Genomic DNA, 57,671 nt, shown 5'->3' on the forward strand with positions numbered 1-57,671 from the left:
AATTTTGGCTTCCTTTCTTTTTGCGTGAAAGTTTCTTTTGTGAGCGCTTGAGAGCACTCGTATGCTTTTTTAAACTATTAAGCGCAGGAATATGTTCCCCGCTTGAGAGTGTTGCAAAGTGGGTAATTCCTAAATCTATGCCAACCATTGATGTTGACGGATGAACGGGAGGTTCAATCTCTTGCTCCACTTGAAAACTGATGAACCAATCTCCTCCCTCATAGGAGATTGTGACGTTTTTAAGAGTTCCGGTCACATCTCGACTTTTCCAAAATCGCAGCCATCCAATTTTAGGCAGGTGAACACGCTTATTCTATTGACCGAGAGTAATTTGTTTTGCGTCCGGGAAACGACATGTGTCTCATCTTCCGCGCTTTTTAAATTTTGGAAGTTCTGCTCTTTTTTTGAAAAAATTCACATAGGCCTTTTCTAAATCCATCAATTTTTGTTACAGAATTTGAGCAGGGGGTTCTTTTAAAAAGGAGGTTTCTGCTTCTTTTTTCCAAACAACAAGGCAATGCGCGAGTTCAGAATAGCTCAATTTTCTTTGCTCTTTTTCATAGATCTCTTTTTGAAGAGCAAGGGCTTTATTATATGCAAAACATGCGCAGCCCACATAGTTCCTCAAAACTTGAGTCTGAGGAATGCTTGGTTTTAGTTTAAATTGAAAGACTTTTCTAATTTTCATTCAAAAACGATAATACGTTTAGTAGCAAAAATTAATTCCATGGGCTAAAAAATGGAATGATGGCTAAATTTATTTCCCGAGTAACATACCAGCTCTTCAACCCGCTTTAAAATCGGCGCTCTCATCTTTGTCCTAAAGGAAAGAGTTTTCGAGCGCCTCTTTATAAAAACTGGATAAGGCTAGAAAGGCCATCCTTTTAAAAGAAATATCTTGTTATTTTTTCTTTAATTAATAGTATAATGAATGTGGCTTTTCTGAGCCGTTTCGTATCATAACAGAAAAACGATTTTATGAGCTCTCACAAATCTCTTCGCATTATTGCTCCCTATCTTGCCATGGGAGGCGCTGAACGGCATCTTTCTTATGTTCTGCCAGCACTTGCTCAAAAAGGATGGAAGATTAAGCTTTTAGTGCTTTCCCATGACCTTCCTTTAAAAGATCATTTTAATCATCCAAATATCACTCTGCTATCTCTTCCACCCCCCTCTTCTCAAAAATTAATCCCCTCTTCTTTGTATCACTTCTTTCAAATTCTAAAATTATTAATACGTGATTTTAGGAAAGACCGACAAACGCTGACACACTTTTTTTTACCAAAGGCCTATTGCATTGGGATGGTTTTAGGAAAGCTTTGTAAACTCCATGGTCCTTTAATGATGAGTCGCAGATCCTTAAATCTTTATCAAAAAAGGTATAAAATTTTATCTCTCGAACGCTTTCTTCATTCCTTTTGTGATGTCATCCTTGTTAATAGCAACGCAATTGAAAAACAGCTCATTCAAGAAGAAAATGTTCCTCAAAATCGTATTCACCTCATTTATAATGGGCTTCCTGAAAGCATTGAGAAACCTTTTTTAAAAACAGAAACGCCCTCTTTTAAAATGCTTGTCGTTGCAAACCTTATTCCTTATAAAGGGCATCTTGATCTTTTCAAAGCATTGAACCTCATTAAAAAAGACCTTGGTGAAAATTGGACCCTAACGCTTGTGGGCCAAGACAGAGGAATTTTTTCTTTTCTCCAACAGAAGGCCAAAGAACTTGGGATTGAGACCAACATTGAGTGGGTCTTGGACAGCCATGACCCACGACCCTATCTTTTAAAAGCTTCTATAGGTATTTTGCCTTCCCATGAAGAAGGATTTTCAAATGCACTCCTTGAAATGATGTCTTTCTCATTACCTGTTATAGCCACAAAGGTTGGCGGAAATTCAGAAGCCATTATTCCAGGAAAAACGGGTCTTCTTATCCCTCCCCATGATCCTGAGGCGCTTTCAAAAGCTATTTTAGAGCTTTATCATCATCCTGAGCGTTATTCCTCCATGGGTAAAGAAGGCCTTAAACGATTCCAAAAACACTTTACACTCAAAAAATGCGTTAAAGCCTATGAAGATGTATATAGATCTCTTCTTAAGAAATCCTTGAATTAAACACAATGTCTTTAAGATCAGCGGACTCTCGTTCAGAAATCGGAGCATAAATTTGCTTTGATGCCTCAATAACCCACACACCAGCAAAAAATCCCAACCCTCCCTCAAGTCGTTTTCGGCAAAACCGTTCCACAAGTGGAAAAAAAGACTGCAAAAATCGAGAAGACGTTGGCGGCATATAAAGAGCCCCTTGCAGTGTAAGGGGCGTTAAAAACGCTTCCTTCAAAAGACTTTCAATTTCAGAAAGAAAAAAAGAATGTGTGTTTTCAAAAGGAGCAGATTCTTTTTGAGCCCAAAGACTACTTCTATTGGGAACAATAAGCAAAACACGACCCTCCTCTTTTAAAACGCGCCATACCTCACGCAAAGATTTTGAAGGATTTTTAGAGTATTCCAACCAATGAATGATTAAGATTCGTTCCATCGATCTGTCTTGAAGAGGAAGCAATGTTTCTTCACAAAGTGTGATTTGAACATCTATTTCTTTATTCTTTCTTTGATCCTCCCTTTTTTCTATAAAGGCTGGCATAAAGATAAGAGGGAGAGAGAGTTTCTCTCCTCTTAAGAAAGGCCATGCATATCCAAAAATACTTTTTTCATAAGCATGAGATCTAAAATCCGGCCAAACAGATTGAATAGCGTGATTTAGAACCCGCCGTGTTCTTATTCCTAACGAACTTTTATAAAAACTCGGTGCCTCTGAGGCCCATTTTTGCATAAAAAATCCATTTCTTTTAAAATGTTAAATCCGACTTAAATAACTTTCTGTAAAGATATTGACTTTTATCTTTTTAAAGAAGTGGCTTTCTTTCGAAACGTAACAAGCATCCAAATCGTTCCAAAAAAAACATGGGATAAAAGACCTTGAGGCGGAAATCCAGATGCCTTTAAAATCATTGAAACGCCACGTCTTACGTGACTTTTATCATAATAGCCATAGACACGCTTTAAATAAGCTGCTGCATTTAAAGATCGTTTGTAAGGACCAGAAGAAGCTTCATTTGCAGCATAATAGGCCATCGCAAGCTCATCATCTTCAGCTTCAAGCATGCGTCCGATCGCTACCTTTAAACGTGCTAACTTTGAAGAGTGTTCTGTTTCGAGATATCTTTGAAGATGGGTATAAAATAATTTATAATGACGCAATTCATCTGCTGCAATATGGGCACATATTTCTTTTAAGACAGGTTCTTGAGCCATATCTTTTAAAGCTGTATAAAAAGAACTTGTCGCTGTTTCAATAACACACCGCGCAACGAGCTCACCGCTCAAAGACCCCCGCGTTGATGTATCTGCATAAAGATCAAGTTGAAATCCTTCGCGAAATACCTTAAGAGCGGCTTCAAAATCAAAAGTGGGATCTGCTAAAGTCGCCCATTGAGCAAGCGCTTTACCATGTTGAATTTCTTCAATTGTCCACGTTTTTACAGCTTTTTTCATTAAAGGATCATTATGAAAAATATTGTTTAAATATTTTTCATAATCTGTTGCATTATATTCAACCAAAGACGCTGCCTTAACAACCTTCAGAACGTCTGGATTAACAAGCTCAGGAGTAAATTTTTCCCAAGAAATATCCTCTAAAGCCCAGGCACCCATTTAGATCCTTGTCCTCCTTAATCATAATAAAGCATATTCTTTTTTTATAATTGCACAAGTTCTCATGCTCTGTCTGCTCTTTTTTAATTTTTTAATGAATAATTGCTCCCTTGTGTCTTTTCTATTATAGACAAAAGACTCGGATTTTATCATATGATCAAGATCATCAAGATTATATCTACAATCTTCTGCGTTCTAGATTAGGGAGAATCAATATAGTCCATGTATAGGGTACTTACAAAAACTTGAAAAAGCTTTACACGATTTATATTCCAAGCATCAAAATGTATTAAATTTCTCAAATGACTCAAAATTTAGAAAAGAATATCCATAAACTTTTTTAATCCCAGCTAAAAAGAAGTTTATTGTTCAAAATGGCTTTTTGGAGGCCACATCCAAACTCTTTAAGGGTTGCTTTGCATGATCGTGATAAACCCTGGCCGATTAAGAGGACCATTTTCTCGAATTGCATGATACCGTGTTTCCATATCCTCTTGGCTCATTAATTTCATGCGCATATTAGAGGCTTCAACAACTTTTTGCACACGCATCTGCCTACGAGCTTTAAAGTTCCTTATAATGTCATCGAGAGACATGCCGGCTCTTTGAAACTCTTCGCTCCAAACAAATCCATCTTCAATTGTTTGTGCTCCTCCTTGCTGGAGCCCAGGAGCACAGGCATGTGCGGCATCCCCCATAAGCACAACACGCCCTTCTCCCCACAATACCTCTGAAACATTTTCAATAAACCCTGTGACAATATCTTGAGGATGAATTTTCTTCAGAATACGAGGAACATCACCACCATAAGTTCTAAAAATTTCTAAAAAAGTTGCAGCTTCTTTTTCAGGAGTCTCTCTTTCTCTTTTTTCGCGCATTTGATGGGCATAAATATAATACTCTCCCTCTTTTCCAATGGGATAAATAAGAAAAAAGGTATTAGCTCCCATCATGTAAACAGGATTCTGAGGACCTTCTTCTAAATCAACAACCGTTCGCCATGTAAAAATGCCTTGGTAAATAGGGTGCAAAGCCTGCGGATAAAGGAGGGATCGAATTTGAGAATGAATTCCATCTGCCCCAATTACAAGATCATATGTTTTTGTTATCCCTGTGTTAAAGGTGACCACAACTTCACGCTCTTTTTCTTCTAATTTTGTAACTGTTGTCTTATAGGAAACAGGAAGATGAGAAATCGGAAATTCTAACATTTCCGATAAAGACTTTCGATGAAGAGCCATAAAAGGGATGCCTTCTGGATGAATATCTGAGACAGATCGGGTCGTTAATATCTCTCCATCAGGTTTTGAAAAAGACATATTATTAATTCTCATAGCTCTTTCATTTAATTCTTTCTCAAAACCCAACTTTCGAAGTGCCCAAACTGCATTTGCAGGAAGCGCAATCCCTGTTCCTTCTTTCAAACTTTCTTTTTGATCTCTTTCAATAATATCTGGACAAATACCTGCTCTAAAAAAAACATTTGCCATTGTTTTTCCCGCAATTCCATATCCAGAAATCAAAACCCGCATGCTCTGAAATCCCTCTCTTTCTTGCCATTCCTCTTCACCTTCAAAAGCTGTGATATGATGAGACACAAGACTTAAGAAAACAATAGTTTTCCAAAAACCTGCTTTTTTAAAAAAATATTTCATTTTCATACCTTATCTTTTAATTTTGTTTCAAATGAAGTCTGTCTAACTGATATTTTACCTTTTGAGCCATATGAAAAAAAGAAGAAGCAATCCCCTCCTCCTGGCTCAAAGGAAGTCCTAAATCAGAAGCTTCTCTAATTTTTAAGCTCAATTCAATTTCTCCTAAAAAAGGAAGTTTTCGTTTTTCAGCTTCTTGCCGTGCCCCCCCATGGGAAAATATGGCTGTTCCATGATGACAATTTGGACAGATAAATAAACTCATATTTTCAATCACGCCGAGAATAGGAACTTCTAATTTCTCAAACATGCCCATGGCTTTGCGCGCATCAAGAAGAGCAATATCCTGTGGCGTTGAGACAATGACCGCTCCAGAAAGTGGGACTTTTTGAGCTAACGTCAGTTGCACATCTCCCGTTCCTGGAGGCAAATCAACCACTAAAACGTCTAAATTTCCCCAATCAACATCTGTTAAAAGTTGGGTAATAACGCCTTGAATCATAGGCCCTCTCCAAATAAGAGGAGCTTCCATATCCATCAAAAATCCCATGGACATGAGTGACAATCCTTCTTTCAAAATAGGCTTAAATTTTTTGCCTTCATACATCAGTGGTTTTTCATATACATTGAAAAGATGGGGAAGCGAAGGACCATAGACATCTGCATCTAGAATACCAACCTTAAGACCTAAATTTTTTAAGCCCATTGCAAGATTAAGAGCAATCGTTGATTTTCCCACCCCTCCTTTTCCAGAGGCAACAGCAATAATATTGTGAACCTCCCGAACACCCCAAGGCTTTAAAGGTGATTTTAAAGAACGTTCATTCGTTGTAATGACGAAAACTTCATACTTAGGGGCTTGAGTCTCAAGACATTTTTTAACAATGCTCACCAGAGAATCAATTTTTTTTTGTTTATCTTCCATTATAGGTGGCACAAAAAGGACACAAATAATTTTAAAATCTTCTATTTTTAAAGATTCAACACATCCTGACTCTAGAAGCCCTTTATCTTTTTGATCAAAGGGAGAAGGAATTTTATCCAAGCAAAGCTTAAGATACTCTTCAGAAATCATCAAAAATCCTTTTTAGAAAATTCAATTCTAAGCGTTAAACAAATTCCATAAGGGGTTTTTGAGTTTTTTACATAACTCCTTATGACGTGCAATTTCCTCAAGTGTTGGTTCATGGGGTCGAGGAGGAAGAATAACCATTTGTTCATTCTTTAAGAAAACCGCACTTTCTTTCTCTCTTTCCTTTTCTTTTCCAATGGATAACTCAATTTGTCTTCCTCCTAAAAGTTCAATATAAACTTTAGAAAGAAGCTGTGCGTCTAAGAGAGCACCATGACCTTGAGAAGATCTTTGTGAAATATTAATTTTAAATCGTGCACAAAGAGCATCCAGATTTGCAGGAGACCCCGGGAATTTTTTACGCGCCAAAAGAACTGTGTCTGTCGCACGCGAAAGAGGAATAAAAGGAAGGTTCATGCGCTGAAGTTCAGCGTTAATAAATTTTAAATCAAAGCTTGCATTATGTATGACGAGCGGATCTTCCCCCAAAAAAACTAAAAAATCTTTGTAAATTTCAGAAAAAAGGGGTTTGTCTTTTAAAAATTCGGTTGAAAGTTTATGAATACGAAAAGCTTCTTCAGGGACATCTCTTTCAGGGTTAAGATACGTATGAAAAACTTTTCCAGTTGGGAGCCTATTTACAAACTCGACACATCCAATTTCAATAAGCCGATGTCCTTTTTCAGGATCAAGGCCTGTTGATTCTGTATCCAAAATAATCTCACGCATGGAAATCTCTTTTTAACTGAGGCTTTTGTAAGAGCCAATAAGCATAGAATATATAAAGAATAAAAATGAGTCCAATGCCTCCTATAAAAAATCTTAAAGGTACATAAAATGTAAAATAAAAGGCAACAATTCCTTGGATTATAAAAAAAACAAAATGAATATAGGAAACGCCTTGAGCAGATATCTCTTTATCGAGAAGCATATGAAAAAGATGATTTCGATCAGCTTCCCAAATTTTTCGACCTCGCAAAGCGCGCAAAATTAAAGTCAACAAGCCGTCAAAAATAAAATTGAAAAATAGAAGAGGAATTAAAAAAGGAGATATACCCGCCATCTCTTGGCCATTTTCTTGAAAAGTTTCTGGAAATTCAGATGTTCCAATAACCCCTATTAAAAAAAGAATAAGTCCTAAAAATTGACTTCCTGCATCCCCTAAAAAAATCTTCCCATGTGGAAAATTAAAAAAGAAAACAGGAAGAAGCGTTAGAATTAAAAAGAAAATACAAAAAAATGTTAAACTACTTTGATTTTCAAAATTTAAACAAAGAATGATAATTCCATAAAAGAAAAGTCCAATAAGTGTTGAACCAATTGTAAGTCCATTAAGCCCATCCATAAAATTATAGAAATTCATAAAAGCAACCATTCCCAACCCAGAAAGTACCCCTCCCCAAATTCCTAATGGGACAATCCCAAAATAAGGAAGAAACAGCGTTTTAAAATAAAGACCTAACCCCACTATAAAAAGAGCAACTCCTCCTTGAAAACCGAGGCGGACACGCCAAGATAATCCTTTCATATCGTCCCAAATCCCCATAATCACAATAATAATTGAAGCAATCAGTATGGGGATAACAAAAGGAAGAGAAAAAGCAAAAAAAGTATTATAAAGAAAAAGAGCTCCTAAAAAGGGCACCGCAACGGCAATACCTCCGGATTTTGGAGTTACTTTTAGATGGGAAGAACGATTGTTGGGAACATCTTGAATGTTGATTCGAATCATAAATTTTGTCAAAAGAAAAGAACAACACGCTGCTATCCCTCCCCAAAGACCTAATAAATATAATGCCATCCTTTATCCAATCATTAGAAATCAAAATTTAATCTTCTTGAAATTTTTCAAGAACAAGATTTTTAAGCGCCTTCAAAGCTTCTCGTGCTTCGCTTCCAGAACTTTTTAAAACGAGCTTTGTTCCTTTTCCCGCTGTTAACATTAAAAGATCTATAATTGAGTGTGCAGAAACAATTAAATCATCTTTCTGAACAAATGTTTCTGCTTTAAATGCATTAGCAACTTTTACAAATTTTGCAGCTGCGCGCGAATGCAACCCTTTTTGATTTTTAATTTCAATAGATTCTGTTACAAACTGAGTAAATAATTGATTATTCATTATATGCAAACTTTAACATCATAGAAAGTTTAATTCTTTAAAAGAGATGAAGCACTATGAATGTACTTACGTCCCGCTTCTTGGGCAATTAAAACAGCATCTTCAAGAGACGTATTTCCTCTTATTTCCACAAGCTTAATAAAAAGTGGTAAATTAACACCTGCAATGACCTCAAGAGGCCTATCACAGCTTAAAGCAGAAATAGCAAGATTTGAAGGAGTGCCTCCAAACATATCAGTTAAAAGGATAACACCTTTCTCTTGATCCACAGACTCGATAAGCGAGAGTATTTTGCCAGGATAGTCTGCCACTGAATTTTCTGAATCGACAGATAAAACAGCAATATGAGATTGGGGGCCCATAATATGCGTAAGTGTCTCATAAAGAGCTTCCCCAAGTTTTCCATGCGTAACAAGAATAATACCGAGCACAGATTTAATCCTTATCCCTATAAATATATAATCCTCTTATTATCGTCTTTAAAATTCCATAAAGAGAATTTTCGACTTCATCATAACGAAAAGAAACTCTAAAATGAAGCTCTTAAAATATCTTTTTTTCTTTTTATTGTGATTTTAAATTTTATTTTTTAGGTATATTTATAAAAAAAACCCCTTTTCTAAAATTTGAGCAGCTCCTAGAAATTCCTGTTCTTGACTTATAGAAGCAACCTTCCTAATGATGTGAGGTGCTTATTTTAAAATTTCTATGAAAGAAGAACAGCCATGAAAAACTTTTTCTCTCTTTTTATCATCACATTTATTTTTTTATTCTTATCTCCTTTTTTTTGTGAGGCAAAAAGTCCTGCCTTTTCATATCATGTTCAAAAAAATAAAATTACGCTCAACCCAGATTTAACGGGAAAGCAAATTATCCATGTTGAAATTGATATTTCAACTCCTGAAGGTATTGAATTGGCAACACAAATTCCCACTGAATATGATCCTCAGATGCGGACGTTAAATATTAAAGAAGCTTTTGTTTTGCAGCCGGACGGAACTAAAATTATTCTTCCCCAAGAAAACATTTTTACAAGACCATCCCCCACGAGCCAAACAGCCCCTGGATTTTCCAACACCGTTACAACCACTCTTTTGTTTCCTCAATTATGTGTCGGCAGCCGCATTAACTTTACGCTTGAATTTTTAATCAAAAATTTTGGAGCTTGGGGATTCTCCACTGAAATGAAGCCAGATTTCTTTTTTCCAACTGATTTTATGGAAATTATGATAGAGGCTCCCTCCAAAGAAATGTTTTTTCTTCAAGCAGCTGAAGCAAGAAATTTTCCTTACGAAGATATTGAGGATCCCAAAACACATAAACATATTCTTAAAGCCACACTTCACAATAGTAAAGCGCATGACAGTGAACCATCAATGATCTCTCCTGATGATCTTGTGCCAGCCTTTTATGCATCTACATTACCAGATTGGGAAACATGTGGACGTATTTATGCAGAACAAAGTGAAAATCTTATGATTATAACCCCAGACATTCAGGAGCTTTCGAATAAAATTGTAGGAACGTCAAAAGATTTAGAGGCTGCTCAAAAAATATACAATTGGGTAGCTCAAAATATTACGTATGTTGCTGTTTATCTTGATCCAAAAGGTCCCGTGGTGCCCCACCCTCTTCCAGAAATTTTAAAAAATAAATATGGCGATTGTAAAGATCAAGTTTTTTTGATGCAAGCTCTCTTAAAAGCGCAAGGAATAGATGCATATGGTGCCCTCATTAACTCCTCTTCATCGACAACTTACCCAAATGTTCCTGTTGCTTCTTATTTTGACCATATCATTATTTATCTGCCTAAATATAATATTTATGCTGATCCCACGGTTCGCTTCCAATCCTTTGGGGTTTTAACACCAAGCCTTTATGATAAATTTGTTGTTCTTGCCATTCCCAAACAAAATGATCACCAAAAAGCAACTGGGAAAGTCACAAGAACACCGCCGCTTACATCTTCCAAAAATGTTTACCGTGTTTTTTCAAAACTAAAACTCCTAGATTCAGGGGTTTTTGAAGGAGCGAATACCATAGATACAACTGGCCCAAGCGCAACAGATCTTCGTGCTTTCTTCTCAAGGTTAACGGATAATCCTGAAGAACGTGCTTCTTCGATTCTTCAGTTAACCCCAGAAGGCGGAGCAGGTATCTTCAACTCTGACAACGCCTATAAACTTGATGAAAACTGTATCGCCTCTGGTGAATGGGTCTCTCCTAAAATTATAACTTTCCCTCAAGAAATATTCTTTCAAATTCCTTATGGGCTTGATTTGCGTCTTGCGCTTCCTTTTATGAGAAGCATTTTTACACTTAAACCACGCCTTTATCCTCTTATTCTTATAGCAGGAAAAAATCATTGGTCTTCTGAGCTTCTTCTCTCAGATGCAATGGATGTTTTTCATCTTCCTCTTTCAAAACATGTTGAAAATTCTGCAGGGCTTTATCGGAGTGACTACCAGCTAAAAGGAAATTCTCTTTTTATAAAAAGAACGTTTCAATTGAATAAATGTATTTATTTTCCCAATGAGCATAAAGACCTTATGAAAATTATTGAAACTCTTTTACAAGATCTCCAGCAAGTTGTGGGACTTAAAAAGAAAAAATGAAAAGGGCTTTTTTCATTTTTTTTCAAGGCCTTTAAAAAATACATCTTCAAGCCAATGAATATCATAATTTCCATTCTGGATATCTATATTTTCCGTAAGTTTCTTATGAAGTGGAAGGGTCGTGTCAATTCCATGGATCACATATTCCCCTATAATTCGGTTTAAACGGCGAATACATTCTTCACGTGTTTCTCCATAGACAATCAACTTTGACACAAGGCTATCATAATAAGGAGGAACTTGATATCCAGCATAAAGACCACTTTCAATTCTCACAAAAGGTCCTGCTGGCGCATGATACTCAAGGATTTTCCCGGGACTTGGCATAAATGTCTCAGAATTTTCTGCATTTATCCGACATTCAATCGCATGTCCTTTGAACATTATATCTTCTTGCGTGAAAGAAAGAGGTAATCCTGCAGCAACACGTATTTGCTCCTTAACAAGATCCACACCCGTGATATACTCACTAATAGGGTGCTCAACTTGCAAGCGTGTATTCATTTCAATGAAATAAAATTCGCCATTTTCATATAAAAACTCAAGTGTTCCAACGCCGCGATATCCCAATTTTTTAATCGCTTTCGTCACAATTTTACCCAATTCCATCCTCTGGCTTGCGCTAATGGCGGGTGAAGGTGCCTCTTCCCACACTTTTTGATGGCGTCTTTGGATAGAACAATCACGTTCCCCCAAGTGAACAACATTTCCATGGGTATCTGCAATAACTTGAACCTCTATATGACGTGGATGTTCAAGATACTTTTCTAAAAAGACCTCGTCGCTTCCAAAAGAAGCCCGCGCTTCCCCCCGCGCTTGCGTTAGAGCTTCTTCAAGATCTTCAAGATTATACGACACACGCATTCCTTTTCCACCGCCTCCAGCCGCAGCTTTAATCAAAACAGGAAAACCCATTTTTTGAGCCAATAAAGCCGCTTGCTCATTATTTTCAAGGGCCCCGGCTGAGCCTGGGACAACAGGAATCCCCACAGCTAAAACAGCTTCTTTTGCCGTAATTTTATCTCCCATCATTTTTATGTGATCAGATGTTGGCCCAATAAAAGTAAATCCATGTTCTTCGACCATAGACGCAAATGCTGCATTTTCAGAAAGAAATCCAACCCCTGGATGGATGGCATCACTTCCTGTGATTTCAGCAGCTGACAAAATTGCCTTAATATTAAGATAACTTTCCTTAGACATGGGAGGGCCAATACAAACACTCTCATCTGCTAATCTTACATGCATTGCTTGGTTATCTGCTGTTGAATGAACAGCAACTGTTTTAATTCCCATATCCTTACAAGCTCTATGGATACGCAGCGCGATTTCACCTCGATTTGCAATGAGAATTTTTTTAAACATGGGCTTTCCTGACATTTACGGCTCATAAAGAATGCGCGAGCGCATATAACTTATTCAATCACAACCAAAGGTTCTCCAAATTCAACAGGCTGCGCATTTTGAACAAGTATTTTTAAAATTTTCCCTGATTTTGGAGCGCGAATGGGATTCATGACCTTCATTGCTTCTAAAATAAGAAGCGTATGTCCTTCGGGAACCTGGTCTCCTTCTTTTATAAAAGGGTCAGCTCCCGGTTGAGAAGATAAATAAGCCGTCCCAACGAGAGGTGATTTTAAAACACCGGGATGTGTTGACCAATCTGTCTCGTGAGACGGAGGAATGGAAAGATTTTCAGAAGGCTCAGGAACAGAAGAAGGAGAAATGGAAACATGGTGTGGGGAAGAATAAGACGGAATTTGAGTTATCTGAGAGGCCCCCGTACGAACAACCTTTATACGACCTGAATCAAGTTCATATTCGATTTCAGAAAGATTGGTTTCATTTAAAATACGCGCTAATGTCCTAACAGCTTTTGCATCTATTAGAAAAGGTTTTGACTCTTTTTCAGAAGACATCCGATTTCTCCTCTTTCATCCTACAAACGAATACTTAAATACAAGGCTTTATACCATGATTCCCAAAAGGTACAAGTCTTGTTTTTTAGTTAACGGGGTAAAATACCCCATTCAGCAACTTCTTTTGTGTAGTAAGAAACAATAAAATCAGCGCCTGCACGACGAATAGACGTCAATATTTCCATAACAGCCTTTCTTTCATCACACCATCCTTTTTCAGAAGCTGCTTTTAACATTCCGAATTCTCCACTGGTATGATACGCTCCAAGAGGAATATAAGGATAGGCTTGTTTTATGCGATAAATAACATCCAAATAAGCATGTGCGGGCTTTACCATCAACATATCTGCGCCTTCACGAACATCCGAATGAGCTTCACCAAGTGCTTCTGCCGCATTGGCGGGATCCATTTGATAGGTTTTTCTATCCCCAAAAGAAGGGGCTCCCTCTGTTGCAAAACGAAAAGGCCCATATAAAGAAGAGGCATATTTCACGGCATGGCTTAAAATGGCAACATGTTCAAATCCTGCAAGATCTAAAGCTTGACGTATTGCCCCGACAGCACCATCAGCCATACCACTGGGACATAAGACATTACTTCCTGCTTGCGCATGACTCACAGCCTGACGCACAAGAAGCTCTAGGGTTTTGTCATTATGAAGATCAATTTTGCCTGTATGATCACTTAAAATGCCGCAGTGTCCATGATCTGTATACTGACAGAAACAAATATCAGACATAATTAAAAGATCAGAATCTATAGCGCGAACTTTTCGTATCGCTTTTTGCATAATGCCTTGGTCTGAGTATGAATCCAAGCCAAATTCATCTTTAGAATTTGGGACACCAAAGAGCATAATCGTTGAAATTCCCAGATCTTTAATTTCTTTTATCTCTTGATCTAAAAGGCTTAAGGGAATTTGGAAATGCCCTGGCATGGAAGCAACCGGGTGCTTTTCACCTATCTCTCTTTTAATAAAAAGAGGAAGAACAAGATCCCGCAGATTTAATTCGGTTTCTCGAATCAGAGCTCTTATCGCTGGATTTTGGCGTAATCGCCTTAAACGAAGAGATGGAAAAGCTGCTCTCATTTTAAACCTTTAAAAGGGGTGGCTTGTAACCCTAATCTATAAAACTCTGCCAAAAAAATTACTAAAAACTTTAAACAAATTCACCATATAATGGACCTTTTCATCTGTCAATAAGAGGAAAGCATCTTGTGGGCAATACGGAAAGCGCCCTAAAAGTATTTGGAGATGAGCAATATTTTATATACCTCTCTGTCTAGACAGGGAAGTATATAAATCGGACAAATCGTGCTCTATTTATATTGGACATATCGTGCTCTATTTATATTGGACATATCGGGTGCTAGCGACAAAAAAATAGAATGTTGACTAAATTTATTTTCCGAGTAGAATTATGAGTTCTTCAGCCTAACTTTAAAAATTGGCGCTCTCATTCCTTCTTTAAAAAAAGAGTTTTCGAGCGCCTTACTATAAAAAATTAATGCCTTTTTAAGGCGTATATTTTCATCCGAACCCTCTATTTTATCTTAGGAGTCCCATGACAAAAGAATTATCGACCATTCCTTATGAAGACATTGTTCAAAATGCTTTACGTTCGGTGATGCATGACGCTCTGAAACAAGTTGAAAAAACCGGATTTCCTGGCAATCACCACTTTTATATTACATTTCAAACCTATTTTCCAGGTGTTGAAATGTCTGAGTATCTTAAAGAGCGTTATCCAGAAAGTGTCACCATTGTCTTACAACATCAGTTTTGGGATCTTCATGTAAGAGAACACTCTTTCTCCGTTACTTTAAGCTTCAGTAATATTAAAGAAAAGCTGGTTATTCCCTACGCTGCCATCATTGGGTTTTCGGATCCTTCTGTTAAATTTAGCCTTCAATTTGATCCTGTTGAAATTGAAGAAGAACCAGAAGAAATAGAACAAAAGGAAATTGTAAAGCCTAAAAAAGGAAAAAAAGAAAAAATAGAATCCATCGATTCTTCTCAAAAAGAGGCTTCTCAAGAGGGGAAAGTTATTACACTTGATGCTTTTCGCAAGAAAAAATAACTCTAATTGGAGTTAAAATTTCATGACTCCTTTTATTCAAAAGTATTCTGTAACCTTAAAGGGGCATCGAACCAGTATTTCTTTGGAGCCCCTTTTTTGGGAGGCCTTGAATCATTTTGCAAAAATTCAAAAAAAAGCTGTCTCCACCCTCATTTCTGACATTGAGGAAGAGCTTTTAAAAAGCCATTCCTCCGCAAATTTATCAAGTTTTATCCGAATTTACATTCTTCAAGAACTTTTAAAGCATCATCCTTTGAATATTAAATGAGCTTCCTTTTCTTCAAAAAGAGAAAAAGAATCATCATTTTGAAATCTCTTTAGGTCTCTTTTGTATGCTTTTAAAATGTTCTTGATACACGCGCGTTGCTTCAATCACACGATGAATGTAATTACGTGTCTCTCCATAGGGAAGAGATTCAATCCAAGCCACAATATCACTTCCTTTTTCCCGTGGATCTCCATATCTTTCAAGCCATTTTTCAAGCGTTCCGGGACCTGCATTATAAGCTGCGGCAACAAGATATAAAGACCCATCAAATAATTCAAATAAATTATCAAGATATGTACATCCCAATTTTAGATTCTTCTTTGGATCCTTAAGGCATCTGTCCATGTCTCCTGAAAAATTAAGCTTATTTTTAGAAATGAGATCTTGAGCTGTTTCTGGTTTAATTTGCATGAGTCCTGTTGCTCCTTTCGAGCTCACAAGTCCTTCATTAAAAGAACTTTCTTTTCGAATAATAGAAAGCGCAAAAGCTTTATGAGTTGGCTTAAAATACTCTCCAAAAAGAGAGTTTTCAATTGCAATAAGAGGATATGCTGGCTTCAATAACACATCTCCTCTTTGAACAAGAACACGCGTGATTGGGACACAAAGATGGGGAGCTACTTTGTTGGTAAGCTCAAGAATAAAAGCACGTTCTTCTGGGTTTTTTGCATTTTCTGCAGCATGTTCTAAAAATAAAGGAAGATAATTCTCAAGGCCATTCTCTTTTAAAAGTGTTATCGCTTTCATAAGATCTTGTGCTTCCAAAGATTTTCGCTTTTGAGGTGAAATTGGAAAATGGTTAAGAAGTTTAAGAGAAAGGGGTTTTTTAAGTTTTATGAGTGCTTCTTGTCCATAAAAGAGCGTTGGATGCTTTGCCGCCTTCTGGTACCATTTGACCGCTAATGCCTTTTCTCCAGCAGCTTCTGCCGCCCGACCTGCCCAATATGCGGCACGTGTTTTCGAGATGGGTCTTTCGACACCTGCATAAATTTTCTCAAAATGGTTCAAAGCAACTTTTGGTTTTTTTAAAGACGTTAGAGCTACAAATCCAAGTAAAAATTCTGCATCTGAAAAATCGCCTCCAGATTCAAGACCATGGGATAAAAGCGCTTGATAAATCTCTCTTCCATGCCAACCATCTCGAAAAGCATCCCTTACAAAAATATGCCGCTCTTTCCAAAGAGATGCTGATAGAAAAAGAGATTTAAGATTTTGTTTTAAAAGAGGATACACTTCTTCATAACGCTCTTCTTTAATCAGGAACTTAATACGGTCGTGAATCAGGCCCGGAATTGTTTTCAAATGAGTTGGCAATTTCTTAAAGAGCAATTCTCCTACTTTAACATTTTTTAAAAAGGCCAAACGAACATCAATTAATTTATGATGATGCCCACCAAGAAACTTTTTCATTTGAGGAATTTCATGCTCTTTTTCTTCCACAATTAAACGATTTAGCCTTTCTAAATGGTCTTTTTCTCCAAGAAATTTCCTAAACCGTTTCAAAAATTTTGTTTCAAGTTTTTTTTCTTCAAAATCAAAAGAATGCCAAATTTTTTGGACAAGGGCCGGCAAAAGTCCTTTTTGATTTTTTCTCAGTGTTTTTTGAGATTCTAATGCACACGCATAATAATATCCTCCTTTCGCGGTGAGAGGAGCATTTTTCGAAAACCATTTTATAATATCACCTGCAGGTGTTTGGTCATTCAGTGCTTTTTCCGCTCTCTTTTTTAAAAGATGGTTAGGCCAGGTTGGATTTTGATTTATAAAGTCCACAATCTCAGAAAAAGAAGCTTCTGGAGGATCTTTTCGATATTTCTGCCACAAAAAAATTTTATGAACGAGCACACATTCTTTTGGAAGACTTTGAGATACCTTTTTTCCTAAGTTTATATCTTTTAAAGCAAGAGAACATGAAGGGCGACCACTTTTTTTTTCTCTTAATGTTCCTTGTGCATGCAAATCATGGAAGAAAAAAAGAAAATATACGGCCCCCCAAAAAAAACATAGAGAGAGGCATTTTTTGAGAACAACGTCTTGAAGTCCTATTCGATTTACCATAAGCTTTAAAATCATCTTTTAACCTAGAGTTCTTGATTCATATGAGCAAAACAAATTCTGCCTCCAAGATTATTGCCCAAAATCGCAAAGCCCGCCATAATTTTTTTATTACCGAGCGATTTGAAGCAGGTATTATCCTCATGGGAAGTGAGGTCAAATCTTTACGCCATGGAAAGTCCAATATTGAAGATTCCTATGTTACCCATGACAACGAAGAGCTTTATCTCCTCAATATGTTTATTTCAGAATGCCCGCAAGCAAAACATTTTGGGCATGCCCCTAAAAGGCCACGAAAACTTCTTGTAAAAAAACGTCAAATTAATAAAATAATTGCAGCCATCCGCCGACAAGGAATGACACTCGTTCCTCTCTCACTCTATTTTAATGAAAAAGGGCGGGCTAAAGTTGAACTTGGGCTTGTTGAAGGAAAGAAAAAAGCAGATAAACGTGCAACCGAAAAAGAACGTGATTGGAACCGTCAAAAAGGACGCATTCTAAGAGCGCGAGGATAAGAGACATGTATCTTCTTATCTTTCAACATAAAAGATTATTTATTTTTGGCTCAACTTTATTTTAAATCTTTATTGCTTTTATTGCATTCTTAACAATAAAGCCCCGCAGAGTATCCAGAAGACCAGGCCCACTGGAAATTATATCCCCCAAGCCATCCTGTCACATCAACCACCTCACCTATAAAAAATAATCCTGGAACTTTGTGGGTCATCATGGTTTTTGAAGACAATTCATCTGTATCAATCCCCCCTTCCGTTACCTCAGCTTTTTGATATCCTTCGCTTCCCTCAATAATAACTTTAAAGTTATGAAGATGATCTGCAAGCGCAAGTAAGGTATTCTTTTTAAGGTCTGTCATTCTTTGATCACAATCTGATGAAAGGACCATTTCTTCCACAAACCGATTCGGGAAAAAAGTTTTTAAAAAATTAGCTCCTGTTTGGAGGCTATTTTTATGGCTTAAAAATTCCTTTTTTAAATCTAAGGTGGGCAATAAATTGATCGTAATTTCTTCACGATGGAATTTTTTCATATAGGAGGAGATTTGTAAAATTGCAGGCCCACTAAGTCCTCGATGGGTAAAGAGAATATTTTCTCTAAAATTTATATCCTCATAAGAGACAAGAGCATCAAGAGAAATACCACTCAGTTTAGAAAATACTTCTCGCATTTCTCCTTCAACTTTTAAAGGAACTAAACCTGGTTTTGTTACTAAAACCTTCAGTCCAAATTGCCGTGCAATCTGATATCCAAAATCTGTTGCGCCGATTGCTGGAATCGAAAGCCCCCCTGTTGCAATAATAACTGAATCGGCTTCAATTGTATTTTCTGTTGTGTGAATATGAAAGTTCTCTTTCTTCTCAATCTGAAGAACAGAACACTTAAGAAGAATCTCAACGCTTCCTTTATGACATTCCGTTACCATCATGTTTATAATTTGCTTAGAGGACCCATCACAAAATAATTGTCCCAATGTCTTTTCATGGTAGGCAATATTATAAGACTCAACGAGTTTAATAAAATCATGTTGCGTATAACGCGCCAAAGCTGCTTTGATAAAGTGTTTATTGCGACAAATATAAGTAGAAGGAGAGGCATTAAGATTGGTAAAATTACTGCGTCCACCTCCCGAAATACGAATTTTTTCCCCAATTTTAGAAGTATGTTCAAGAAGAATAACCCTACGCCCTCGTTGGCCAGCTGTTGCTGCTGCCATTAACCCTGCTGCACCTGCTCCAATCACAACAACATCATATTTTTTTTCGACTGAATTATTCACACGTTCGCCCTTATACTTTATCCAGCATTTTTTAAGGAGTTATCATTTCTTAAATGAAAGAGAAAGATTATTTTGAAATCATCTTAAAAGCTTTAAGCGCCCTTAACCGAGACTGTTTTAAATCGACAATAGGATAAGGATAATTTTGACCTAAAACAACACCGGCAGATTTTAAAATCTCTGCAGGTGCATCCCAAGGATTAAACAAGTATTTTTTTGGTAAACTCTTGAGCTCTGGAACATATTGACAGGTATACTCTCCTTTAGGATCAAATTTTTTCCCCTGAAGAACAGGATTAAAAATTCTAAAGTAAGGACTTGCATCCGCTCCAGATCCAGCAACCCATTGCCAGCTGGCACTATTATTTGCAAGATCAGCATCGATTAAACAGTCCCAAAACCAGTCTGCTCCATAACGCCAATGCAAAAGAAGATTTTTAACCAAAAAAGAAGCAACGACCATCCGCACCCGATTATGCATATAGCCTGTTTGCCAGAGTTCTCTCATTCCAGCATCTACTAGAGGATATCCCGTTTGACCTTTTTGCCAAGCTTTTAGAAGTGATTTATTTTCTTCCCAAGGAAAATCATTAAACTTACTTTGAAAATTTTCATCGGGCAAAGTTGGAAAATGATAAAGCAAATAGGAAGAAAACTCTCGCCAACCCAATTCCCTTAAAAAGCTCTCAACATCTTTTTCAAGTCCAGGATAAAGGTTTTTAGACTGAATTGCGTGCCACACTTGGTTTGGAGAAATTTCTCCAAAGTGCAAATATGGAGAAAGTCTTGATGTATGAAATTGAGCTGGGTAATTTCTTCCTTCTTTGTACCCTTGCAAACCTTGATCTAGGAAACTTTCCAGTTTATTCTGAGCGGCTTTTTCACCGACTTTCCAATGAAGCGCTAAAGATTGATACCATTTCTTAGAAGTAAGAAGATTAAGATCAGAAAGTGTTGTTGGATTGACATTATCTTTTATCAAAATCAATTTTTCAGGCGTTGGAAGAGGATATCTTGGAGAAAGAGACCTAAGACATCCCTGTTGATAAAAAGGTGTGAAAACTTTATAGAAAGAACCTTCTTTTTTTAAAATTTTTGAAGGATCCCAAAGCAAAGAAGCGTTAAAACAATATGATTTTATTCCCTTACCTTCTAAACATGCGATAATTTCATCATCCTTTTTAAGATGCCAAGGTGTAAAACATGTATTCCAAAAAACAGCCTCAATATAATTTTTTTGAATTATTTCAAGAAGAAGATCTTTAGGATTTCCTTTATAAAGATTTAAATTGTTATTCAAAGCCTTATTAAGCATCGCTAAGGATTGATTTAACCACCACTTACTGGCACTTCCCCTCTTAAAGGAATTAAGTATGTCCTCCTCCAAAATATAAATAGGCATAACAGGCCCCCTCTTGGCCGCTTCAAAAAGTCCAGGGTTGTCTGAAATCCTGAGATCCTGTCTAAACCAAAAAAGCGTTATTTTATCTGTCATTTATGATTGCCATATATTTTATGTGTTAATCCATTTTAAATGTTTCTTCCTTCTCTATTTTCCAAATTAGCCGAGTGCCTTTCTATAAAATTCTATCCTCCCCATGAGCTCCCTCCATCGATGGTGATACAGGATCCCGTCATATATGTCGATGCCTTATTTGATGCTAAATAAAGAAGAAGACCATCCAAATCTTTAGGCGTCGCCAAGAAGTTTTGAGGAATGGTTCCACTTATCTGTTTATCTTCATGCTTCTTTTCTACCCATTTTGGAACCATCGGCGTTAAAACATATCCCGGTGCAATGCAGTTAATACGAATGTTATAAGGTGACAATTCTCCGACCAGGGCCTTCGTCATTTGAATAACCGCTGCCTTGGATGCACAATAGGCTGTTTGTTGGGTTTCCAATTTGTTCATCCCGTAGATACTGGCAATGTTAATAATGGATCCCTCGATCTTCTTTTCTTTCATATGGGTTGCAACCTCTTTCGTCATATACCAGATGCCTAGCACATTCGTGTTCATAATATCCTCAAAGACCTGGGCGTCTTTATCTGCAAACACAGGCGTAAAGCCTGCGATCCCTGCGTTGTTTATAAGAATATCTATTTTCTCTCCCTGGCTTGTTAGAAATTGGATAGCTTCCTTTACCGACTTTTGATCTTTCACATCAAGTGTGATCGCCCGCGCTTGATATCCTTGAGCCTGAATATCTTTTACGATCTCTTCAAGAAGATCTGTTCGACGAGCTGCTAAAATAACCTTTGCCCCGGCACTCGCAAGTGTTTTTGCAAATTGTTTTCCAAGCCCACTAGAGGCTCCTGTTATAAGAGCCGTCTTGCCATTTAAATTAAAAATATCTGTCATATTTCCCATCCCCTCATCCCCAAAAGAAAAATTAAATAAATGCACCCAACATATCTCAGTAAGAGAAGAACTCTTTTCATAATTTCTATCCTTTATTTTTTACTGAACCTATCTCAGATATTTGTTAGTTAGCTCAGCATTAGAACCATCATATATTCATCATAAAATGTACCGTCTAGTTTAAGATGCCTAGGATCAGTACCATAAGTTTTGAAACCATATTTTTCGTATAGTCTAATACCTGATTCATTATTTACAAGGACAGAACAATGAATCTGATTTGTATATTTTGATGCAGTTTCAGTGATTTTATCAACTACCCTCTTGCCTCTGGCTTTACATACATTCCCCAAAAAGTGGATCTATGTAAAAGTTTATGAGGAGTTTGAATAAAAAATCCTCCAACTGCTACAATTTTATCACCATCAGAAGCTCCAAATACATGTCTTGCAGTTAATAATTACGAAACAGCTTCTACTGAAACTCTCATCAAAATATCTTGTATAAATTTTACTCAGATTCTTCTTTTTTACTCTACGTCGTCAAGGTCTTCTGAACACGTTTCAAAAAATATTTGACTTTTTCAAAAAGCTCTCTATAGTTGGGACAAATTTTGGGGTAGTCAGTCCGCGAGTCTCGCGCACTGGCTTTTTGTTTTTCTTTATTTTGGATTTTTACGTGTTTGAGAACTTAAGTAATCGTCTGACATCTATCTTTGATAAATTAAAACGGCATGGAAAACTGTCAGAAGCAGATGTAACAGCTGCTCTTCGAGAGGTGCGCATTGCTCTTTTAGAAGCTGACGTTGCGCTACCTGTGGTTAAGACTTTTATTGAAGATGTTAAGAAAGAAGCCATCGGTCAAGAAGTTCTCCAAAGCATTCATCCTTCTCAAATGGTCATAAAGATTGTGCATGATCATCTTGTGCGTCTTTTAGATTCTGATAATAAAGAGCTTAATTTAGCAGGCTCTCCTCCTGTTGTTATTTTAATGGTGGGATTGCAAGGATCTGGAAAGACAACAACAACAGCTAAACTTGCTCATATTCTGTCACAAAAAAATAATAAAAAAGTGCTCATGGCCTCTTTAGATATTTATCGACCCGCTGCACAGCATCAACTTGATGTTTTGGGAAAATCCATTCAAGTTGCAACCCTTCCTATTATTCCTGCAGAATCTCCTCTTCAAATTACAAAACGTGCCCTAAAAGTCTCTAAAATGGAAGGATATGACATTCTTCTCTTAGACACAGCAGGACGTCTTCACATTGATAATGCGTTAATGGATGAAATTTCTCAGATTAAGGCTCTCTCAAATCCTCTTGAAACGCTTCTTATTGCAGATGCCATGACGGGACAAGATGCGGCTCATATTGCAAAAACATTTCAGGAAAAAATTGGTCTTACAGGTCTCATTTTAACCCGCATCGATGGAGATGCACGCGGAGGGGCTGCTTTATCGATGCGGTCAATTGCACATGTTCCCATTAAATTTTTGGGAATGGGTGAGAAAATTGATCAATTAGAAGTTTTTCATCCTGATCGACTTGCAAATCGTATTTTAGGTATGGGAGATGTTGTCAGCCTTGTAGAAAAGGCGATGGAGACCATTGATCAACAAGAAGCTCAAGACCTTGCAAAAAAAATGCAGAAAGGTTCTTTTGACCTCAATGATATGGCTCTTCAATTAAAACAAATTTCAAAAATGGGGGGCATGTCAGGCGTCATGAGTCTCCTCCCAGGAATTGGAAAAATGAAAGATAAAATTGAGACAGCAGGCTTAGATGATCGGTTTTTAAAACGGCAACTTGCAATTATTTCGTCGATGACCCCCCAAGAAAAAAGAGATCCACGAATCTTAAACGCCTCTCGTAAACGCAGGGTTTCGTCGGGATCAGGAACAACAATTCAAGACATTAATAAGCTTTTAAAGCAATATCGTGATATGGAAACCATGATGAAACGAATGGGGAAACTTGGTAAAAAAGGTTTTTTAAGACAAGGAATCGGGGGCCTTTTTTCCCGATAAATGTGTTAAAAATCCCTTCTCTCTGTTTCGAGAAAAGAAACACAGAAAAGGGAATTTAAAGATATTTTTTTGTCTCTCCTTAAAGGAATTCAAAAAATTTATGCTGTATAAATTGTTAAAGAAAGGATTTTAAAATGGCTTTAAAAATTCGTCTTGCCCGTGGTGGTGCAAAACAACGTCCCTTTTATAGAATTGTTGTCGCTGAAGCAGACGCTCCCCGTGATGGACGCTTCGTTGAAAAAGTTGGAACCTATAACCCAATGCTTGATAAAACAAATCCTGTTCGTGTTGTCTTAGAAGTAGAACGTATCCAGCATTGGCTTTCTGTAGGAGCACAACCCACGGATCGTGTCGCACGCTTTTTAGGGGAAGCAAAGATTATTGCCGTTCCTGCTCAAAAACAGAGCATTCAAAAAGCCCAGCCTAAGAAAAAAGCACAAGAACGTTTAAAGCAAGAAGCTGACCGTCTTCAAAGTATTGAAGATGAGAAGGCAAAAGCTGCTGCAGCTCCTGCTCCAGAAGTTTCTGAAGCCGCTCCTGCTGACGTTGTGTCCGAGACTACCGCCCCTGAAGAATCTCCTGCTGTTACGGAAGAAACACCTGCAGCTCCTGCTCCTGAAGAAGCTTCTGTTGAATCAATACCTTCAGAATCTTCTTCAGAAGAAACGCTTGCAGAACCTTCTGAGCCTATCGCAGAAGCACAAGCATCTGCTGCTCCCTCTGAAGACCCAGAAACAACACCTGCAGCTTAAAAAGAGATTTTTAAATGACGCTTTCCTCCTCCCTCGATTCAGAACTTGTTTATGTCGCTCAGATCGTGGGGGGGCATGGAATTCATGGCGCTTTCAAAATTCAATGTTTTCTAGATGATCCTTATGATTTTAAATTATATTCCCCTCTTTTCGACACGTCGAAAAAGGAATACTTTTTTGATGTCCTAAGTATAACGCCAAAACATATTCTTGCACGTCTTAAGGATGTTCATAACCGAACAGAAGCAGATGCTCTTAAGGGGCTTAAGCTTTATACGAAACGTCAAGCATTCAAATCTCTCTCAGAAGAAGAATATTATCAACGAGACCTTTTGGGATGCTCTATCTTAAATACAGAACGCACCCTTGTTGGAAAACTTCTTCACATCTATAATCATGGCGCTCAAGACATCCTTGATGTTTTACTTAATGATGGAACCTCCCTTCTTGTCCCCTTTCAGAAAGAAATTGTGCCTGAAGTTTCTCCAAATCCCAATCACCCTGAAGAAGGATTTTTGGTTATTGATAGCTTTTATCTAGCCTCAGCATTAGCACATCCTTCCAATTCTCCTAAAGACTCATGACCTGGAACGTAACCGTCTTAACGCTTTTTCCTGAGATGTTCCCAGGAACATTAGGGTTTTCTTTAGCTCAAAAAGCCCTTTTAGCAGGGCATTGGTCTTTGAATGTTATCAATATTCGCGATTTTGCCTTTGATCGTCACCGAAGTGTCGACGATACCCCGTTCGGAGGCGGCGCAGGAATGGTATTAAGACCCGATGTTCTTGAAAATGCATTGGAATCTGTTTTAAAAAAAAACCAAAATCCAAATCCTCTTATTTTTTATCTATCTCCACGGGGGGATGTTTTTAAACAAGAAACAGCCCATACCTTTCTCAAGTCTTCTGAAATTATTTTTATTTGTGGACGCTACGAAGGAATTGACCAAAGATTCCTTGATTATTATAAAATTCAAGAACTTAGCATTGGAGACTATGTGCTTTTCGGAGGGGAGGTTGCGGTTCAAGTTGTATTAGAGACTTGCATTCGACTCATTCCTGGTGCTATAGGAACAGAAGATTCTTTATGTGAAGAAAGTTTTACAAAGGGCCTTTTGGAATATCCACATTACACAAGACCCTCTCTATGGAAAGGAATTTCTGTACCCGACGTTTTAACATCAGGCCATCATGAAGCCATTCGTTCTTGGCGGCGTCTTCAGTCTGAAGAGATTACGAACAAAAGAAGACCTGATTTAAAGTTTGTAAAAGAGTCTTCCACCCTTGACCCAATGAAGAAAAAGGGTGGTCCTTAAGCAACGTATAAACGGACGGATAAGAGATTTAAATTTAAAGGTGAAAATATGAATATTATTGAACAACTTGAACAACGTACAATTGAAGACCTCACAAAAGATAAAAAAATTCCTGATTTTACACCAGGAGATACCCTTCGGGTTCTCGTAAACGTTATTGAAGGAGATCGCAAGCGCGTTCAAGCCTTTGAAGGAGTTTGTATTGGGCGTAAAAATTCAGCTCTCAATTCTTCTTTTACGGTTCGGAAGCTTTCCTCTGGTGAAGGTGTTGAGCGTGTTTTTCCTCTCTATTCTCCTCTTATTAATATAGAAGTTGTAAGATTTGGAGATGTTCGCCGGGCAAAGCTTTACTATCTCAGAGGACGCACTGGTAAGAGTGCACGCATTAAAGAACGCGCATACTGGCTTACACAGAATAAGCTTAAAGCATCAGAAGCAACGACAGAATCTGCGGCTTCCTTTTCTTCTGTTGAAGTGCCTTCAGTAACTCCTGAGACGACATCTGATACACAAGCATAACGACGATTGACTTTGTTATAGGTAAAATATGTCTTATCTTTATCCTCCTATTGAACCCTATGAATCTGGAATGCTGCCGGTCGATGATCTTCATACCATTTATTGGGAACAATCCGGGAATCCGAATGGCGTTCCTGTTCTTTTTATTCATGGGGGCCCTGGAGGTGGGACATGTCCTAAACACCGTCAATATTTTGACCCAAGCTATTATCGGATTATTTTATTTGATCAAAGAGGAGCTGGCCAATCTACGCCCATGGGCGAATTGCGTCAAAACACAACACCTCTGCTTGTCTCGGATATGGAAAAACTCCGTCTTCTTTTAAACATCGACAAATGGCACCTTTTTGGAGGCTCATGGGGTGTTACACTCGCTCTTTCTTATGCCATAGAACATCCAGATCACGTCTTAAGCATGGTTCTAAGAGGTGTTTTTCTCTGTAGACCCGAAGAAATCAAGTGGTTTTACCAAGATGCAGGGATCATTTTTCCTGAAGCATTCCGAAAGCTTGCACATTACTTGCCTGAAGAAGAACGTCAGGATATTACAAAGGCCTATCACAAACGATTAACAAGTGGAAATAAAGAGCTTGAACTCGAAGCTGCAAAAATTTGGAGTTGCTATGAAGGAACCTGCTCGACACTCATGCCCAATCCAGATCTTGTAAAAACGTTTGAAGTCGATCATACCGCCATCTGCTTTGCGCGTATTGAAACCCATTATTTCGTAAATAATGCTTTTCTTCCTCCAGAAGGACTCCTTGGACATATTGACAAAGTACGTCATATTCCAACCATCATTGTGCAAGGACGCTATGATATTGTTTGTCCCATTAAATCAGCTGATGATCTTGTTCAGGTCTTTCCTGAAGCTGAATACATTATTGTTCCCAATGCAGGGCATTCTGCTTTTGATCCTCCTCTGCAAGCTGAGCTTGTTAAAGCAACAGATAAAATGAAAACACTTAGATAAAGGGTTAGAAATGACGCACGAACAAACATTCCCAACTTCAAACCTCATGGCTGGAAAAAAAGGGCTTATTATGGGGGTTGCCAATGATAAATCATTAGGATGGGGAATTGCTCAGGCGGTGTCGGCGGCAGGTGCTGAACTTGCTTTTACATACCAAGGCGAGGTTTTTGAAAAACGTGTGCGTCCCTTAGCTGAATCTTTGGGAGCGTCTTTTTTAATGCCCTGTGACGTGACCAATGAAGATAGTCTCACTGAAACATTTGAAACCATCAAAAAAAAATGGGGAAACCTTGATTTTGTGGTTCATGCGATCGCTTATTCTGATAAAGAAGAACTCAAAGGTCTCTACCTTGATACAACACGACAAAATTTCTTAAATACGCTTGATGTTTCCTGTTATTCTTTTACAAGTGTTGCCCGTCATGCAGCTCCCCTTATGAACGAAGGTGGCAGCCTCTTAACACTCACCTACTATGGCGCTGAACGCGTTATGCCCCATTACAACGTCATGGGTGTTGCCAAGGCTGCTTTAGAAGCTTCTGTTAGGTACCTCGCTGTCGATTTAGGAGGGCGCAATATACGTGTGAATGCTCTTTCAGCAGGCCCTGTTAAAACACTTGCAGCCTCTGGCATTGGAGATTTTCGTTATATCTTAAAGTGGAATCAATATAACGCACCTCTTAAAAGAAATGTCTCTCTTGATGATATTGGAGGCGCCGGCCTTTATCTTTTAAGCTCTCTCTCTTCAGGAGTCACTGGAGAAGTACATCATGTTGATAGCGGATATCATGTGGTTGGAATGAAATCCATTGATGCCCCTGATATGAGTATTATAAAAGACGAATAAAAATCTCTCTTTAACCTTTTCTCTTTATTTGAAGAATTCAAATTTTAGAATTTGAAAAAGTTTCTCTTTATTAATATTCTTAATCCAAAAAAATTAAGCTTTTGCCAAGTATCCTTTATCGTACAATTTATACTAACGTGCACTCAATAAGAATATAAAACACACTTCCTTTTAAGTATGGAGGTGTTGGGATGGGAATGCATAAAAAGAAGCCATTAAGTTCTAAAGAACTAGAGGAAATATCTTTAAAAATTCAAGAGACGGCGTTTTATGGCTTGGCTATGTTGAGGAATCAACCTAAAAGATTAATGTTGCACGTTTCCAAGCATCATCATGCCCTAAAGTATCGCACTGATTGTTTCCTTTTTTTGCTAAGTGAAGGGAAAAATTGCTCCAAATTTGAGAAATAAGGAGTTTTAGAGTGTTCATTTTGAAATCCTTTCATAGGGGTTTTTCAAAATTAGCTATTTCTCCTTATTTTTCAATCGCTTTTACGGGATCGTTGCAAACAAATGATAAAGAGTGATTTTAAAAAATTTCTGCTAGAGAGAAGATTTTTGGAGGCAAATCCATCCTTTTTTATAGGATAATGGGCTAAAAAAAGCCTAAATCGCTTATTATAGACGCAATTATCCTGTAACAGCTTTCAATTCAAGGAGAGAGAGAACCTGAAGTCTCTTCAAGTTAAAGCAAAGAGCTTGCATAAAAAGAGCAAACTGGTTTTTAGCAATTCCTTTGTATCTTACCCTTTTAGGATCTTGCGAGAAGACGCGTTCATAAGGGGCTCTTATTTTAGAATACCAACGGTCTTGATCCACATTCTTAGTTTTCATATTATTCTTCCTAATTGCCGCTAGGTGACATCCTTTCTGAAGAGCAATCTCAGTTGCCGGAGAGGTGCAATATCATTTATCCGTATACACTGCTCCCTGAGAAGGACAAACATGTTTAAGCCCACGTGCATCCGTCACATTTGCGGCCGTAAGAGCAACTTTGTTAATAAGTCCAGACTGCATATCAACAGAGACATGCTTTTTATATCCATACCAATACTTGCTCTTTCCTATGCATCCAATCCGAGCTTGTTTATCTGCAGCAACTTTAGGCAGTACTTTATTGTTTAATTTTTCATACTTTTCAGCAATTGCCTTATCTCTTCCTTCTCAAAGGCTTGCTTTTGAAATCAGATGGCTCGCATCGACAAACGTATACACTTCGTTCATATACCCTTTTATTTTAAGCTCCTTACGCAATTGCTCAAAAAGTTTTGACAAAAGATTTGTTCCTATTTTACTCCGTGTCCGTGTAAACACCGTCTGATCTGGCACGTCTTCCAATAAACCAAAACCACAGAACCACTTTCCAGCATTATTCTCTTTTAAAAACACTTCCAGTTCTCGATCACTCAGATCTTCTAAAAACTGCAGCAAGAGACATCTAAACAACCTCTCAATGCCATATCCTTCATGAGGGTTTTTCTTTTTAACAGTCCTCAGCATTCTATCAACGGTTTTAAAATCCCAGACTTTCATAAATCCTCGATAGCGATGGTTCTCTTCCACCATTTGGTCCAGGCTCACCATTTCTACTTGATACATCAAAAGTCTCCTTTTTTATAAACTCTCCTTCTTTTATCAAATTTTTATTCTTTTGTCAGATCTGTTCGCAACAGTCCCTTTACGTATTTGAGGGGTAAAGTGATCAAGTTTTAAAAAACTTTTAAAAAAAAGATGATACACAAAAGGAATATATAAATAATAATCAAATAGGAGAAATAAAATGAAATTACAAAAAATGGTTACACTATCGGCATCTGTTATGATTTGTGCAGCTGCTTTGCCAGGAATTTCAGCAGCCGATAATGCGTCACAATGCATGGCAAAACAAAAAGCCTTTGAGAAAACTCTTCATGACACCCAAGCCTTAGAAAAGAGTCTTTATGCTAACAAAATTAATGGCGGAGTCAGAGTAACTCCTTAATATGAAGAAAAAATTAAATTACTCCAAAGAACATATAAAGGATATGTATCTTCCTGCAAACATGTTAAAGAATATACTCTCATTTCTCTAAATACTTTAATATTTTGAAAGCATCACTGAACATATCCTAAATACATTTAGAAAGCTTATTAACTTTTGTTATCCTATTCAGGAATGAAGAATTGAAGTTACCAAGTTACAAAAAGAAAAATAAACATCAAAAAAAATCTAAGCTCCAAAGATTAAAGATTAGTATCTGCTTGAAAGATATGATATAAAATTACATGAAAAGGTTCTCAGTACATCTACAAGTTTTATCTTGAGTTGATAGACTAAAGAATCTTCTTAATCCGAACTCTATTGCTTTTTTACTCACGCTTGAAAGAATACCTTATGAAAAAAATTATAACCATTTCTGTCCTGAGCTTAGGAACTGCTTCTTTTGCGGCAGTATCTGCCAAAAATTTTACGGGTTCTTATGTAGGGCTCACCATGGGACCTAACTTTTTCCAATCAAAGGCTTACCAAACTTATTCCAATGAGTTTGCTGATTATAATGCAAGTTCTACCCTTTTTAACTATGGAGTTTATGGAGGGTATGGGGTTTTATATGATCAACTTTATTTTGGAGGTGAGCTCCTAATATCTGCAAACTATGGTGACGCAAAATCTGTTCATCAAAATCATGCTGGGGCTATAACACCTTCTATCTCTGTTAAGGAACCTTATTCTGTTATACCTGCTTTTCGTTTAGGAACTTTAATTCTGCCAAAATTTCTCGCATTTATAAAGCTGGGTATAACAGGAAGTCAATTTAAGGGAAGCGCAACTCCTTTAAATGGAACTGGAACAACAATCTACAAAAAAAATATGTGGGGCCCTTCTGTGGGTGTTGGAGGTGAAATCCTTCTCACTGAGACACTTTCAGCACGTGCCGAGTATATCTACACCACCTATCCTGCTTATAAATTTTCTGTTACAAGTTCTGCAGGTATATCTTCAGACCAAATTAAGATAAAACCAAGAGACAATCGTTTACTTTTTGGACTAAGTTGGAACTTTTAGCTTACTAAAAAATTTATAACATATTTTTAGAGTGCATCTCGGTTATGGCAGCCTGATTGATTTCCATGTCTGCACGCATGGCTATAATACTCTTTTGCTTTTTTAAGATCTTGAGCAACACCCTCTCCGTTTGCATAGATCCTTCCAAGATGATTCGCAGCTTCCCCAGACCCTTGCTTGAGAGCTTCAAGATAATACTCTCTTGCTTTTTTATAATCTCTCTTTACGCCTACCCAAAATGATAAATTTCTCCTAACAAATTTAAAGCTTCTGCATCTGTTGTATTTTGCAGCATCTCGCGTGCCTCGTTATATCTTTTTTGAGCAATGTATTCTTTTGCTTTAAGGGCACCCATACCTTTTTTAATTGGAGCCTGTATAATGTCTCCAAAAAAGAATAAGAAATGTACTTACAACACTTTAAAATATTCTTTTTTCATAAGAAAACCTCCTCTTTTAAAAAAACAATCCTGTAGAAAAACTCCTACAGGATTGCATAAATTTAACACTTAAGACAGATCTTATTTAAAAAAGACCACTTATTTCCTATGATCTCCAAACAATTGAAGAAGCATTACAAACAAATTAACAAAATCAAGATAAAGCCTTAAAGCACCCATAATTGCTTTTTTGCCTGCTATATCCTGCGTATCAGAATTTGTATAGATCTCCTTGATTACTTGTGTATCATATGCCGTCAGTCCTGTAAAAATTAAAACCCCAATGACAGAGACAGCAAATTGAAGTGCTGAGCTTTGAAGAAAAATATTAACAACCATTGCAATGATGATACCCCAAAGCCCCATTGTTAAGAAAGAACCAAATCCTGTAAGGTCACGCTTCGTTGTATATCCATAAAGGCTCATAGATCCAAAAGTTCCCGCTGTAATAAAAAATACACGCGCAATACTTGTTCCTGTATAAACTAAAAAGACAGGAGTTAAGGCAAGTCCCATGAGTGCCGCATAAAGCCAAAACATCGTTTGAGCCATTTGAAGAGACATATCTTTAATTTTAAACTGCAGATACATCACCAATCCAAAAGGCAATAACATAAAGACAAATGCCAAGAGAGAGTTTGTATAAAAAGCTTCAATCAAAGAGGGTGTTTGCGTAATCATAAAAGAGATAAACCCTGTCAACGCAAGACCTAAGCCCATAAAATTATAAACTTTGAGCATATGGGCCCGAAGTCCCAAATCATATGTCATTTCTGAAGACGACGTGCGCCCACTGATATTCCGATTAAAATTAGTTGCCATTTTATAAACCTCACTTCCTTAAAAAAGATTTTATAGCTCATTATAATTCAGTTCTTGAAAAACTACAAGAAAAAGGCAATGTTTAAAACACTCTATAAACGACCTTTACGAAAGAATATAATGTCCCTCTTCAAAAGTCTTAAAAAAAAATCCATCTCACATCTCATAAAAGAATTTTTATGGCCCCAAATGGGATTCAAACGGCTTTTTCGGTATCTTTTCTTAAGGCTTCTGCGTCTTAAAGCTTCTCCCTATGCCATCGCTTTAGGACTTGCAATTGGCGTTGCAATCTCATTTACGCCTCTCTTAGGAGCACATATCATTCTTGCTGTCAGCCTCAGTTGGACTCTAAGAGCCAACAAAGTATCTGCCCTCTTAGGAACATTAATTGGCACGCCCTGGACGCTTCCTTTTATGCTTTTCTTAAGCTATAAAACAGGAATCCTCTGTACGCACTTTTTTCATAAGCTTTTTCCAACGATCCCTCTTCCCACTTCCCTTGTTGACGTGCCGATTTTTAACTTTAAAGACGTCTATACACATCCCACAACTTTCTTTATGCCCACCTTGCTTGGCTCTCTTCCTCTTGGAATATGTGTCGGCTTTTTTGCTTACATCACAATATTTATGCTTATTAAATCTTATCGCATACACCAAAGGACTCTAAAATGATATTAGGAATTGGAAGTGACCTTGTGGACACAAAACGCATCGAGTCTCTTTTAAAAACATTTAATCAACGGTTTAAAAATCGTGTTTTTACACCCCAAGAGCAAGCTTATTGTGAAGCCCAACATTATACAGCCTCAAGTTATGCCAAACGCTTTGCTGCAAAAGAAGCTTGTGCAAAAGCGCTCGGATTAGGATTTCAGAATGGCGTTCGTTGGATTGATATTGAAGTCCTCAACAACGCTCAAGGAAAGCCTTCTTTAACGCTTAAAGGAAAAGCTCTGCTTCATCTTACAGATCTTCTTAAAGATCTTCCAAAAGGAGCAAAACCACATCTTAATTTAAGTTTGTGTGATGAGGGTTTTCTTGCACACGCTTTTGTGGTTATATCGTATCAATGATGAAAGGAATATAAAATGACCTCAAACTCTTCTCAACCTTCTTCTCCTCCCAAATCAGAATTTTGGAGCACCGTAAAAACCCTTTTTTTGGCCTTGTTTGTTGCCCTTGTTTTAAGGAGTTTTCTTTTTGAGCCTTTTAACATTCCCTCAGGCTCCATGATTCCCAACCTTCTCGTTGGAGATTTTCTATTTGTTTCTAAATGGTCTTATGGATACAGTAAATATTCTTTTCCTTTTGGATTAGACCTTTTTTCAGGACGTTTTTTAGAATTTAAAACCCCTCAACAAGGTGAGGTTATCGTTTTTAAATATCCAAAAGATACCGAATTTCAATGGATCAAGCGCGTTGTTGGTTTGCCAGGAGATACAGTTCAAATGAAAGAAGGTATTCTCCACATTAATGGAGAGCCCGTTAAGCTTGAGCGTATTGAGGATTATTCTTATATTGATGAAGATGATCAAACCCTTCATGTTGCAGAGCAATATATTGAAACTTTTCCCAATGGCACACAACATCGTATCTTAAAAGAAGTTCCTTTTGGAAAAGCAAGACTTGACAATACCCCTCTTTATGAGGTTCCACCAGGACATTATTTTGTAATGGGAGATAACAGAGATAATTCGGGTGACAGTCGTGTGATTAATAATCTTGGATTTGTTCCACGTGACTATGTTCTTGGAAAAGCGAGCCTTATATACTTCTCAGAAGAACATTCTTATTGGCCTCAAAGCACTCTTCGTGTTCCGATGAATTGGTTTAGTCTTAAGGAGTGGTTCTCAGATCGATTTATTTGGTGGCAACCCTGGAAATGGTTCACGTCCATTCGATATAGCCGCCTTTTAAAGATTATTCATTAACAATGTCAGCCCCTTCCTTATACCCTTATCAAAAACTTGAAGTTTTTCTTGGGCATACCTTTAAAGACAAAACACTTTTGGAAGGGGCCTTAACGCATCCAAGTTATGCCCATCGCAAAAAATTATCTTCTTTTGAACGCCTTGAATTTTTAGGAGACCGTGTGCTCGGATGTATTATTGCGGAAGCTCTTTACATTACTTTTGAAACAGAAGAAGAAGGTAATTTGTCTCATCGGCTTGTGGATCTTGTTCGAAAAGAATGTATTGGAAAAGTCGTTCAGACTTGGCCCCTTCATCTTTATCTTCATCTTTCAAAATCCTTAGAACGCAATAATCTTCCTTTAAACGTCCTTGCAGATGCAGGAGAAGCAATTTTGGGAGCACTATTTCTAGATGCAGGGATTCTTAAAACACGTGATTTTATTTTAAAACATTGGACACCTTATTTGAAGAACACCTCTGAGAAAAATTTGAGAGATGCAAAATCAAGACTACAAGAATGGACACAAGCCCACGGGTTTTCACTTCCTATATATGACATTCTTGCTTCCGAGGGACCTGATCATGCGCCCCAATTTCATGTTCGTGTTAAAGTCATTAAAAAAAATGTGCCAACTTTCACGGAAGGATGGGGCCCATCTCGCAAACAGGCCGAGCAAACTGCTGCACACTCTCTTTTAGAACACCTATCCTCTAAGGAGCCTCTAAAATGACATCAGAATTACGCTGTGGATTTATTTCTATTTTGGGACTTCCCAATGCTGGAAAATCAACTCTTATCAATCAGCTCGTCGGAGCAAAGATTTCAATTGTTACACATAAACCTCAAACGACCCGTTTTCGAATTCTTGGAATTCGAAATGTGGACAAGACGCAACTTATTTTTATTGATACACCTGGCATTTTTTCTCCCAAGAAACGTCTGGATCACGCCATGGTCTCTTCTGTTTGGAAAGCTTATGATGATACAGACTTAACTCTTTTCATGATAGATGTTCAAAAAGGCTTATCTCCTTTCGTTCTAGAACTTCTTGAAAAATTAGTAAAAAAACCAAAGCAACTTATTGTTCTTCTTAATAAAGTTGATCTCGTCAAAAAAGAAGTTCTTTTAGAGATGTCACAGAAGCTTTCTGAAATGGGGTGTGAGACAATTTTTATGATTTCAGCTCTTACAGGAAGCGGGCTATCGGAACTTTTAGTCTATCTTGAAAATCATGCACCTCTTGGACCTTGGCACTATCCTAAAGACCAGCAAACCGATTTAAATGAACGTTTGTGGGCAGCTGAAGTTACACGCGAAACTCTTTTTATAAAACTTCATGAAGAACTTCCTTATGGACTTACTGTTGAAACGACATCCTTTGAACGGTTTGATAATGGAGATCTCAAAATTGATCAAACAATTTATGTTGAAAGAGACGCCCATCGCGCTATTATTTTAGGATCAAAAGGAACTCAAATTAAAGAAATTGGCATGATAGCACGCAAAGAACTCAGCCTTCTTTTTAAGTGCTCTGTTCATTTGTTTCTTCATGTAAAAGTTGATGAAAAATGGCAAGAAAAGCGTTCTTATTATCAAGAACTCGGTCTCGATTTTCCAAAAAATTAATCTTCATATTTTAGAAAAACATATTTATGCAGTGGGAAGATACTGGAATTTTATTAAAAAAACATAAATTTGGGGAAACCCATCATATTTTAGTTTTCTTAACAAAAACATATGGGAAGCACGCGGGTCTTTATCGTGGGAAAATCTCTCTGCCTGAACCTGGCGAGCTCCTTAAAGTTTGCTGGAAAGGGCGTCTTCAAGATCATTTAGGAGAATGGCGCAATCTTGAAAAACAATATGCACCTTTTATTCATATTTTAGGGCATTCTGGAAAACTTTATGCTCTTTCTTCTGCACTTGCTTTAACAGAAAAAACACTTGCTGATCGAGATGTCCACCCCGCTCTTTACGAATATCTTCTGACGTTTATTAAAGATCTTCAAATGGAAGATCCCTTTTGGATTTTATCTTATATTTCCTATGAACTCTCTCTCTTAAGTGAGATCGGTTTTGGATTAGATCTTTCGAAATGTGCTGTTACAGGAAAGCACGAAAATTTAGCTTTTGTCTCCCCAAAAACTGGACATGCTGTCACACCTCAAGGAGGTGAAGGCTATCTTGATCGTCTTCTTCCTCTTCCTCCCTTTTTAATAAATCTTTCTCTTTCGAAAATTTCCTCTCCTTTTCCTGAACTTTCTCAGCTTCAAGAAGGATTGATGCTTACAAAATATTTTCTTGAAAAATCTCTTGCAGCTTGTAATGCATCTTCTCACAAAAGTTCTCTTCCTCCTTATCGTTCTCTTCTCGTGAATTGGACAGAAACATTAAAAAGCCAAAACAGTAATATTTAAAAAGAACTTATTTATATAAAAATATAATAAATTATTATAATAAATTAAAATTAATTGTTTATATTTTACGTAAAAATGAGTTGATTATTTATTTAAATACTATTATTCTTCTTGAATTATTTGAATTTAAAATAATTAAACTTAAACAATCCAACTTTATTGTTTTTATAAAGATTCCACCATGACAAAAAAAATCCTGCTCGCAAGTTGCATCGGCAGTATGCTTGAAATGTTTGATTTTTATATTTATGCAACGTTCCTTAATGTCATGGCCTCTACTTTCTTTCCAACAGAAAATAAAATACTCAGCTTATTTATTAGTGTTGGAGGATGGGGAATTGCACTTATCGCGCACCCCATAGGAGCTCTTATATTTGGATATTTTGGAGATATATTTGGACGTAAAAACACCTTCGCTTTTACTTTAATTTTCATGAGTTTTCCAACTATTATTATTGGAATTCTTCCTTCTTATAATGAAATTGGAATTATAGCTCCTATTATCGTCATTACAGGAAGATTAATTCAAGGTATTTGTTATGGAGGAGAACTCAATGGTGCTTTTATTTTTGCACTCGAACATATGCCCCAAAAACAAGGACTTGCTTCTGGCCTCATTATTTCTTCATGTGTGTGTGGAATTTTAAGTGCAACCGCTTTAAGTTATATTACCCAGCTTCCAGGCATGCCAAGTTGGGCTTGGAGAATTTCTTTTTGCTTAGGTGGATCTGTAGGATTCATTGGATATTTTATTCGAAAAAAGCTTATTGAGAGCGATGAATTTTTAAGAACATTTTCAAAAACAAAAATCCCACTTTTTACAATTATTCATAAACGTAAAACAGCTTGTTTTTTATGTTTTTCTATTGGAGCTTTAATTGGAGGCTTTTTTTATATTGATTTTTGTTTTTTAAGTGTTTACCTCTCCCGATATTGCCATTTACCTTCAGAAACCATTTGGAAATTAAACATATACTTAATATTATCAATTATGAGTGTTGGTCCATTATTTGGCGCTCTTTATGATCACCTTAAATCTCCCCTCTTTTTAAGAGTTATGTGTTATGGCCTTTTTTTTGGCACAATCCCTGTTTTTTGGCTCCTTTTATCACATCTGGCTTTTCTTTTTATATTAGGTGGCATCCTTTTAGGTATTTGTACAGCAAGTATTTCAACCGTGGGATTTGTTATCATGCAAAATTTATTTCCTGTGAAAGAAAGATATAGTGGGATTTCCCTTTTTTACTGTCTTGGAATATCAATTTATGGTGGAATCTCCCCTCTCTTTTATATAGAAGCTATTGAAATTCATAATGAAAGTTTGTTTTTTCCAGCCTATTGCCTTATGTGTCTCATTAGTTTATTTTATGCTGCTTTAAAAATTAACAATGTCACGGAACAGAATGCACCAATAAGAAATGATCAAGTCTTTTTTGAAGATATAAAAAAAGCTGGATAAATCAAAAAACTTTTGTGTAAAAAAGAGCCCGCTTTTTAAGCAAAGCGGGCCAAATATTCCCTAGCGCAGCGCAAGGGATTGGGAGAAATCATATACCAACTGCTTGCGCATTCAGAGATGTTAAGAATGAAAAGTCCTTTTCATTAAACGCTTTGATATGCTTAGAAATTAAATTGTAACGTATATATCTTTGCTCTTCTCTCAAAAAAAGAATCATGCGATCCAAAACAACAAATAATCCTAAAATATCTTCAGGAAACAAAGGATCAAATTTTTTAAGGGGTAAGTTAAACATGGAAAAATCAATCGAATATAAAAGGTCCCAAGAGACTTTTAAATGCTCGTGATCAATACAATTTAAAAATTCCTTAAGAGACCCTAAAGAAAGATTCGTTTCTTCATTATCTTGAATTGCAAGATCTCTTACATCAATTAAATTACAAAGATTTTGGAGTTCTTTTTGAGTTTCTTCCTCATCCCAATAACTCGGATCTTTTTCAGAAAGTGTCAAGATTTTATTAAAACAAGCCCACCCTTTATCTGAAACAGAAGAGCAAAAATTAATTGCATAATCCAAGTTCTTTAAGTGTATTTCAATTTCACTCACAAATCTTTTTTGAGTAAATTCTTCAAAACAGCATAGCGCACCCATATTTATTCCCTTCCCTTAAATTATATAGAAATTTAATTTTTATACTTGGTATTTTTCGTAACGTATGGTACAAAATTATATACCACATTTATTGTGATATAAAATGAAGCTTACCTAATGTCAATATTATTTTTCACTATAGACATTTTTTCTTAAGATCTTGTAACCTAAGAAAAAAGATATAGTGGTTACTTTTAATGAAAAAGTAGAAAGGTTTGAATTGATTCTAAGTGTCCTTCTTAAAAATACTTCTCAAAGAATGAACCTTTTGATGAATTTTCAAGAGATGCGTTCCTTTTTTCATATAGAGTGTCTCTTTATTTAGGAAAAAAATTATGTCTCACCTTCAAAACTACATTCGAAAAAAACTTGAAGAAAAAAATATGTCTATTAATGCGCTTGAACGTGTTGCTGGACTCAAGACAAATGCTGTCCATAATATTCTTAAAGGAGCTTCAAAAAACCCTAAAAAGGAAACTCTTCTTGCAATTGCAACAACTTTTGAATGTTCTGTAAAAGATTTAACAGAAGGTATTGACGAAACAGAAGGTTTGACTTCTTCCTCTTCTCAAGATAAAACTTCTCAAGAGGCTAACCCGACTTGGGACCCTGATCTTTATGCTAAGATAATAGAGATTCTAACGCCAATTCTTGCAAAAAGAACGACCCTTCCTCTCACAAAAAAAATTCATTCTCTAATTTGGGAAATTTATCTTTATTCTTTTTTCCATGAAGAGAAAAAAGTTGACCCGCGTTTTGTAGAATGGCTCATTAACAAATATTCTTAATCTCAAAGATCACTCTTTTTTATTTAGAAAATTTAGAGAAAATATAATTTTTCTTATTTAGATTTGAAAAGATTTATAATATTAAGATTAGAATAATTTTTAGTCTCTGTCTCAAGAGAATTCTTAATAATAATTTCTGTTATATTAAAAGGTCCTTTCTTCTCTCCCCTGACAATTGACCAGCCAAGAGAGTGAGCTATTTTCATAAGATTTCCCTGTGCCGGATCAACCAAAAAATCTTTTTCATATCTAGAAGAAATTGAATCCAGCTCTTTCAAATAATTTTCAGATAAAATAAACCCATTATCTTCTATCATAAGCTTTGATATATTGAGGCGCGTTTCAAGTTTAAGCTTTATGAGACCGTTTGGAGGAACTCGCAAAATACATTCTTTTAAAATAAAATAAACAAGGTAATATAAAACTGACAATTCTCCATAAATTAAAAAATCTCTCCCTTTAATTGATATTTTAATATTATTTTCAGCAAGCTCTTCAGAAAAACTCATGATAACTTCTTGAACTGTTTTGCTGAATGAAAGTTTTACAAGGCGCGGATGAAGTTCTAATTGCTTTAAGGTCTCAGAAAATTTTCCAAGAGCTTCTTCAATTTCTTTATCTTTACATTTTATGATGAGTGCTTCTTGCAGAGGTTGCAGTCCTTTTAAAAACTCTTTTGAAAAAGGAAATATTTTCTTAAAAATGCGCTCCTTCCCCCTGTTGGAAGATTCTTGATCAGAATATTTTTTTTGTAGTATTAGGTTTTCCTGTTGTAATTTTTCAACTTTTATATGCGATGCAGAGATTTTTTTTAACACCTCTTCATATTGGCTCCTATTCTTTTCATTAATTAATTTTGTTAATTTAAGAACATTCAATATAAAAGCCCCCAAGCCCACCCCAACAAAAAACAAGCAACAAAATAAAAATCCTAGTCGATTGCATAGAAAAAAATTGCCCCAAGAATCTGTATAGATTAAGTCCAAATAATTTAGAAATTCTCCTGGATCTACGACGAAAGAGTCCGACTTATTCTTAAGCCCTAAGTCAACATTTTTAAGCCCTGCATGCTTTACAAACTCTTTAAGATCCTGACTTATAAAAAGAATACAAGGTATATTCTCCTCATAAAAAAATCCTTTTGCAAAATATAATTTTTCATTTTTATAAAAAATCTTAAATTTATCAATTTCAAAGTAACACCTTTCAATAATTTCTTTTGGAACAAATTTTTCTTGAATAAGTCCATGTTTATTATAAATATGTTTTTCTTTTCCAATAAGGAGAGCAATACAAAGAGAATGGGTATGGGGGTTAGATTTTATAAAAAAATTAAAATCTGAATTTTCATTCAATTTAATTATGTTTTTTTTATCAAAGATCAATGTCCCAAAATTCAAAATACGCGCTAAATCCGAATCTATTAATTTTTCGAGCTCATTGATCTTGCTAAATATAATGCGTTCGGCCTCTTTAAAATCGTCTTTTTTATTCTTCTCATAAGAAATAAAAGATTCCCCTAAAAAACAAATAACGATTGAAATTGCCAAAAACAAGGACCATAAAGACGCTTTCCATTTAATTTTGAGGGGGGTACTATCATTCATAATAATGTCTCTACAAAGAATTCGATCTTTTTGTATAAACAAACAAAATATCCTTAATTTTTTCAGATTAAGGAAAAAACAAATTTTTAAGAAATATTCCTACTTTATCGAGGATGCCTCCATTCTAAATTTTCCTGATCAGAAGCCGTCTTCAACATAAATCTTCCTCTTTCGCCTAATTTGTCTGTTTCTCGATATTTCTTAAGTGTATTCTATTTATATTTAAAGTTAGCCTATTGTCAATAGACATACTTTAGCTCACATTTTAATGATTTTAGACAAATTAAACTTTATTTTTCAAGGCCATAAAATTCTAAAGAAGATGTTTTTATTTTTTTTGATAATTTTAAGAGTTGCATTTATAAATCTTCCATAAAAATATTTTTATTTAAATTTTTTAATAGTCAGTTCCTTCATCGACAAATATTTTTAAAAGTCTTTGGAAGCCAGGATCTTTTTGATTTAATAGCTCAAGGTATTTTTTATAAGAAATCTTACCATTTTTAATATATCTTGCAGCCATCGTCACATCTAAAGGAAAATGGGGAATGTGGTTTAAAAATTGCAAAGCTGCTTCTCTTTCTTGAAGGTCTAAAACGTTCGGAGAGAAGTCAAAGAGGATTGAAGAAAAAAGAGTTAAGGCCTCTTCTTTTTGAAGTTCTCCAACTTTAATAATATCCTCAGGCTTTAAATATTTATAATCTTTCAAATTTTCATCCCGTGTTACCAAAAGTACCTTCCCTGTTCCCCAAAGAGCTGTATCTTGAGGAAGATAATTTTCGATCTCAGAAAAATTTTTGATATTGTCATATATAAGAAGCCAATTCTTATGGTTTTTAAGAATCTTTTTTACAAAGGAAAGAAATGAGAGAGCTTGGGTCTCTAAATCTTCTATGTTTTCAATTTTTATAAGTTCTTCTTTCTCTATATGTGTCGTTGCTAAAGAGTAGGCAAAATCCTTAAAAGAGTGACTTAAGGTTTCTTTATTTTCCGCATTAAACTCCCATACAATTTTGTCATGTTGCGCATATCCATAATATCGCGCCAAAACTGTTTTCCCGCTTCCCTTTTCTCCAACAAGCGCAATAACATCTATTCGATTTTCTTCCAGACCCTTACCTTTTTCCTCGATCTGAGAGACAAGCTGAGGACGCTTAAGAAGCGTGTTTTCTTTGGGAATAACCAACTCAGCTTTTACATTTCTAAGTGCATAATCTGGTTTATATATTTCCTTTGAAAAAAAGGCGACAAGACTGAGAATAATCCCAATAAAAAAAAGAGTATAAATTTTTCTTTTTAACTGAATCGAATAAAAAAACATTTTAAATCTCTTAAATCTTTCTTACTTTGTTAAAAGTCTCTGGCTTTTATAAGACGGAGACTCAAGAAAATATATATTTTCTAATTAATAATTATCTTTAAAATATCAAAAAGAAATTATATATCGATTTTTATCAAATAACGTACCGTACCTAACAATTTTCTGATCTAATTTTTCTCAACACGCTTCTATATTAATTTCATATTCTCCAATCTTTTTTTTATCGTAAGAAAATGCGGAGCATCTTTTGGAAAATGCGCGATAACATGCTCCAACACTTGTTTAAGGGAAAGAAGACTTTCTTCTTTAATCCTAAGGGCTTCAATGCTCCCCTTTTCTTTCAAATTCTTTTCATAAAATTTTAAAGAAAGATTAAATAAGTCTTCAAAAGGCTTATAAGCCTCAGGATGATTATTTTTTACAAATATAGAAAGTGCATTCTTTAGAGATTTCTCAGAAGCCTCAAATTTTTCTTCCAAAAGATCAAGTTCTCCTAAAAGCGTCAAAACGTAAGCTGTCTCGAGATGTTCTTTCCCATAATTCATTTCGAAAATTGGAAGTGCCTTTTCAAGATATACACGGGCTTTTTGATAATCTCCGAGCTTCATATAAGCTTTGCCAAGAAAGGCAATAACACGCACCACTGTATAATGTGTTTCAGGGTAAAGGTCCGGTCTCTTTTTATAAATATCAAGACATTCTTCAAGAATTTCACATGCTTTTTTGGGATTTCCTTGTTCGATATATGCATTTGCAAGATCAAGCGCTGCCCAACACTTACAAAATGGATCATCTGGGAAATAGTCTTTGTAAATTTGAACACTTTCACTTAATAAATTTGTAGCTTTTTCATAATCTCCCAAATAAAGATACACATTCCCAAGAGCAACCAACGTCCAACCCGTCCTAAAATGTTTCTCAAGACCATTATTCTTATAAATTTCATAACTTTCTTCTAAAACTTTTTGGGCCAACTCATATTTACCTTGCTCTCGATAAACACGACCAAGATAAGCTAACGTACGTCCAAGCCCAATAAGATCATTTGGAAAATCATTTTTATAAAGAGCACACGCTCTTTCAATAAGCTGCTGGCCTTGGGTATAATCCCCAAGGTCATCATACATCATTCCTAAAAATGAAAGCGCTGAAGCTGCTTTTGGTGTGCGTTCTGAAAGAATTTTTTTATATTTTAAAAGCGTGGTATCAACTGTTTCTTTTAATTTTTTAATGTCACTTGTCTCACTATAAATAAGCCCTAATGCAATTAAGTCGTCAAAATTATTCTTATTTTTAAAATTCTCATCTCCATCCATTGATCGAATGTTTTCTTCTAAAATTTTTTGAGCCTCCTGATAAGAAGCTTCATTCGCATAATAATACATATGTCCTAATTTACTTCTTAAGGTGTAGAGAGCGTCTTTTGTTAATAAATAGCTATGTGAAAGAAGCTTCTTACAATGGCGTGTCATTGCCTGAATGGTAACAGGTTCTTCCTTTTCAAGAATATTATCAATATAATTCTCAATGACATTCATTGCTCTTTTAATCAAATGGTCATTTTTAGCCAAATTTAATTTTGAAATAAGATGACTCAAACTTATTTCTTGCGTGCTTCGATGCATTGAATGCGTCGGAAGAGGGTTTAAGGGCCCAAGAGTTCCTGAAGAGACAAAAGAATATTTATGTAATGCATGAATAAAATCTTCCACAACTGTTTCGCTTTTAGCTGTCTTTAAAAAGTCAACTGGAAGATGCTGCGAATCAAGAAGACACATTAAGATAAGAAGGTCTTTAAAATCAGGATGCATACTCAGGAGATGCTCCAAGGAAAGCGTCACAATTTTATGACGTGTTTTAGTATAATCTGAAGCTTCTTTTAAAAGTTGTTCATGTGTATTTTCAAAATCCTCATTCGAATGTTGAATGAGTTCTAAATATTTTTCATAAGAAATTTTTCCATTTTTTATGTAACGAGCAGCAAGCGAAACATCTAAAGGAAAAGGAGGAATGGAATCTAAAAACTTAAGGATTTTTTCTTTTTCTGTCTGCGGGATTTTATCAAAAGGCATATCAAATAAAATACTTGAGAATAATTTTAAGGCTTCTTCTGATTGAAGCTCTCCGACTTCAATGATATTTTCAGACTTTATATAACTTGTATTATTAATATTGCTATCACGCGTTGTTAAAATAACTTTTCCATATCCCCATACATCTGGATCTTGTGGAAAGTAGTTTTTAATCTCAGAAAAATTTTCAACGTTATCATAGATAAGGACCCAATTTTTTTTCTCTTTCAGTGTTTCTTTTACAAAGGAGAGAATTTGTTTTTCTCTTTCTTGGAGGTCTGAAATTTTTTGAATAAATTCAAGATCTTCTTTTTGCTTTTTTGTCTTAGCCAAGGAGTATGCTAAATCATTAAAGGAAGCCATTAAAGTGCTTTTGTTTTCTGCATTCAACTCCCACACAACAGCGTCATGCTGCATATGACCATAATACCTTGCAAGGGTTGTTTTTCCAACGCCTCCCATTCCAACAAGACCCACGAGCGCAACAGTCTGTATCCCATTTTCCCCTCTCATCTTTTCGTCTATTTTAGAAATGAGATCAAATCTTTTAAGAAGGGTGTTTTCTGTTGGAAGAATCAAATCCGATTTTATATTTTTTTCTTGCGGTGATAACATATAAAGAGCAAAAGCACCACTTACCACAAATAACAAAATAATTGATATGAGAATTTTTTTAGAAATATGATAGGGTGAATAATTTAAAGTTTCTTTATTCTCTGAAGGTCCAAAAGAAGCAGATTTTAAAGAAAGAATCCCGTCTTGTGCAGAATATTGCTTAAGTTTATAAGCCGATTCAAAGTTTGAAATAATTGCGTCCAAAGAAATTGTTGGAAGAATCTTCTGAAGGACTTCAAAAAAAGAATCATAATAATTTTTTTGTTGATCTTGCGTTTTAGAATCTTCTGGCGATTCTTCAAAAATGTCTTTCTTTTTAACAAGGATGGGCGTTATATTTTTTTCGAGTTCATTCTCTTCTTCTTTGTTTTTTATATCTTCAAAAGGCATCACATAAAAAATTGAAGTTGAAGAATTTTTTTCTTTCTTCTTCATCGCCCCAGAAAGAGAAACACCACTTTCTAATTTTTGCCGAGAAACATGAATTCCAGCCTCTTTTAAATTCTTTTCAAACTCAGTTAAAAAAGCCATCACTGACGCATTCTTCTCATGAGTTTCTTTAAAGGCAATTAAACAGGAAGGAGAGTGCTTTCCAACAAGGAGAGAAACTTCCTTTAGTTTCTTGGTAAAATCAGCCTGAATGGCAATAACTTGATAATGATATCTAAAGAAAGGAAGACTTCCAGATTGCTCAATGCAATTAATAATTCCTTCACGGGAATTACAGCCGAGTTTTTGCATAATATTCCGAATATGATTATCGATGGTCTTTACAGAATTGGAAAGAATTCCGGCAATTTCTTTTACACGACGACCCGTCAAAATACACGAGATCACATCCAACTCTTTTGGTGTGAAATCAATGTCTTTTGTCATCTTAAAATATTTATTATAATTACCATCTAAGAAATTAAATGTTATCGGCATTTCCATATTTTATAAACTCTTACAGTTAATATATGTACCTAAAAAAACTTACTTCATTACTTACAAGATATACGAATAAATTCTATGAACGCGATTAAATCAAAAACAATTAATGTGGACTTTAGAAGTATGTTTTTATAGAACGATTGCCCTAATCTCCCATACTCATATTCATTTTGTCAAGCCTGTTATTTTTACATATCATTCTGTTTCTTTTAGAAAAAATTAAATATTTTAAGCAACATAATGGTTTTTTATTTTAAAACCTAATTGAAATTTTTTATAATTTTTCCTAAGGTTTCCAATAGATTTATCAGGTTAACATTTTTTAAAAACTGACCTTTACAAAAATAAATTTTTTATACACACTGTGTTGCATTTTTGCTAAAAAATAAATAAATCTTTAGTATTATTTTATGCAAGAAACTTCATATTCATTACAATACTTCAAGCATATTTTGAACGCCTCTTTTTCTTTTTTGCTGTTTTTCTTATGCAAGTACTTAGATCTTTCGCAATTCCTTCTTATGGAATGGACTCTGGAGAACAAAACGACAAAGAGGGATCACCTAGAAAAGCTATTAAAATGGAAGGGCCAGAATTTTCTGCGTCTTTTTTAGATCCTTTCCCTTTTAAGAGAGCAAACTAAGCTTTCAATAATCCTTGGCTTTCATCGTGAGAGCGCATAGAGGCTTTAACACATGTTTTTAGAGCAGGAACAGACGATGATAAAAATGACTTAACCTGGATAGTAAAATACAGATTATTTATAGAAGACTATCAAAAATAGAATTTGTATTTTTGATTAGACCAGTTGCACAAGTTGATTCTGCTCATTTTTGTTCTTGGATTTCTGCAGTTATTTTTAATATCAAATTTGATATACGCAACAAGTCTATTAAAGAGTTGAAATCTGTAATGACGTTAGGATCGCAATAGCTTTATAATTCTCTTTGATAAGGAAGGAGAATTATAAGTCCATAAATTTTATGTGAAAAAACTTATCTTTTTTCAAGCTCTTCACCTCGATGACCCTTGGCTCCTTTTTCAATGAGAAAATTCCATGTTACAGGATCAAAAGACGCCTCAAAAATAATCGGATGGCAGTTAACAAAAGCATTTAAATTAGCGCCCATAGACAAAAAAAGGTCAATTAATCCCTTTTCGCCTCTAGCTACAGAGGCCCAAAGACAAGCGTCAAAATTACTTGGTTTATATTCTTGTACTTTTAGAAGAGATTTTATATCATCTTCAGAAGAAGAGGTACGTATAGCCGTATATACAGCTTCAGATTTTGAAAGATGTTTTATTTTTGCGCCATTGTTGAGGAGGAGAGTAATAGCTCCTGTTGGGAAATAACCCGTAATGGCGCTATCAAGAAAGCTGTCTTCCTCATCCCAAGGATTGTTTACTTCTACTCCTTGATGAAATAAAGTCTGAACTTCTTCAAAATCTTGCTTTTTTAGTTTTTCTAGTAGTCCACTTCTTAAATCTTTTTTTTGTCTTTCGAGCCTGGCCTGCCTTCTTGCTTCTTCAATATTTCTTTCCTTTTCTTCTCGACTTTTAGGTGATCTAAATTTTTCAAAATCTCTCGATTTCTCTTGAGTATCTTGATCTTTCATAGAGGATAGCGTTAGCAATCCATTTTGCATAAAGCAAAATTCTTTAAAATAACTTTCGTCAACCAATAAATTATTCGCATGAAGCCATTGAAGAAATGGGGAATTTACAAAGAACCTTGTCCTATGAGCTGAATAAGATTCTCTTAAAGCAGAGGCCTTAAAATCCGAATCTAAAATCCTAAATTTTACAACATACCCAGCATGCACCTGAAAATACCGCGCGTCACATTCTTCCAGTCCCACGTATTCTAATGGTAAAACTGAAGGACTCTCTTTTCCCTTCTGAATTAAAAATGCATCGAGATAAGGAGGTAAAGCATTGGCGCTTCTCGGATTAAGTATAAAAGGCACTTTAAGATGTATCAGAACATCAAGAAGATGCCCGCGAGAAACTAAAGGAACATCATATCTCGAATCCAGTTTTTCTTCCTCATAGAGGTAATGAAACCAATCCATATTAAGAAAACCACCTGTGCGTGTTTTATTAAAGGCAGCCATAAATGTTCCTAAAGGATTGAAGAGATGCCGCATGGTCCACCGTGAGATTGTCAAATCAAATTCAACGGAGCCTAAGCCTCTTTTTCTGAATTCCTCTTCGAAGTCTTCAATCATAAAAAGACCAAATTTATAGATTTTACAATTCCAGTCTCTTTTTACTGCTTTATCTTTATAAGGCTCTCCTCGTATCCCAACAATATGGATGGTCATACCCTCAAGAGTTGCACCCATTTCTTTAAAGTCACTTGCCCACGCATCGCAAGATTCAAAATTTCCAGCTCCAATATCTAAAAGCCATACATTTCTTCGACCTTCTTCATAGGCTTCTCTCACAATTATTTTCGAAAGTTCTTTTTGTTTTATATCAGCCAAATCATAATAAGACTCTCCATTAAACACCCCCCAAGTCGATTGAGAAGAAGCAGTCTGCACAAAAAATTCATAAGTAGAGCGCGAAATGCGGCCAATAAAAGACGGTGGTTGCCTTCCCACAATATATCTTTCTTGATCCTCCAGAGCAAAAAGAGAGATAGGGAACATTGTAAAAATAAAAGCAAAAACATTTATATAAAAACGTAATTTCATTGTCTTAAAATCCTATATAATTCATTACAATATGTTTAATTATGTAAATCTTAAAAATATCCCTCTAAAATTTTAAAAAATTTAACTAGAAATATAATAATATGTCTAAATCTCTGATCTTCTTTATGGGCTAAAGGTTTTAATTCCTACGTTATCCGAAAATTTCTATACTAAAGCCTTTCATGCATATATTAGGCTTTCATAGTTTCTTATATAGATATTTATGAGGCTACTTTCAAGACCTTTAGTAATATACATAAAACCTAATAACTATAACCATTCTTCCTTATCTCTTACATCAAACTAACCTTGTTTATAGCTTTTACCCATTTACTTTGCATAAGAACAAAAATTTCTCTCTCTCGATAAGGAAGTATCATCAGAAAAACAAAATTCTTACGAAGTCCGCTATATGAGTTGGTTATTAGTATAACCGGAATGTAAAGAAATTGTCACTTTTATTCAGACACAAGGAAATAAAGGAGAGCAAAAGTGGGCAACAAAAAGGTTACAATACTTCTAGCCTCAAAATTTTTACTGCGATGCGCCTTGAAGAATTTTTAAAGAGGGTCTTACCTTTCAAAAAGAGGGGATGTTTGTTAAAATTGAATCATGCAAAATAAAAAAATCTATATTCGTCTTACATTAAATAAGTTGAGATAGATTTATCTTTTTAATTTTTAAATAATAATTTTTATTACTTTTTATATTTTATGAAAATTTTTTCTTACTTCTCAAAAAGTTGTCTCCCTTTTTAAAAAAGGTTTTTTCTTGTTCACAAGTTTAAAAAACTTCTCCTTTTTTTTAAAATTAAAAATTCTTGTTTATCTTGCTTGACCCTTTTTAAAAGATATGAAAGGATCACTATTATTCACAATACAATGAACAATAAGGAGGAAACTTTAAATGAATAAAAAAGATCTTGTTGACTATATTGCAAAACAAACTGGGCTTAGCAAAGCAAAAGCTGAAGAATCTCTAAATGCGACCTTCGAAGGAATCACAAAAGCACTTAAGAAAAAAGAATCTGCTTCTTTTGTTGGTTTTGGAAGCTTCTCTGTTTCTAACCGCAAAGCACGTAATGGAAGAAATCCACGTACAGGCGCTGCAATTAAGATCCCTGCATCTTCTGTTGCACGTTTCAAACCAGGAAAGTTCTTAAAAGGTCTTTAATAAGATCGTCATCTATTCTAATTGCCTTTGGATTAAAAAAACCAAAGGCAATTTTATTTTTTAAACCCCGACCGTGCTTTCTTCTCGTTCCCAAATACTTTGAATTCTTTTCTTATCCGCGTCCCTAGATTCGATTTGAATGACAAGATCAATTGTTTTTTTCAAAAAATCAAAAACGTTTTCCGCCTTATACCCTGAAAGGTTCAAGTTTTGTTCAAAGGCTGAGGCAAGTGCAAGCTTAGGAGAATTTGCATGAATTGTACACATAAATCCTTTATGTCCTGTATTTAAAAGTCTCAATATCGGAAAGCTATTCCGAATAGAAACTTCGCCTGTTAAAATAATATCGGGACGTGATCGCATAAAATGATCTATAACTGCCTGATATGTAAGGCATCCATTTTCCTCTCCACGCGGAACAAGATAAGATTTCCAATTTTTATGCGGCAAATTTAACTCACGTGTATCTTCCACTGTTAAAATCCGTTTAGAGAGAGGGATCTCTTGGGCTAACAAATTTAAAAATGTTGTTTTTCCTGAACTTGTTCCTCCTGAAATCAAAATTGATTTTTGACATCGCACAGAATTACATACCTTTTCTATAAGAGAATCTGTCATTCCAAAATCTTTAAATGTTTTATTTTGTGTGCGGTGAAGCCGAATTGAAATCGAAATTCCGTCTTTGACAAACGGTCCTAACATCGCTTCAAATCGATGAAAATTCTTTGTTTCTGGATCTTGAAAGGACGTTGAAAGAATAGGGTGCGTCTCAAGATCAAAAATAAGACCGCTCATATTTGCAAGAACATGGCATACCATTTTCCAATAGGCATAGTTTAGTTCTTGAACTTCAACAAAAGTATACCCCTTCCCTTCAATCTCAAGTCCTACCTCTTTTTCACGAAGAATTGAGAGCTCCTTAAGATTTTTTATCTTTAAAAAAGGACGCAGAGGCTCAAGAAGCGTTTTTAAAAGACTTGTCATTTTCTAAAATTCTTTAAAAAAAAGGGATTTTAACATATTTGCGTTCGAATATTTTGAACAGGAGACATCTTCTCCCAAGAGCTAAAACTGACGTCCCCAGATGGAAGCTCTGTTCTAAGTCTCTTTTCAAGAAATGATGAATGATAGAGAAAAAACGGAAGGCCTGAACTTCCCCAAGGCGCTTTCTGCCGAGCCTCTCCACATCCAAGCCATTCCCCATCGAAACTTCCACTTGGCCAGTGAATGTCTTCTGTTGGTCTGTTTCCAGATTTCATATACCAAGAAGAAGATTTATGCTCATGCATCTCTTCATAAACTTTACAAAGATTTTTACTTTTTTCAGGAAGGGCTTTCCCAATAATTTCCTTGAAGAAAGTTCCATCTGGTCTTCGATATATTTGAACCTCATGTTGCGGAACAATTTTAAAACATCCTTCATAAAAGGCATTTTCCTCATCTGCTAAGACCTGTATATCTTCTGGAGTGTAAGCAATAGACGGTAAAGAAGCCTCCTGTTCTTTTGAGTTCTTGATGACAACACTACCGGCATAAGGAACATCAATATATATTTCTATCTGAGGCTGTGAAGATTTCGTCTCGTCATTATGAACATATCCGATAAGTCGCGTGTGATGTAAAAACACATGCTCTGAGGGTTCACAATCTGTGACAAAAATTCTTTGATCTCCGCTCTTATAAAAAAAACGAGAATATCCCTTTGATTGACCCGTTTCAAAATTATGATCAAATTTTTGGGAACAGCCTTCTGTTGTCTCTTCCAATTCTTGAGAAGGTCGACAACGTGTCAAAAATAAAGGTCCTTCTCGAGATTCAATCATAACACGAACTTGGACAAACCTTTTTCCTGATTGAGGATCAACAATAGGGGGACATCCCAGAGTTGAACCCTGATGTGGAAGAGCTTCACCATCATCACGACAGGGTGTTATTCTTCTTTCATGACCTTTTATAAAGGTAACAATACGCGTTTGAGGAATCGATTTTTTCTCTTCAAAATTATGATGATATCCGCAAAAAATCTTTTCGAGACGCAGCTCTTCTTTTTTTGAATGAGGACGGCATTCTTCTATAACAATGCGTCTTTTTCGGTAATCTTTATAAATAAGGGTTGCCATTTGATGCGCTGTCATTTTCTTTAGATCGACGTCAAGGTCACATGCGTCCTCTTCTTCTAAAATCTCAAAAGTGATGTCTTCATCGGGTTTGCAAATCTCATCCACGCGATGTACTTCGCCTTTATCGTCTACCCAATAATGCTTATACTGGGGATGAACCCGTCCTTCCTCTTTTAATATATAATCTGGGCATTCTTCATAATGCTTTTTAAGTGGATATCGCTCATTTGAATCAGAACAAGGCTCCTCCTTATATATTTTTCCATTTTTTCGAATAATAGATCGCGTTTGAATGATTGCACTTTCCTGCTTTTTATCAATACGGACAGAGCATCCTTCCTTTAAAATATCGATCTCAAGGTTTTCGGGAATAAATCCAAGGGAATTTTCAGAAAAAGACCCTTTAACTTTTTTTTGTTTCTTTTTCTTTTTTTGAAAAGGCTGCAAAGAGAAGCCTTCTTGTCCAAGATATCTCTTTTCTTCAGAATTATAATTTCCTTTCGTAAAACTTTTCTCCACGCTTGAAATTTTTTCAGAAAACATACCTTTCTTTTTATCTTCTAAGGAAGGAGATTTATGGGAAAGAAGCCAATCTTTTTTGTAGATCTCTTGTATTTTTAGAAAAAAAGTATGCAAATCTCCTTTAACCTCAAGTTCTGTCCCTCTTGGAATAAAAGAACTTTTAACTTCAGAATACAATTTCTCTACTTGCATGCTTCTTGAAAAACTTTGCTCTCTTTTTACAAGTGCCTCCTTCCACACAATTAAAAACTTTTCTTTTCGAGATGAGTTCGATTTTTGTCTTCCTTTTTTATAAATACCTTTTAATATTCCTTTATAGCTTTGAGATTCATTTCGCCCTTTTATTCTAAAATGTACGGTTATTTTTCCACCTCGAGATGAAAGCGTTTGATTTTCAAAAGAATAAGCTTTGATCATTGGGAAATGAGCCTCTGTTTTCATCCCTGCACAATAAAAAAGCGCAATTACACTAAAAAAGAAAATCTTTTTTTCCCCTTTTTTCTTCCAAGACATACTTCTTAAAGTCATTTGGAATTTCTTTCAGAAATTGAGGTTTCGTTTTCGATAGGTGAACGCAGCCAAATATCCGTCATGGGAATAATCTGAAGGCGCGATCCTGCAGCAACATTAACAATGGGAGCTAAATTAATATGTGAGTTAAGAAGCCCAGTTGTAATATTTCCAAGATTAACACTCAAATTTCCAGCTGCTTGGCGAACAAGCGATGTCTCAGAAGTGTCAGCCCCCGCAGCTGCAAGGGCTGAAATCCCTGCAACAATAAAAGAAGAACTATATTTTTCCCAAATACGATTATCGACCTTTCCGATAAGTCCTGTACGCGCCATTTGATCGGCCGCATAAGCATCTGTTAGAAGAACACTTGCCCCATCCGGCCTGATGGCTCTTCCACACACAGCATTCAAACGCGTATCACCCTCTTTAACAAGAGATTTATAAGAACAAATAATACGCGTTCCTTTTGGTAATAAGATATTGCGCCCTTCATTTGCAAAAACATGCCTTTCAACAATAACAATAAACCGTCCTCCGAGTTGACTATTAATGGCATTCTCTAAAATAACAGGAATATAACGATCTGCCGTAAGAACACGATCTCCTTTTACAGGAAATGTCGAGAGGTCTTCGCCAATACCTTTTAAGCGCGAAACATAATTTGAATCCGTTAAAATTAAAGAAGCTTTTTCTTCGGAAATATTTTCTCTCTCAAGAAAAGAGAATCCAGAACGCTGGTGAAGAGAATTTTTTCTCTCTCGGCTTACTTTATTTAAATACAAAGATTTTCTCTCTTTTTCAGGTTTTTGTGAATGGTTTTGGGCTTCAAGGAGAGCATGAAAAGCTGCTTTATTTTCTTTTTCCATATCACTTGTCTCTTCAAAAGAATCGACGTCGTCTATTGAGGAGATTTCTGAATCGAGAGAAATATGATCAAGATTATGTAAAAAGCTCGAAATTTCTGAATTAAAATTCAATCGATTAAGAATCGTTTTGTTTTTTTCTTCTTGGCATCCTTCAAGACAACTCCAGGACAATCCCAAAAGGAAAAACCGAAACCCACGTTTAAAAAACATTTTTTAAGATTCCATTTTTTCAATACAAATAACTTTCTGACCATTTTTAAGCGTCAAAGGTGGAAGACCATGAACAATTATTTTTGATCCCTCTATACATGTATTTACGGGCGTATCAACCTCATCTATCCGTTGATAGATTGCCGGCAAAGGCTTTCCATCCCATGCTTTTCCATAGTCAAGCCATGTCCATATACCATCCGAATAGACTCTTTCTGGCGCAATATCCAGAGACGCTAAATCTTTTTGGAACATATTATAGGAGAAGATTAAATTTTCTGAAGAAAAAGGAACTTGTTGTAGGTAATCTATTTCTGCTTCTTTAAGGAAAACTTCTTGAAAAGGGCTTTCTCTTCCTCCTTTTACTTCTATATAAACAACGATATCTGGAACGTGAGAACTGTGAATTCCTAAAGAACGAATATAAAAAGGATAAATGTTTCCTGTTTTACCAATAAGAGTCAGGCTCGTATCACACCCTTCTTCTTTTGCTAAAATAGAAATTAAAGAAGGACCTTTCTTTTCAACCAAAAAAAAATGATCATCTCCCAAAATAACCTCTAAAATTTCTTCCCATTTAGGCAAGGAAATCGTTGTTGTCATAAAGGGACGCGTTTTAACACGAACAACATGATCTTTTTGATACCCGACCCTATAAACACCTGCCTGTGGAGGAGCAGCAGCCCAGGCTTCTTGAGCCTGCTCTAAAGGAACACTTTCAGGACGCACAAATGCCTCTAAATCTTCTTCTTTCTCTCTTTCAATTTTTAATAAATCTTGGGGTTTTTCTCCGTCCATAGCCCAAAGACATTTTGAAAAAAGAATCATACTTACCATGATATATTTCCTCATTCCTCTTTTTCCCCACCACTTTTTTCAGAAACGCCATATGCTGTAACAATAAATCCAAGAGGATTCATATATCGATCTTCAAATTTTACGTTTTGTGATATATAAGTAATGCTTAAAGTTGATACCCAATTTTTTTTATAAATTTCCCCACCTTCTTGATAATCTTTTCCCTGCCATTCCACTTGAACAATTCGAGGATTTTTCGAAAGTGTCGAGACTGAAAGAAGGATAACATCTCGATAGAGTTTTTTCTCTTTTCGAGATTCATAAATTCCGCCCTGATCCTTATTCATGAGAGCTTTAAAATTCTCAAAAATTTCAAAAGAACTAAACCAAAAAACTTGTTTCCAGCGATCTGCTTCTGTTTGAAAATCAAGTGTTTCTCGCAGACGAACATAATTTCGAGCAAGGCTTTCTGTCATTACATCAAATCCTTCTTCTTGGTCTTCTATGGGCTCGATTTTGACAATTTGCTCAGATTTAGGCATTAATGTAATAAAAAAGGGAACGATTGTTTTGAGAGGAAATAAATTTATCATTAAAACAGCACAAACAATATTTATAAAAAGGGACATCAAAAAGCCAAATCCTAAAAAACGAGCGACCCAAATAAGCATACGATATACATGGCCCGTCTCAATAATCCGTCCTTCTGTTATTAGGGTTGTTTCATTGAAAGAAGAATAACTTTGAAATTTAAAGCCTTTTAGAAGCCTTAAGAGTTTTTGAATTGTCATTTTTAAAAACTCTCTTTTTCAAACAAGAAAACCATTTTGATAAAAAAGTGTTCCACAGGGACACGCAGACCTTTTTAAAGAATCTGCATCAGATCCGATACCGACGGGTTCTTCTTCAGATGTTGAGCATCCTGCTGTAAATCCCATAATAATTAAAAATACAAAATGTAATTTCATTTTCTTCCTTTCTGACATCAGCGTTGAAACATTAAAAAAATCACCAAAATTTTCTGAGATTATTCCCAAAAAGCGAAAAGGTACTTTCAGTCATTGGGAAAGAAAGCCCTTCCTGATATGAAAAACAAGAAATTTGTTTTGCAAAATAGGAAGCTTTTAAATGAAAAAAGACTGATAGAAATCCTAAAATCCAAATAGCCCAATATTGAGAAGAAAATATAAAATCTGAAATCTCTTCTGAAGCACCTTCCGGTCCAATGGGAATTAAGGGAGAAAACTTATGAAAAATCTCAATTGTAAATCCCATAGCAATTGAAGAAAACAAGAGAGTCATAGCTCCATGTAATGTAATTCGTACAGCATTTAGAAGAATTGAATGCAAAGATTTAAAGCACATAATACTATAGAGAAGAGGACAAATAGCTGTAATAATGAGAAATGCAAATATAAACTCCAATAAAAATGCTAAAAATATACAAATAACAAAAAGATAAGGAATAATTAAAATAAAAGCCGCCAGAATTGGTTTCCAAGAAAGCCATCCTCCTTCCCCAATGAGGATGTTCCAGATCTCAAAAATAGTTTTACTTAAAGATTGATCAACAGTTAAAAGCATTCCCCGGAATGTTGGATCGGATGGAGAAATTTTTCCCAAAGTTACAATTTTTTGAGCTAAGGCTGAAATAAGTTCTAAAAAGGGAGTATGAATAAAAACCCAAAAAAAATCTGATCCCTGTAAAAGACTTTCCACAAAAACAAAAAGCAAACTTTTTTTCAAAAAATACCCAAATCGAAAATCTCCTCGTAGAATTCCTTTAAAGACAATATACCATGCCACCCAAGCTGTCACATAAGCCGTAAATAATATACGTGAAGGGGGAAGTAATGCTTTATATATACTTTGCCCATATTGCATACCAAAATCATAAAAGGCAGAAAACATATCGCATATATAACATCGATAAGAATGGGGTCCCTCCATTACACAAGCTCCCTTTTCTTGGAAGAAGTTTTTTCAAGCACAATGGGAAGATTAAATCCATCTTTCATGTTTTGAGTTTCTAAAAGTTGAATAAGGAGTGCACGGGTTAGAATGAGTTCATGGGCTATGAAACTTAAAAGTCTATTTGTTGTTGTTGTATCTGATCTTAAATTTGTCGCTAATTCTGCTTCTTTTAGAATGAGAGAAAGATCAAAAGAGGCGCTTTTTAATGTTTCTCTTTGATGCGCAACAAAAGCTAAGCCCGTTATGATTGATTCTTTAAAATGAGATTCACGAAATTTTAAAATCTCATCTTGACATTCTTTTGATATATATTTTTTACCCTTAAAAGATCCCACCCAAAATTTTTCAAATAAATTGCGGTAAGATAGAAAATCAAAATTTTTTTCATCTTTTTTATAAGAGCTCCCACCTGCCGAAAAAGGAAGGAGAGAAAGTCTTTCTTTTTTGAGCATTGATTCTATTTCAGAAAAATTAAAAGCTTCTCCCTTCCCTAATATATTCTGCAAGGATTCAATACCAGAGTTCATCGCTTTCATTTTACGAGCAGATTCTCTAAAAACAGATAAAAGTTGATTTGTTAATCCATATGTTGATGAGTCAAAGACGCTCAAAACTGCGCTACATG

General features: G+C 35.7%; 55 protein-coding genes and 2 pseudogenes (1 of these 57 running past the window's edge). 23 read left to right on the forward strand and 34 right to left on the reverse strand.

Annotation, left to right across the window (positions count from 1 at the left end):
- A partial coding sequence (locus JSS34_00005; GenBank protein ID MBS0184732.1) for a transposase occupies positions 1 to 256 on the reverse strand: 256 nt, incomplete at its 3' end.
- A gap of 192 nt (positions 257 to 448) precedes the next feature.
- On the reverse strand, positions 449 to 688 hold the full coding sequence (locus JSS34_00010; protein MBS0184733.1) for a helix-turn-helix domain-containing protein: 240 nt from the start codon (positions 686 to 688) through the stop codon (positions 449 to 451).
- A gap of 290 nt (positions 689 to 978) precedes the next feature.
- Between JSS34_00010 and JSS34_00015 the strand changes: the two genes are divergently transcribed.
- Positions 979 to 2,115 (forward strand): glycosyltransferase family 4 protein, encoded by a 1,137-nt coding sequence (locus JSS34_00015; protein MBS0184734.1) that lies wholly within the window; start codon positions 979 to 981, stop codon positions 2,113 to 2,115.
- Here the strand turns inward: JSS34_00015 and JSS34_00020 are convergent.
- The 8 genes from JSS34_00020 to JSS34_00055 form a co-directional block, all read right to left on the reverse strand.
- Positions 2,096 to 2,833 (reverse strand): methyltransferase domain-containing protein, encoded by a 738-nt coding sequence (locus JSS34_00020; GenBank protein MBS0184735.1) that lies wholly within the window; start codon positions 2,831 to 2,833, stop codon positions 2,096 to 2,098. The genes JSS34_00015 and JSS34_00020 overlap by 20 nt on opposite strands.
- A gap of 65 nt (positions 2,834 to 2,898) precedes the next feature.
- Positions 2,899 to 3,714 (reverse strand): ferritin-like domain-containing protein, encoded by an 816-nt coding sequence (locus JSS34_00025; protein ID MBS0184736.1) that lies wholly within the window; start codon positions 3,712 to 3,714, stop codon positions 2,899 to 2,901.
- 404 nt (positions 3,715 to 4,118) lie between these two features.
- Positions 4,119 to 5,369, reverse strand: a complete 1,251-nt coding sequence (locus JSS34_00030) for an FAD-dependent monooxygenase (protein MBS0184737.1) — start codon at positions 5,367 to 5,369, stop codon at positions 4,119 to 4,121.
- A 16-nt stretch (positions 5,370 to 5,385) separates the two neighbouring features.
- Positions 5,386 to 6,441 (reverse strand): Mrp/NBP35 family ATP-binding protein, encoded by a 1,056-nt coding sequence (locus tag JSS34_00035; GenBank protein ID MBS0184738.1) that lies wholly within the window; start codon positions 6,439 to 6,441, stop codon positions 5,386 to 5,388.
- A 27-nt stretch (positions 6,442 to 6,468) separates the two neighbouring features.
- On the reverse strand, positions 6,469 to 7,167 hold the full coding sequence (gene dnaQ, locus JSS34_00040) for a DNA polymerase III subunit epsilon (GenBank protein ID MBS0184739.1): 699 nt from the start codon (positions 7,165 to 7,167) through the stop codon (positions 6,469 to 6,471).
- The gene (locus JSS34_00045) at positions 7,160 to 8,239 is read right to left on the reverse strand and encodes a hypothetical protein (protein MBS0184740.1); all 1,080 of its coding nucleotides are present in this window, start codon (positions 8,237 to 8,239) and stop codon (positions 7,160 to 7,162) included. The genes dnaQ and JSS34_00045 overlap by 8 nt, the downstream gene beginning before the upstream one ends.
- Before the next feature lie 28 nt (positions 8,240 to 8,267).
- Positions 8,268 to 8,558, reverse strand: a complete 291-nt coding sequence (locus JSS34_00050; protein ID MBS0184741.1) for an HPr family phosphocarrier protein — start codon at positions 8,556 to 8,558, stop codon at positions 8,268 to 8,270.
- A 29-nt stretch (positions 8,559 to 8,587) separates the two neighbouring features.
- A complete protein-coding gene (locus JSS34_00055) occupies positions 8,588 to 8,989 on the reverse strand; it encodes a PTS sugar transporter subunit IIA (protein MBS0184742.1) in 402 nt (133 codons plus the stop codon).
- A 294-nt stretch (positions 8,990 to 9,283) separates the two neighbouring features.
- On the opposite strand from JSS34_00055, the gene JSS34_00060 reads away from it, so the two are divergent.
- Positions 9,284 to 11,173, forward strand: coding sequence for a DUF3857 and transglutaminase domain-containing protein (locus JSS34_00060; GenBank protein MBS0184743.1), 1,890 nt, complete (start codon positions 9,284 to 9,286; stop codon positions 11,171 to 11,173).
- A gap of 12 nt (positions 11,174 to 11,185) precedes the next feature.
- Here JSS34_00060 and accC read toward each other — a convergent pair whose 3' ends face one another.
- The 3 genes from accC to hemB all read right to left on the reverse strand — a co-directional run bounded on the left by accC (position 11,186) and on the right by hemB (position 14,183).
- Complete coding sequence (gene accC, locus JSS34_00065; GenBank protein MBS0184744.1) at positions 11,186 to 12,538, reverse strand: acetyl-CoA carboxylase biotin carboxylase subunit; 1,353 nt, start codon at positions 12,536 to 12,538, stop codon at positions 11,186 to 11,188.
- Between the two features lie 50 nt (positions 12,539 to 12,588).
- The gene (locus tag JSS34_00070; protein ID MBS0184745.1) at positions 12,589 to 13,092 is read right to left on the reverse strand and encodes an acetyl-CoA carboxylase biotin carboxyl carrier protein; all 504 of its coding nucleotides are present in this window, start codon (positions 13,090 to 13,092) and stop codon (positions 12,589 to 12,591) included.
- Between the two features lie 89 nt (positions 13,093 to 13,181).
- Positions 13,182 to 14,183 carry a porphobilinogen synthase gene (gene hemB, locus JSS34_00075; protein MBS0184746.1) on the reverse strand — a complete coding sequence of 334 codons (1,002 nt, stop codon included), beginning with the start codon at positions 14,181 to 14,183 and terminating at the stop codon, positions 13,182 to 13,184.
- A gap of 475 nt (positions 14,184 to 14,658) precedes the next feature.
- Between hemB and JSS34_00080 the strand changes: the two genes are divergently transcribed.
- Together JSS34_00080 and JSS34_00085 are read left to right on the forward strand one after the other, a co-directional pair.
- Positions 14,659 to 15,174, forward strand: coding sequence for a hypothetical protein (locus JSS34_00080; GenBank protein MBS0184747.1), 516 nt, complete (start codon positions 14,659 to 14,661; stop codon positions 15,172 to 15,174).
- Positions 15,175 to 15,208: 34 nt separating this feature from the next.
- Complete coding sequence (locus JSS34_00085; protein MBS0184748.1) at positions 15,209 to 15,442, forward strand: ribbon-helix-helix domain-containing protein; 234 nt, start codon at positions 15,209 to 15,211, stop codon at positions 15,440 to 15,442.
- A gap of 33 nt (positions 15,443 to 15,475) precedes the next feature.
- Here JSS34_00085 and JSS34_00090 read toward each other — a convergent pair whose 3' ends face one another.
- Complete coding sequence (locus JSS34_00090; protein ID MBS0184749.1) at positions 15,476 to 17,515, reverse strand: lytic transglycosylase domain-containing protein; 2,040 nt, start codon at positions 17,513 to 17,515, stop codon at positions 15,476 to 15,478.
- A 26-nt stretch (positions 17,516 to 17,541) separates the two neighbouring features.
- On the opposite strand from JSS34_00090, the gene smpB reads away from it, so the two are divergent.
- A complete protein-coding gene (gene smpB / locus JSS34_00095; protein ID MBS0184750.1) occupies positions 17,542 to 18,012 on the forward strand; it encodes an SsrA-binding protein SmpB in 471 nt (156 codons plus the stop codon).
- 89 nt (positions 18,013 to 18,101) lie between these two features.
- Here the strand turns inward: smpB and JSS34_00100 are convergent, their stop codons facing one another.
- From JSS34_00100 to JSS34_00110, 3 genes are all read right to left on the reverse strand, one after another.
- The gene (locus tag JSS34_00100) at positions 18,102 to 19,229 is read right to left on the reverse strand and encodes an NAD(P)/FAD-dependent oxidoreductase (GenBank protein MBS0184751.1); all 1,128 of its coding nucleotides are present in this window, start codon (positions 19,227 to 19,229) and stop codon (positions 18,102 to 18,104) included.
- 130 nt (positions 19,230 to 19,359) lie between these two features.
- Positions 19,360 to 20,787: a deoxyribodipyrimidine photo-lyase gene (locus JSS34_00105; protein ID MBS0184752.1), complete on the reverse strand. Its 1,428-nt coding sequence runs from the start codon at positions 20,785 to 20,787 to the stop codon at positions 19,360 to 19,362.
- Between the two features lie 92 nt (positions 20,788 to 20,879).
- Positions 20,880 to 21,656 (reverse strand): SDR family oxidoreductase, encoded by a 777-nt coding sequence (locus JSS34_00110; GenBank protein ID MBS0184753.1) that lies wholly within the window; start codon positions 21,654 to 21,656, stop codon positions 20,880 to 20,882.
- Between the two features lie 678 nt (positions 21,657 to 22,334).
- Between JSS34_00110 and ffh the strand changes: the two genes are divergently transcribed.
- The 7 genes from ffh (at position 22,335) to fabI (ending at position 28,090) form a co-directional block, all read left to right on the forward strand.
- Positions 22,335 to 23,684 carry a signal recognition particle protein gene (gene ffh, locus JSS34_00115; protein MBS0184754.1) on the forward strand — a complete coding sequence of 450 codons (1,350 nt, stop codon included), beginning with the start codon at positions 22,335 to 22,337 and terminating at the stop codon, positions 23,682 to 23,684.
- A 134-nt stretch (positions 23,685 to 23,818) separates the two neighbouring features.
- A complete protein-coding gene (gene rpsP, locus JSS34_00120) occupies positions 23,819 to 24,436 on the forward strand; it encodes a 30S ribosomal protein S16 (GenBank protein MBS0184755.1) in 618 nt (205 codons plus the stop codon).
- A gap of 14 nt (positions 24,437 to 24,450) precedes the next feature.
- On the forward strand, positions 24,451 to 25,020 hold the full coding sequence (rimM, locus tag JSS34_00125; GenBank protein ID MBS0184756.1) for a 16S rRNA processing protein RimM: 570 nt from the start codon (positions 24,451 to 24,453) through the stop codon (positions 25,018 to 25,020).
- On the forward strand, positions 25,017 to 25,751 hold the full coding sequence (gene trmD / locus JSS34_00130; protein ID MBS0184757.1) for a tRNA (guanosine(37)-N1)-methyltransferase TrmD: 735 nt from the start codon (positions 25,017 to 25,019) through the stop codon (positions 25,749 to 25,751). Before rimM ends, trmD begins: the two co-directional genes overlap by 4 nt.
- Positions 25,752 to 25,799: 48 nt before the next feature.
- The gene (gene rplS / locus JSS34_00135) at positions 25,800 to 26,270 is read left to right on the forward strand and encodes a 50S ribosomal protein L19 (GenBank protein ID MBS0184758.1); all 471 of its coding nucleotides are present in this window, start codon (positions 25,800 to 25,802) and stop codon (positions 26,268 to 26,270) included.
- Between the two features lie 28 nt (positions 26,271 to 26,298).
- A complete protein-coding gene (gene pip, locus JSS34_00140; protein ID MBS0184759.1) occupies positions 26,299 to 27,243 on the forward strand; it encodes a prolyl aminopeptidase in 945 nt (314 codons plus the stop codon).
- A gap of 46 nt (positions 27,244 to 27,289) precedes the next feature.
- Entirely contained in the window at positions 27,290 to 28,090 is an 801-nt protein-coding gene (gene fabI, locus JSS34_00145) for an enoyl-ACP reductase FabI (GenBank protein MBS0184760.1), read from the forward strand.
- Positions 28,091 to 28,719: 629 nt separating this feature from the next.
- On the opposite strand, the pseudogene JSS34_00150 reads toward fabI, so the two are convergent.
- Positions 28,720 to 29,688, reverse strand: a pseudogene (locus JSS34_00150) (transposase).
- A 181-nt stretch (positions 29,689 to 29,869) separates the two neighbouring features.
- On the opposite strand from JSS34_00150, the gene JSS34_00155 reads away from it, so the two are divergent.
- Both JSS34_00155 and JSS34_00160 read left to right on the forward strand, forming a co-directional pair.
- Positions 29,870 to 30,070, forward strand: coding sequence for a hypothetical protein (locus JSS34_00155; protein ID MBS0184761.1), 201 nt, complete (start codon positions 29,870 to 29,872; stop codon positions 30,068 to 30,070).
- Positions 30,071 to 30,463: 393 nt separating this feature from the next.
- Positions 30,464 to 31,135: an outer membrane beta-barrel protein gene (locus JSS34_00160; GenBank protein ID MBS0184762.1), complete on the forward strand. Its 672-nt coding sequence runs from the start codon at positions 30,464 to 30,466 to the stop codon at positions 31,133 to 31,135.
- 26 nt (positions 31,136 to 31,161) lie between these two features.
- Here the strand turns inward: JSS34_00160 and JSS34_00165 are convergent, their stop codons facing one another.
- From JSS34_00165 to JSS34_00175, 3 genes and pseudogenes are all read right to left on the reverse strand, one after another.
- Positions 31,162 to 31,275, reverse strand: a complete 114-nt coding sequence (locus JSS34_00165; GenBank protein MBS0184763.1) for a sel1 repeat family protein — start codon at positions 31,273 to 31,275, stop codon at positions 31,162 to 31,164.
- Positions 31,276 to 31,302: 27 nt separating this feature from the next.
- A pseudogene (locus JSS34_00170) lies at positions 31,303 to 31,365 on the reverse strand (hypothetical protein).
- Between the two features lie 308 nt (positions 31,366 to 31,673).
- Entirely contained in the window at positions 31,674 to 32,396 is a 723-nt protein-coding gene (locus JSS34_00175; protein MBS0184764.1) for a Bax inhibitor-1/YccA family protein, read from the reverse strand.
- Between the two features lie 189 nt (positions 32,397 to 32,585).
- On the opposite strand from JSS34_00175, the gene JSS34_00180 reads away from it, so the two are divergent.
- The 7 genes from JSS34_00180 (at position 32,586) to JSS34_00210 (ending at position 38,183) form a co-directional block, all read left to right on the forward strand.
- On the forward strand, positions 32,586 to 33,068 hold the full coding sequence (locus JSS34_00180) for a DUF2062 domain-containing protein (protein ID MBS0184765.1): 483 nt from the start codon (positions 32,586 to 32,588) through the stop codon (positions 33,066 to 33,068).
- Complete coding sequence (locus JSS34_00185) at positions 33,065 to 33,466, forward strand: holo-ACP synthase (GenBank protein ID MBS0184766.1); 402 nt, start codon at positions 33,065 to 33,067, stop codon at positions 33,464 to 33,466. The genes JSS34_00180 and JSS34_00185 overlap by 4 nt, the downstream gene beginning before the upstream one ends.
- A gap of 15 nt (positions 33,467 to 33,481) precedes the next feature.
- The gene (gene lepB, locus JSS34_00190) at positions 33,482 to 34,324 is read left to right on the forward strand and encodes a signal peptidase I (GenBank protein ID MBS0184767.1); all 843 of its coding nucleotides are present in this window, start codon (positions 33,482 to 33,484) and stop codon (positions 34,322 to 34,324) included.
- A gap of 2 nt (positions 34,325 to 34,326) precedes the next feature.
- Positions 34,327 to 35,037, forward strand: a complete 711-nt coding sequence (gene rnc / locus JSS34_00195; protein MBS0184768.1) for a ribonuclease III — start codon at positions 34,327 to 34,329, stop codon at positions 35,035 to 35,037.
- A complete protein-coding gene (era, locus tag JSS34_00200; protein MBS0184769.1) occupies positions 35,034 to 35,933 on the forward strand; it encodes a GTPase Era in 900 nt (299 codons plus the stop codon). Before rnc ends, era begins: the two co-directional genes overlap by 4 nt.
- 26 nt (positions 35,934 to 35,959) lie before the next feature.
- The gene (gene recO, locus JSS34_00205) at positions 35,960 to 36,724 is read left to right on the forward strand and encodes a DNA repair protein RecO (protein ID MBS0184770.1); all 765 of its coding nucleotides are present in this window, start codon (positions 35,960 to 35,962) and stop codon (positions 36,722 to 36,724) included.
- A gap of 181 nt (positions 36,725 to 36,905) precedes the next feature.
- The gene (locus JSS34_00210; protein ID MBS0184771.1) at positions 36,906 to 38,183 is read left to right on the forward strand and encodes an MFS transporter; all 1,278 of its coding nucleotides are present in this window, start codon (positions 36,906 to 36,908) and stop codon (positions 38,181 to 38,183) included.
- An 88-nt stretch (positions 38,184 to 38,271) separates the two neighbouring features.
- On the opposite strand, the gene JSS34_00215 is transcribed toward JSS34_00210, so the two are convergent.
- Entirely contained in the window at positions 38,272 to 38,835 is a 564-nt protein-coding gene (locus tag JSS34_00215; protein MBS0184772.1) for a hypothetical protein, read from the reverse strand.
- 335 nt (positions 38,836 to 39,170) lie between these two features.
- On the opposite strand from JSS34_00215, the gene JSS34_00220 reads away from it, so the two are divergent.
- On the forward strand, positions 39,171 to 39,623 hold the full coding sequence (locus JSS34_00220; protein ID MBS0184773.1) for a helix-turn-helix transcriptional regulator: 453 nt from the start codon (positions 39,171 to 39,173) through the stop codon (positions 39,621 to 39,623).
- A gap of 53 nt (positions 39,624 to 39,676) precedes the next feature.
- Here JSS34_00220 and JSS34_00225 read toward each other — a convergent pair whose 3' ends face one another.
- The 4 genes from JSS34_00225 to JSS34_00240 form a co-directional block, all read right to left on the reverse strand.
- Positions 39,677 to 41,272: a hypothetical protein gene (locus JSS34_00225; protein ID MBS0184774.1), complete on the reverse strand. Its 1,596-nt coding sequence runs from the start codon at positions 41,270 to 41,272 to the stop codon at positions 39,677 to 39,679.
- A 355-nt stretch (positions 41,273 to 41,627) separates the two neighbouring features.
- Positions 41,628 to 42,551, reverse strand: a complete 924-nt coding sequence (locus tag JSS34_00230) for a hypothetical protein (GenBank protein MBS0184775.1) — start codon at positions 42,549 to 42,551, stop codon at positions 41,628 to 41,630.
- A 188-nt stretch (positions 42,552 to 42,739) separates the two neighbouring features.
- A complete protein-coding gene (locus JSS34_00235; GenBank protein MBS0184776.1) occupies positions 42,740 to 46,165 on the reverse strand; it encodes a tetratricopeptide repeat protein in 3,426 nt (1,141 codons plus the stop codon).
- Between the two features lie 1,001 nt (positions 46,166 to 47,166).
- Entirely contained in the window at positions 47,167 to 48,870 is a 1,704-nt protein-coding gene (locus JSS34_00240) for a hypothetical protein (protein ID MBS0184777.1), read from the reverse strand.
- A 906-nt stretch (positions 48,871 to 49,776) separates the two neighbouring features.
- On the opposite strand from JSS34_00240, the gene JSS34_00245 reads away from it, so the two are divergent.
- On the forward strand, positions 49,777 to 50,043 hold the full coding sequence (locus tag JSS34_00245; protein MBS0184778.1) for an HU family DNA-binding protein: 267 nt from the start codon (positions 49,777 to 49,779) through the stop codon (positions 50,041 to 50,043).
- Positions 50,044 to 50,103: 60 nt separating this feature from the next.
- Here the strand turns inward: JSS34_00245 and tadA are convergent, their stop codons facing one another.
- The 8 genes in view from tadA to JSS34_00285 are tightly spaced (at most 40 nt apart) and all read right to left on the reverse strand, a layout consistent with a single transcriptional unit that may run on beyond the window.
- Positions 50,104 to 51,027, reverse strand: a complete 924-nt coding sequence (gene tadA / locus JSS34_00250) for a Flp pilus assembly complex ATPase component TadA (GenBank protein MBS0184779.1) — start codon at positions 51,025 to 51,027, stop codon at positions 50,104 to 50,106.
- Between the two features lie 29 nt (positions 51,028 to 51,056).
- Complete coding sequence (locus JSS34_00255) at positions 51,057 to 53,213, reverse strand: hypothetical protein (protein MBS0184780.1); 2,157 nt, start codon at positions 53,211 to 53,213, stop codon at positions 51,057 to 51,059.
- On the reverse strand, positions 53,210 to 54,274 hold the full coding sequence (locus JSS34_00260; GenBank protein ID MBS0184781.1) for a TrbI/VirB10 family protein: 1,065 nt from the start codon (positions 54,272 to 54,274) through the stop codon (positions 53,210 to 53,212). Before JSS34_00260 ends, JSS34_00255 begins: the two co-directional genes overlap by 4 nt.
- Before the next feature lie 3 nt (positions 54,275 to 54,277).
- Positions 54,278 to 55,111 carry a TrbG/VirB9 family P-type conjugative transfer protein gene (locus JSS34_00265; GenBank protein MBS0184782.1) on the reverse strand — a complete coding sequence of 278 codons (834 nt, stop codon included), beginning with the start codon at positions 55,109 to 55,111 and terminating at the stop codon, positions 54,278 to 54,280.
- Positions 55,112 to 55,122: 11 nt separating this feature from the next.
- Positions 55,123 to 55,863: a type IV secretion system protein gene (locus tag JSS34_00270; GenBank protein ID MBS0184783.1), complete on the reverse strand. Its 741-nt coding sequence runs from the start codon at positions 55,861 to 55,863 to the stop codon at positions 55,123 to 55,125.
- A gap of 18 nt (positions 55,864 to 55,881) precedes the next feature.
- On the reverse strand, positions 55,882 to 56,040 hold the full coding sequence (locus tag JSS34_00275) for a hypothetical protein (GenBank protein ID MBS0184784.1): 159 nt from the start codon (positions 56,038 to 56,040) through the stop codon (positions 55,882 to 55,884).
- 40 nt (positions 56,041 to 56,080) lie between these two features.
- Positions 56,081 to 57,022, reverse strand: coding sequence for a type IV secretion system protein (locus JSS34_00280; GenBank protein ID MBS0184785.1), 942 nt, complete (start codon positions 57,020 to 57,022; stop codon positions 56,081 to 56,083).
- Positions 57,022 to 57,671, reverse strand: the 3' portion of a protein-coding gene (locus JSS34_00285) for a hypothetical protein (GenBank protein MBS0184786.1). The gene runs 115 nt beyond the window's last position; only the last 650 of its 765 coding nucleotides appear in the window; its start codon lies beyond the right edge, outside the window; it ends in the stop codon at positions 57,022 to 57,024. Before JSS34_00285 ends, JSS34_00280 begins: the two co-directional genes overlap by 1 nt.

The sequence above is a fragment of the Pseudomonadota bacterium genome (assembly GCA_018242545.1).
Taxonomy (GTDB): domain Bacteria; phylum Pseudomonadota; class Alphaproteobacteria; order 16-39-46; family 16-39-46; genus 16-39-46.

Excerpts from the sequence above, each read along its gene's own strand:
- JSS34_00010 (MBS0184733.1), bottom strand. The coding sequence starts at position 688 with ATGAAAATTAGAAAAGTCTTTCAATTTAAACTAAAACCAAGCATTCCT.
- JSS34_00015 (MBS0184734.1), top strand. The coding sequence starts at position 979 with ATGAGCTCTCACAAATCTCTTCGCATTATTGCTCCCTATCTTGCCATG.
- JSS34_00020 (MBS0184735.1), bottom strand. The coding sequence starts at position 2,833 with ATGCAAAAATGGGCCTCAGAGGCACCGAGTTTTTATAAAAGTTCGTTA.
- JSS34_00025 (MBS0184736.1), bottom strand. The coding sequence starts at position 3,714 with ATGGGTGCCTGGGCTTTAGAGGATATTTCTTGGGAAAAATTTACTCCT.
- JSS34_00030 (MBS0184737.1), bottom strand. The coding sequence starts at position 5,369 with ATGAAATATTTTTTTAAAAAAGCAGGTTTTTGGAAAACTATTGTTTTC.
- JSS34_00035 (MBS0184738.1), bottom strand. The coding sequence starts at position 6,441 with ATGATTTCTGAAGAGTATCTTAAGCTTTGCTTGGATAAAATTCCTTCT.
- dnaQ (MBS0184739.1), bottom strand. The coding sequence starts at position 7,167 with ATGCGTGAGATTATTTTGGATACAGAATCAACAGGCCTTGATCCTGAA.
- JSS34_00045 (MBS0184740.1), bottom strand. The coding sequence starts at position 8,239 with ATGGCATTATATTTATTAGGTCTTTGGGGAGGGATAGCAGCGTGTTGT.
- JSS34_00050 (MBS0184741.1), bottom strand. The coding sequence starts at position 8,558 with ATGAATAATCAATTATTTACTCAGTTTGTAACAGAATCTATTGAAATT.
- JSS34_00060 (MBS0184743.1), top strand. The coding sequence starts at position 9,284 with ATGAAAAACTTTTTCTCTCTTTTTATCATCACATTTATTTTTTTATTC.
- accC (MBS0184744.1), bottom strand. The coding sequence starts at position 12,538 with ATGTTTAAAAAAATTCTCATTGCAAATCGAGGTGAAATCGCGCTGCGT.
- JSS34_00070 (MBS0184745.1), bottom strand. The coding sequence starts at position 13,092 with ATGTCTTCTGAAAAAGAGTCAAAACCTTTTCTAATAGATGCAAAAGCT.
- hemB (MBS0184746.1), bottom strand. The coding sequence starts at position 14,183 with ATGAGAGCAGCTTTTCCATCTCTTCGTTTAAGGCGATTACGCCAAAAT.
- JSS34_00080 (MBS0184747.1), top strand. The coding sequence starts at position 14,659 with ATGACAAAAGAATTATCGACCATTCCTTATGAAGACATTGTTCAAAAT.
- JSS34_00090 (MBS0184749.1), bottom strand. The coding sequence starts at position 17,515 with ATGATTTTAAAGCTTATGGTAAATCGAATAGGACTTCAAGACGTTGTT.
- smpB (MBS0184750.1), top strand. The coding sequence starts at position 17,542 with ATGAGCAAAACAAATTCTGCCTCCAAGATTATTGCCCAAAATCGCAAA.
- JSS34_00100 (MBS0184751.1), bottom strand. The coding sequence starts at position 19,229 with ATGGCAGCAGCAACAGCTGGCCAACGAGGGCGTAGGGTTATTCTTCTT.
- JSS34_00105 (MBS0184752.1), bottom strand. The coding sequence starts at position 20,787 with ATGACAGATAAAATAACGCTTTTTTGGTTTAGACAGGATCTCAGGATT.
- JSS34_00110 (MBS0184753.1), bottom strand. The coding sequence starts at position 21,656 with ATGACAGATATTTTTAATTTAAATGGCAAGACGGCTCTTATAACAGGA.
- rpsP (MBS0184755.1), top strand. The coding sequence starts at position 23,819 with ATGGCTTTAAAAATTCGTCTTGCCCGTGGTGGTGCAAAACAACGTCCC.
- rimM (MBS0184756.1), top strand. The coding sequence starts at position 24,451 with ATGACGCTTTCCTCCTCCCTCGATTCAGAACTTGTTTATGTCGCTCAG.
- trmD (MBS0184757.1), top strand. The coding sequence starts at position 25,017 with ATGACCTGGAACGTAACCGTCTTAACGCTTTTTCCTGAGATGTTCCCA.
- rplS (MBS0184758.1), top strand. The coding sequence starts at position 25,800 with ATGAATATTATTGAACAACTTGAACAACGTACAATTGAAGACCTCACA.
- pip (MBS0184759.1), top strand. The coding sequence starts at position 26,299 with ATGTCTTATCTTTATCCTCCTATTGAACCCTATGAATCTGGAATGCTG.
- fabI (MBS0184760.1), top strand. The coding sequence starts at position 27,290 with ATGGCTGGAAAAAAAGGGCTTATTATGGGGGTTGCCAATGATAAATCA.
- JSS34_00155 (MBS0184761.1), top strand. The coding sequence starts at position 29,870 with ATGAAATTACAAAAAATGGTTACACTATCGGCATCTGTTATGATTTGT.
- JSS34_00160 (MBS0184762.1), top strand. The coding sequence starts at position 30,464 with ATGAAAAAAATTATAACCATTTCTGTCCTGAGCTTAGGAACTGCTTCT.
- JSS34_00175 (MBS0184764.1), bottom strand. The coding sequence starts at position 32,396 with ATGGCAACTAATTTTAATCGGAATATCAGTGGGCGCACGTCGTCTTCA.
- JSS34_00180 (MBS0184765.1), top strand. The coding sequence starts at position 32,586 with ATGGGATTCAAACGGCTTTTTCGGTATCTTTTCTTAAGGCTTCTGCGT.
- JSS34_00185 (MBS0184766.1), top strand. The coding sequence starts at position 33,065 with ATGATATTAGGAATTGGAAGTGACCTTGTGGACACAAAACGCATCGAG.
- lepB (MBS0184767.1), top strand. The coding sequence starts at position 33,482 with ATGACCTCAAACTCTTCTCAACCTTCTTCTCCTCCCAAATCAGAATTT.
- rnc (MBS0184768.1), top strand. The coding sequence starts at position 34,327 with ATGTCAGCCCCTTCCTTATACCCTTATCAAAAACTTGAAGTTTTTCTT.
- era (MBS0184769.1), top strand. The coding sequence starts at position 35,034 with ATGACATCAGAATTACGCTGTGGATTTATTTCTATTTTGGGACTTCCC.
- recO (MBS0184770.1), top strand. The coding sequence starts at position 35,960 with ATGCAGTGGGAAGATACTGGAATTTTATTAAAAAAACATAAATTTGGG.
- JSS34_00210 (MBS0184771.1), top strand. The coding sequence starts at position 36,906 with ATGACAAAAAAAATCCTGCTCGCAAGTTGCATCGGCAGTATGCTTGAA.
- JSS34_00215 (MBS0184772.1), bottom strand. The coding sequence starts at position 38,835 with ATGGGTGCGCTATGCTGTTTTGAAGAATTTACTCAAAAAAGATTTGTG.
- JSS34_00220 (MBS0184773.1), top strand. The coding sequence starts at position 39,171 with ATGTCTCACCTTCAAAACTACATTCGAAAAAAACTTGAAGAAAAAAAT.
- JSS34_00230 (MBS0184775.1), bottom strand. The coding sequence starts at position 42,551 with ATGTTTTTTTATTCGATTCAGTTAAAAAGAAAAATTTATACTCTTTTT.
- JSS34_00235 (MBS0184776.1), bottom strand. The coding sequence starts at position 46,165 with ATGCCGATAACATTTAATTTCTTAGATGGTAATTATAATAAATATTTT.
- JSS34_00240 (MBS0184777.1), bottom strand. The coding sequence starts at position 48,870 with ATGAAATTACGTTTTTATATAAATGTTTTTGCTTTTATTTTTACAATG.
- JSS34_00245 (MBS0184778.1), top strand. The coding sequence starts at position 49,777 with ATGAATAAAAAAGATCTTGTTGACTATATTGCAAAACAAACTGGGCTT.
- tadA (MBS0184779.1), bottom strand. The coding sequence starts at position 51,027 with ATGACAAGTCTTTTAAAAACGCTTCTTGAGCCTCTGCGTCCTTTTTTA.
- JSS34_00255 (MBS0184780.1), bottom strand. The coding sequence starts at position 53,213 with ATGACTTTAAGAAGTATGTCTTGGAAGAAAAAAGGGGAAAAAAAGATT.
- JSS34_00260 (MBS0184781.1), bottom strand. The coding sequence starts at position 54,274 with ATGTTTTTTAAACGTGGGTTTCGGTTTTTCCTTTTGGGATTGTCCTGG.
- JSS34_00265 (MBS0184782.1), bottom strand. The coding sequence starts at position 55,111 with ATGGTAAGTATGATTCTTTTTTCAAAATGTCTTTGGGCTATGGACGGA.
- JSS34_00270 (MBS0184783.1), bottom strand. The coding sequence starts at position 55,863 with ATGACAATTCAAAAACTCTTAAGGCTTCTAAAAGGCTTTAAATTTCAA.
- JSS34_00275 (MBS0184784.1), bottom strand. The coding sequence starts at position 56,040 with ATGAAATTACATTTTGTATTTTTAATTATTATGGGATTTACAGCAGGA.
- JSS34_00280 (MBS0184785.1), bottom strand. The coding sequence starts at position 57,022 with ATGGAGGGACCCCATTCTTATCGATGTTATATATGCGATATGTTTTCT.